Source organism: Ruminococcus sp. RTP21484sp1_RTP21277st1_D2_RTP21277_210401 (assembly GCF_040924225.1).
Classification (GTDB): Bacteria; Bacillota; Clostridia; order Lachnospirales; family Lachnospiraceae; genus Blautia_A; species Blautia_A faecis.
Window position 1 is genome coordinate 1 of the sequence record NZ_JBCOMJ010000036.1, and the last position, 56514, is coordinate 56514.

Sequence of the window (56514 nt, forward strand, 5' to 3'; positions counted from 1 at the left end):
AGTTGAAAAAAAGAAACCCCTATCCCCTCAAGATTGAGGGGCAGGGGAGTTGAAGTGTCGAAGACACTTTTTTATATTAAGGAAAAGACAATGATTTCGTAAGGTTTTAGAGCCACTGTGTTAAATAATGAAAGCTGATTGATAGTTGCCGGCAGCAGGAGTGTAACCGACAGCTATTAGAAGCACTATATAATAGGAAGAAAGAAAAAACTGGAATATACACACTCACATCTTGCATAAAACCATTTTCAGACACACTCTGGATTGTATTTAAAATAATACAAAAAAACATCTGGATTTTTTGAAAAAAACACTTGCAATTTTTAAAACCTTTGTGTATACTAATATCTGCTGTGACATGATAGCAATGAAGCGCGAGGTTGCCGCCGACTAAGGCGGGTTTTCCGTGGAGCGAATGTCAAGTTAGGAAACTGACGACAAGTCACTGTACAAGTTCAATAGCCATCTTGGGATGGGACGTGTGAAAGAATGTCCGTAGCAGGAAGATGTTTTAGGACACACACGGAGATGTGTACAGTCGCCGCTTGTCGTACTGATAGTGAGTACGAATAGGAGGAGACTTTTTTTATGGCAAATCAGGTAATGAGAATCACATTAAAAGCTTACGATCATCAGTTAGTAGATGCATCTGCTGCAAAGATCATCGACACTGTTAAGAAGAATGGTGCAACAGTTAGCGGACCGGTTCCGCTTCCAACTAAGAAGGAAGTTGTTACAATCTTAAGAGCTGTTCACAAATATAAAGATTCCAGAGAACAGTTTGAGCAGAGAACACATAAGAGACTGATTGATATCATTGCTCCGACCCAGAAGACAGTTGATGCACTGTCCAGACTGGAAATGCCTGCTGGTGTTCATATCGACATCAAGATGAAGGCAAAATAATTAATCTTGTAAATGCATAAGCATTTAGCTATTTATTATATGATTACCCGAAAGGGCAATCCGCTATAGGAGGAAGAAAGATGAAGAAAGCTATTTTAGCTACCAAAGTCGGAATGACTCAGATCTTCAACGAAGATGGAATGTTAATTCCGGTAACCGTTTTACAGGCTGGTCCATGTGTCGTAACTCAGGTTAAAACAGATGAGAACGACGGATACACAGCAGTTCAGGTTGGCTTCGGCGACATCAGAGAGAAACTGGTGAACAAACCGGAAACAGGCCACTTTGCAAAAGCAGGCGTTGCAGTTAAGAGATTCGTTAAAGAATTCCGTTTTGAGAACGCTGCTGAATATGAGGTAGGACAGGAAATTAAAGCTGATATCTTTGCAGCTGGAGATCACATCGATGCAACAGCAGTTTCAAAAGGTAAAGGCTTCCAGGGCGCAATCAAGAGACATGGACAGTCCAGAGGACCTATGGCTCACGGTTCCAAATATCATCGTCATGCAGGTTCCAATGGTGCTTGTTCTGATCCGAGCAAGGTATTCAAAGGAAAACACATGCCAGGTCATATGGGAAGCGAGCAGGTAACTGTTCAGAATCTTGAGATCGTACGCGTAGATACAGAGAATAACTTACTGTTAGTTAAAGGTGCTGTTCCAGGACCTAAGAAATCCTTGGTTACAATCAAAGAGACAGTAAAGTCCTTATAATAAGAAAGGAGGAGCACACAAATGGCAAACGTAACTGTTTATAATATGGAAGGCAATGAAGTTGGAACAATGGAGCTGAACGATGCAGTATTCGGCGTTGAAGTCAATGAGCATCTTGTTCACCTTGCTGTTGTTCGTCAGCTTGCAAATAAACGCCAGGGTACTCAGAAAGCGAAAACTCGTTCTGAAGTAAGCGGTGGCGGAAGAAAACCTTGGAGACAGAAAGGAACCGGTCATGCTAGACAGGGATCCATCCGTGCTGCACAGTGGACAGGCGGCGGAATTATTTTCGCACCAACTCCAAGAGATTATGAAGTAAAAATGAACAAAAAAGAAAGAAGAGCAGCTCTTAAATCCGCTCTGACTTCCAAAGTTCAGGACAATAAATTCGTAGTTGTTGATAGCCTTGCACTTGCTGATGCAAAGACAAAAGAAATGCAGAAGGTTCTTACAAACCTGAAAGCAGAGAAAGCTCTTATTGTAACAGCACAGGAAGACAAGAACGTAATCCTTTCTGCAAGAAATATCGAGAACGTACAGACTGTAGCTGCTAACGGCATCAACGTATATGATGTTATGAGCCACGGTACTGTAGTAGTAACTAAAGACGCTGTAGCATCCATCGAGGAGGTATACGCATAATGGCAGATATTAAATATTACGACGTGATCAAAAGACCAGTGATCACTGAAAAATCCATGGCTGCTATGGGTGAGAAGAAATATACTTTCCTTGTTCATCCGGAAGCAAACAAAGCTCAGATCAAAGAAGCAGTTGAGAAAATGTTCGATGGAACAAAAGTTAAAAGCGTAAATACCATGAATCTTGATGGTAAGAAAAAACGCCGCGGAATGGTAGTTGGAAAAACTGCTAAATCCAAAAAAGCTATCGTAGCCCTTACAGAGGACAGCAAAGACATCGAGATCTTCGAGGGTCTTTAATTAACAGATAGCAGTTTATACGCATTCAAAAGCGTGAGAACAAATTTGAAAGGAGAAAAGAAATGGGAATCAAAAGTTATAACCCATATACCCCGTCTAGAAGACATATGACTGGTTCCGACTTCTCTGAGATCACTAAAGCAACACCAGAGAAATCCCTTACCGTGTCTTTAAAGAAAAACGCTGGACGTAACAACCAGGGTAAGATCACTGTAAGACATCAGGGAGGCGGAAGCCGTAGAAAATATAGAATCATTGACTTCAAGAGAAGAAAAGATGGAATCCCGGCAGTAGTTAAATCTGTTGAGTATGATCCGAACAGAACAGCAAACATCGCACTTATCTGCTATGCAGATGGCGAGAAAGCATACATTCTTGCTCCGGAAGGACTTAAAGTTGGACAGAAAGTTATGAACGGACCGGAAGCTGAAATCCGTGTAGGTAACTGCTTACCGTTAGAGCTTATCCCGGTTGGTACTATGGTTCATAACATTGAGCTTCACCCAGGAAAGGGCGGACAGATGGTTCGTTCCGCTGGTAATGGTGCTCAGCTTATGGCTAAAGAAGGCAAATACGCTACACTTCGTCTCCCATCTGGTGAGATGAGAATGGTTCCGATCATCTGCCGTGCTACAGTTGGTATCATCGGAAATGGTGATCACAACCTGATCAACATCGGTAAAGCTGGCCGTAAGCGTCACATGGGAATCAGACCTACAGTTCGCGGTTCTGTTATGAACCCGAATGACCATCCACATGGTGGTGGAGAGGGCCGCGCTCCGGTTGGACGTCCAGGTCCGTGTACACCTTGGGGCAAACCTGCTCTTGGTCTGAAGACAAGAAAGAAAAACAAAGCGTCCAACAAGCTCATCGTAAGAAGACGCGATGGAAAAGCTTTAAGCAAATAATAAGGAGGATTAAGAATGTCTCGTTCACTGAAAAAAGGACCTTTTGCAGATCAGAGCTTACTTAAAAAAGTAGATGCATTAAACGCTGCAAATGATAAATCCGTAATCAAAACTTGGTCACGCCGTTCCACAATCTTCCCGTCTTTTGTTGGACATACAATCGCTGTCCATGACGGAAGAAAACATGTGCCGGTATATATTACTGAGGATATGGTTGGTCACAAACTTGGTGAGTTTGTTGCTACCAGAACCTACAGAGGACACGGAAAAGACGAAAAGAAATCCGGTGTTCGTTAGTTAGTACTTTTCACCAGGCTGCCTGATCGCAAGAAGCGGTCCGGGCAACCCAGGTGTTTACCTGAATATTGAATATGACGAAAGGAGGCACTTTAAAATGGCAAAAGGACATAGAAGCCAGATTAAGAGAGCCAGAAATGAGAATAATAGAGAGACAAGACCGTCTGCAAAATTATCTTATGCAAGAATTTCTGTTCAGAAAGCCTGCTACGTTTTAGATGCAATCCGTGGCAAAGATGTGCAGACAGCACTTGGTATCCTGACATACAACCCAAGATACGCTTCCAGCGTAATCAAAAAGTTACTGGAATCAGCTATTGCTAACGCTGAGAACAATAACGGAATGAACGCAGACAATCTCGTCGTTGCAGCCTGCTATGCAAATAAAGGACCTACAATGAAGAGAATCCAGCCAAGAGCACAGGGTAGAGCTTACAGAATCGAGAAGAGAACAAGCCATATTACCATCGTGCTGGATGAGAAATAAGGAGGATAAACATGGGACAGAAAGTTAACCCACATGGCCTTAGAGTCGGTGTTATCAAGGATTGGGATTCAAGATGGTATGCAGAGAGCGATTTCGCAGACTATCTGGTAGAGGACTACAACATCAGAACATTCCTCAAAAAGAAATTATACAGCGCAGGTGTTTCCAAGATCGAGATCGAGAGAGCATCTGACAGAGTCAAAGTTATCATTTACACAGCTAAACCTGGTATCGTAATCGGTAAAGGCGGCGCTGAGATCGAGAAAGTTAAAGCTGAACTTGCTAAATACACAGACAAGAAGCTTATCGTTGATATCAAAGAAGTTAAGAGACCAGACAGAGACGCTCAGCTTGTTGCAGAGAACATCGCTCTTCAGCTGGAGAACCGTATCTCCTTCAGACGTGCTATGAAATCTACAATGCAGCGTACAATGAAATCTGGAGCAAAGGGAATCAAAACATCCGTATCCGGACGTCTTGGTGGAGCTGATATGGCTCGTACAGAGTTCTACAGCGATGGAACTATTCCGCTTCAGACACTTCGTGCAGACATCGATTATGGTTTCGCAGAAGCAGACACCACATATGGCAAAGTTGGTGTAAAGGCATGGATCTACAATGGTGAGATTCTTCCAACTAAAGGAACTAAGGAAGGGAGCGATAAATAATGTTAATGCCAAAAAGAGTTAAACGTCGTAAACAATTCCGTGGCTCCATGAGAGGAAAAGCCCTTAGAGGTAATCAGATCAATTATGGTGAATTCGGTCTTGTTGCTACCGAGCCTTGCTGGATCAGATCTAATCAGATCGAGGCAGCCCGTGTTGCTATGACCCGTTATATCAAACGTGGTGGTAAGGTTTGGATCAAGATTTTCCCAGATAAACCAGTAACAGCAAAACCAGCAGAAACTCGTATGGGTTCCGGAAAAGGTGCCCTGGAATACTGGGTAGCAGTTGTTAAACCAGGACGTGTTATGTTTGAGATCGCAGGCGTTTCTGAAGAAATCGCTCGTGAGGCATTACGTCTTGCAATGCACAAGTTACCATGTAAATGCAAAATAGTTTCTCGTGCAGAGTTAGAAGGCGGTGATAACAGTGAAAATTAATAAATTCGTAGAAGATTTACAGGCAAAATCAGCTGCAGAATTAAACGAAGAATTAGTAGCTGCTAAGAAAGAACTTTTCAATCTGAGATTTCAGAATGCAACCAATCAATTAGACAATACAGGACGAATCAAAGAGGTTCGCAGAAATATTGCCAGAATCCAGACAGTGATCACTGCGAAAGCTAACGCTTCCAAATAGTGAATTTAGGAGGACATAATCGTGGAAAGAAATCTGAGAAAAACCCGCGTGGGTAAGGTTGTCAGCAATAAGATGGATAAGACCATCGTAGTTGCAATTGAAGACCATGTAAAACATCCTCTTTACAAGAAAATCGTGAAGAGAACATATAAATTAAAAGCTCATGACGAAAACAATGAGTGCAACATCGGTGATACCGTAAAAGTTATGGAGACCAGACCGCTGTCCAAAGACAAGAGATGGAGACTGGTTGAAGTAGTAGAGAGAGTTAAATAAGGAGGATAACCAGTATGATTCAGCAGGAAACAAGACTGAAAGTTGCCGACAACACTGGTGCAAAAGAAATCCTTTGTATCCGTGTTATGGGTGGCTCTACAAGAAGATATGCAAACATCGGCGATACAATCGTTGCTACTGTTAAAGATGCAACACCAGGCGGCGTTGTTAAAAAAGGTGACGTAGTAAAGGCTGTTGTAGTTAGATCCAAAAAAGGCGCTCGTCGTAAAGACGGATCCTATATCCGTTTCGATGAAAATGCTGCCGTAATCATTAAAGACGACTTAACTCCGAGAGGAACACGTATCTTTGGACCAGTTGCCAGAGAGCTTCGTGAGAAAAAATTCATGAAGATCGTTTCCTTAGCTCCGGAAGTATTATAGGAGGGTGCCTAATGTCAGCTATGAAGATTAAAAAAGGTGATACTGTTACAGTAATCGCTGGTAAAGATAAAGGCAAAGAAGGCAAAGTCCTTGCCGTTAACGTAAAAGACAATACCGTATTAGTAGAGAACGTTAATATGGTTACAAAACACACCAAACCATCAGCTGCAAACCAGAATGGTGGAATCATCACAAAAGAAGCTCCGCTTCACATCTCCAACGTAATGCTTATGGCAGATGGAAAAGCAACAAGAGTTGGCTTTAAGATGGATGGTGACAAAAAAGTCCGCGTTGCCAAAGCAACAGGTAAGGTTATCGATTAATTGAGAGAGGAGGCAGACATAAGTGAGTAGATTAAAAGAACTTTATACTAATGAGATCATGGATGCCATGACCAAAAAATTCGGATATAAAAACGTTATGCAAGTGCCAAAACTCGACAAGATCGTAATTAACATGGGTGTTGGTGAAGCAAAAGAGAACGCTAAGCTTCTTGACGCAGCTATTGCTGATATGGAGCTGATCACAGGACAGAAAGCTATCGCAACAAAAGCTAAAAAATCTGTTGCTAACTTCAAAATCAGAGAGGGAATGCCGATCGGATGTAAAGTAACATTAAGAGGCGAGAAGATGTATGAGTTCGCTGATCGTCTGATCAACCTGGCACTTCCACGTGTACGTGACTTCCGTGGCGTTAATCCTAACGCATTCGATGGAAGAGGAAACTACGCTCTTGGTATCAAAGAGCAGCTTATCTTCCCAGAAGTTGAGTACGATAAAGTTGACAAAGTAAGAGGTATGGACATTATCTTCGTTACAACAGCAAATACTGATGAGGAAGCTCGTGAGTTACTGAAGCTGTTCAACATGCCTTTTGCGAAATAAGTAGAGGAACATTCCAAAGTTGACCGCCGGCTCCTTGCCGGGGTCAGCAGATCTGATATAGGAGGAACGATTCATGGCTAAGACAGCAATGAAAATCAAACAGCAGCGTCCAGCTAAATTTTCCACAAGAGAATATAGCCGTTGCAGAATTTGTGGACGTCCACATGCATATTTAAGAAAATACGGAATCTGCAGAATCTGCTTCCGTGAGTTAGCTTACAAAGGACAGATCCCGGGAGTTAAGAAAGCTTCCTGGTAAGCCGAAGCTGAAAGTCGCTTAATGAATGTAAGCCGTAAGGCGAACATGAATTTCGTGCAAAGTCCATCCCGAACCTTAACGAGTACAAGCCGCAAGGTGCAGTACCGGTTTAGTCACGGGATGATGTTACACAGGTAACACGTAAATTTATATAAATATACTATGACATGTAAAGTCTGAATATGAGGAGGAAACTAACATGACAATGAGCGATCCAATCGCAGACATGCTTACAAGAATTCGTAATGCAAACACTGCAAAACACGACACAGTAGATGTACCAGCATCCAAGATGAAAATTGCAATTGCAAACATCCTTGTTGATGAGGGATACATTGCAAAATACGATTTAGTTGAAGATGGTGTTGTTAAAAACATCCATATCACACTGAAATATGGCGAAGACAAAAACGAGAAGATCATCACAGGTTTAAAGAGAATCTCTAAACCGGGTCTTCGTGTTTATGCTGGTAAGGAAGAGCTTCCGAAGGTTCTTGGAGGACTTGGAATCGCAATCCTTTCCACTAATAAAGGTGTTATCACCGATAAAGAAGCTCGTAAACTTCAGGTAGGCGGCGAGGTTCTTGCATTTGTATGGTAAGCTTCGGCTCCGTACATTCAAGAAGTAGACGAAACACTGAAAACAGAGAGGTTGCGAAAACCTCTCCGATAATCTAAGTAAGGAGGACACATAGTATGTCACGTATCGGTAGACTTCCGGTTGCTATTCCGGCAGGAGTTGAAGTATCTGTTGCAGAAGGAAACGTAGTAACCGTAAAAGGACCAAAAGGAACACTTGAGAGAGCGCTTCCAACAGAGATGGAAATCAAAGTTGAAGATGGTCATGTAGTTGTTGCAAGACCAAACGACTTAAAGAAAATGAAATCCCTTCACGGCTTAACAAGAAGCCTTATCCACAACATGGTTGTTGGTGTAAGCGAAGGATACACCAAGACTCTTGAAGTTAACGGTGTTGGTTACAGAGCCGCTAAGCAGGGCAAGAAGCTTACTTTAAACCTTGGATATTCTCACCCGGTAGAAATGGAAGATCCGGAAGGTATTGAGACCAAAGTAGACGGTAACAAGATTATCGTTTCCGGTATCAGCAAGGAAAAAGTTGGACAGTTTGCAGCTGAGATCAGAGATAAGAGAAGACCTGAGCCATACAAGGGTAAAGGTATTAAGTATGATACTGAGGTTATCAGACGCAAAGTTGGTAAGACTGGTAAGAAATAATTAAGGAGAGTGAGAAAATGGTTAATAAAGCATCTAGAGCGGAAATTCGCGAGAAAAAGCATAGAAGATTACGTCATCATTTAAATGGCACTGCAACAACTCCGCGTCTTGCAGTATTTCGTTCCAATAAACACATGTATGCACAGATTATCGATGACACCGTTGGAAAGACTTTAGTATCTGCTTCTACTCTTCAGAAAGACGTAAAAGCACAGCTTGAGAACACCGACGATGTTGCAGCAGCAGCATATCTTGGCACTGTAATCGGTAAGAAGGCAGTGGAAGCCGGCATCGAGGAAGTTGTTTTTGACAGAGGTGGATACATTTACCATGGTAAAGTAAAAGCACTGGCAGACGCAGCAAGAGAAGCTGGACTGAAATTCTAATAAGGAGGAGCGAAACACATGAAACGTAATCTTATTGATGCTAGTCAGTTAGAGTTAGAAGATAAAGTAGTATCAATCAAGCGTGTTACCAAGGTTGTTAAAGGTGGTCGTAACTTCCGTTTCACAGCTTTAGTTGTTGTAGGTGACGGCAATGGACACGTTGGTGCAGGACTTGGAAAGGCAGCCGAGATTCCGGAAGCAATCCGCAAAGGAAAAGAGGATGCTATTAAGAAATTAGTAACCGTAGCAAGAGATGAGAATGGTTCCATTACACATGACTTCGTAGGTTCTTACGGAAGCGCTTCCATGCTTCTTAAGAGAGCTCCGGAAGGTACTGGAGTTATCGCCGGCGGCCCGGCTCGTGCCGTTATCGAGTTAGCTGGTATCAAAAACATCCGTACAAAATGTATGGGATCCAGAAATAAGCAGAATGTTGTTCTTGCAACCATCGAAGGCTTAAGACAGTTAAAAACTCCGGAAGAAGTTGCAAAACTTCGTGGAAAATCTGTTGATGAGATTCTGGCTTAAGGAGGAATATTAAAATGGCAAATACATTAAAAGTTACTTTAGTAAAATCTCCGATTGGCGCAGTTCCGAAGCACAAACTTACTGTTAAAGCAATGGGTCTTACCAAAATGCACAAAACAGTTGAGATGCCAGACAATGCGGCAACAAGAGGAATGATTCAGCAGGTACAGCACCTGGTAAAAGTAGAAGAAGCATAATTACAAAAAGGAGGTGCCATAATGGAATTATCAAACTTAAGACCAGCTGAGGGTTCTAAGCACAGCGATAACTTCAGAAGAGGCCGTGGACATGGTTCAGGAAACGGCAAAACAGCTGGTAAAGGCCATAAAGGACAGTTAGCACGTTCCGGACACAAGAAACCGGGATTTGAAGGTGGACAGATGCCTTTATACAGACGTCTGCCTAAGAGAGGATTCACAAACAGAAACTCTAAAGAGATCATTGCAATCAACGTTGATGTTCTGAACCGTTTTGAGGATGGTGCAGAGGTTACAGTTGAGAGCTTACTTGCAAGCAGTGCAATTTCCAAAGCTGGTGACGGCGTTAAAATCCTTGGAAACGGCGAGCTTACCAAGAAGCTTACAGTTAAAGTAAACGCTGTAAGTGAGACTGCAAAGTCTAAAATCGAAGCTGCAGGTGGTACAGTAGAGCTGATCTAATAGAGGTGATCAAATGTTTGAAACTCTCAAAAACGTTTTCAGAGTAAAAGAGATGAGACGTAAACTCCTCTATGTATTATGGATGATTCTTGTCATCCGTATTGGATCACAGCTTCCTGTTCCAGGAGTAGACAGCGATTTCTTTAAAGAGTGGTTTGCTAAAAACACTGGTGACGCATTCAATTTCTTTGATGCGTTCACCGGTGGCTCATTTACCCAGATGTCAATCTTTGCATTGAACATCACGCCATACATTACATCATCCATTATCATGCAGCTTCTCACAATTGCCATTCCGGCTCTGGAGGAGATGCAGAGAGATGGAGAAGAGGGCAGAAAGAAAATTACTGCCATTACCCGTTATGTAACTGTTGGTCTTGCGTTGTTTGAGTCTGTGGCAATGGCAATCGGTTTTGGTCGCCAGGGTCTGATCCCGAACATGAACTTCTTTAAGGGCTTAACTGTAGTTGCTTGTCTCACAGCTGGTTCTGCCATGCTGATGTGGATCGGTGAGCGTATTACTGAGAAGGGTGTTGGAAATGGTATTTCCATCGTCCTGACCATTAACATCGTTTCCCGTGTTCCAAGTGACTTATCTCTTCTTTATGAGAACTTCATCAAAGGAAAAACAATTGCAAAAGGACTGCTTGCAGGGGTTATCATTGTTGCAATCATCGTTGTCATGGTGGTATTCGTACTGATCCTTAACGGTGCAGAGAGAAGAATTCCTGTTCAGTATTCCAGAAAAATGGTCGGCAGAAAACTGATGGGTGGTCAGACTACCAATATACCGCTGAAAGTTAACACCGCTGGTGTTATTCCGGTTATCTTTGCTTCCTCAATTATGTCTTTCCCAGGCGTAATCGCACAGCTTGCAGGAAAAGCTAATGGAACCGGCATCGGCAGTGAGATTATTCGAGGATTATCATCCAATAACTGGTGTAATCCAAGTCAGCCACAGTATAGCTGGGGACTGCTTCTGTATATTGTACTTTGCGTATTCTTTGCATATTTCTACACTTCCATCACATTCAACCCGCTGGAAGTTGCAGACAATATCAAAAAGCAGGGTGGTTTCATTCCTGGTATTCGTCCAGGAAAACCAACGTCAGACTATTTGACTAAAATCTTAAATTATATTATATTTATAGGTGCAGTAGGCCTGATTATCGTTGCGGTTATTCCGTTCTTCTTCAATGGAGTATTCGGTGCAAACGTATCCTTCGGTGGTACTTCCATCATCATTATTGTTGGAGTTATCCTGGAGACTGTGAAACAGATTGAATCACAGATGCTTGTCCGCAATTACAAAGGCTTCCTGAACAACTAAAAGAATAAAGGTTGTGGTGCTTATATGCGTCACAGCCTTAATTCGTAGTATGAGAAAATGGAGGGCTTTTTATGAGAATTATCATGTTAGGTGCACCAGGTGCAGGAAAAGGAACCCAGGCTAAGAAAATTGCTGAGAAATATGGTATTCCCCATATCTCTACAGGCGATATTTTCCGTGCCAATATCAAAAATGGCACAGAACTTGGGAAAAAAGCAAAAACTTATATGGACCAGGGTCTGCTTGTACCGGATGAACTTACCTGCGACCTTGTTGTGGACAGAATCCAGCAGCCGGATGCCAAGAACGGCTATGTTCTGGATGGTTTTCCAAGAACAATCCCACAGGCTGAATGCCTTACCGATGCTTTAAGCAAGCTGGGAAGCAAGATTGATTATGCTATTGATGTTGATGTTCCGGATGAGAATATCGTGAACCGTATGGGTGGAAGACGTGCATGCGTAAAATGTGGTGCAACCTACCACGTTGTATTTGCAGCTCCGAAGACAGAGGGGGTTTGCGATACATGTGGTGAGGATCTTGTGCTTCGTGACGATGACAAGCCGGAGACTGTACAGAAGCGTCTGAATGTATATCATGAGCAGACTCAGCCGCTTATCGACTACTATACTGGTCAGGGCGTACTGAAAACTGTAGATGGCACCAAGAACCTGGATGAGGTATTTGGTGATATTGTGAAGATCCTTGGCGAATAGAATAGAGGATAAGAAGTAATGTCAGTTTCAATAAAAACAGCACAAGAAATTGAACTTATGAGGGAATCCGGACATCTTCTGGAAAAAGTCCATGACGGGCTGATCCCTTATATCAAACCAGGAATGAGTACCAAGGAAATCGACCGTATTGGCGAAGATATGATCCGTTCCATGGGATGCATTCCCAATTTTCTGAATTATGGAGGCTTTCCTGGCTCCTTCTGCATCAGCCTGAATGATGAAGTGGTCCACGGAATTCCTTCGGAGGACAAAATTATCCAGGATGGTGATCTGGTAAAGATTGATGCAGGACTGATCTATAAAGGATATCATTCTGATGCGGCCCGTACTTATGCAGTCGGAGAAGTTTCCAAAGAAGCCAAGCAGCTTATGGATGTAACCAGGCAGTGCTTCTTTGAAGGAATAAAATTCGCGAAAGCAGGAAATCATCTCAATGATATTTCCAAGGCAATCGGAGCGTATGCGGCGAAATACCGTTATGGTATTGTACGAGATCTGGTGGGACATGGGATTGGTACTCATCTTCACGAAGATCCGCAGATTCCCAACTTCCCTCAGAAACGCAGGGGAGTGAAATTACTTCCAGGCATGACACTTGCCATAGAGCCCATGATCAATATGGGCAGAGCAGATGTATGCTGGCTGGATGACGAATGGACAGTGGTGACCATGGATGGTTCCCTTTCCGCACATTATGAGAACACCATACTGATTACAGATGGCGAACCGGAGATTCTGACACTCACAGAGTATTAATCATTATCATTAAGGCGATACAGGAGGTATAAAATGTCAAAAGTAGATGTACTTGAAGTAGAAGGCACTGTTTTAGAGAAGCTGCCAAACGCAATGTTTAAAGTGGAACTTGAAAACAAACATGTTGTACTTGCTCATATCAGCGGCAAGCTGCGCATGAACTTTATCCGTATTCTTCCAGGAGACAAAGTAACAATGGAGCTTTCCCCATATGATCTTTCCAAGGGAAGAATCATCTGGCGAGATAAGTAATTCAGATTTGTTAATAGCAAATTCGGATTAATGAATATAAAACTCCTGTGCCTGGGGAAAAGCTCCCATGGTACAGGAGTTTCTTCTATTATTATAGAAGCAAATGAACATAGAAAAAAATGTTTCAAACTTTCAGAAACTAAAAAAATTAGAAAAATGTAAAAAAAATTTAAAAAACTGCTTGCATTTTGTAGACCATAATGCTACAATACAATGCGGACGCGCTTGTACGTGTGTATAACTGCGCCCTAAACTGCAGATTTTAATGCTATATTTTACGGAAGGAGGATTTCCAGTGAAAGTAAGATCATCTGTAAAACCGATCTGCGAGAAATGCAAGGTCATTAAGAGAAAAGGTTCTATCAGAATTATCTGTGAGAATCCAAAGCACAAACAGCGTCAGGGTTGATTGATCCATTGTTTGTGAATGCGGCTGCAGGTGAAACACCCGGATGGGTTGTATCATCTGACATATAATGAACTAAGCATGTATTGCCTAATACCGGAGGCAACGTTGGCCCGTTGGCCGCAAATTTCGGAAAGGCTGCGAATCGCCAAAAGCAGCTGGGTGTTATACCGAGGCACCCCAATTAGGAACTAAGAATTAAGAAAGAGTGCGTATGGATGCATCCCATTTCACCTTGTATCTGATACAAGTGATGTACGAAGACGCAGAACTTTCAGTAAAGAAAATGGAGGAAACAGTACATGGCTCGTATAGCTGGTGTAGACTTACCAAGAGAGAAAAGAATCGAAATCGGTCTTACCTATATTTATGGTATCGGAAGACCAAGTGCAGACAAAATCCTTGCTCAGGCAAATGTAAATCCTGACACACGTGTCAGAGACCTGACTGATGATGAAGTTAAGAGACTTCAGGCTGTCATTGATGAGACAATGATGGTAGAAGGTGATCTTCGTAGAGAAATCGCCCTGAACATTAAGAGACTGCAGGAAATCGGATGCTACAGAGGAATCCGTCATCGTAAAGGACTTCCGGTTCGTGGTCAGAAGACCAAGACCAATGCTAGAACACGCAAGGGTCCGAAGAGAACAGTAGCAAATAAGAAGAAATAATTCAGTATCCTAACTATAAATTTTGATTGATTAAGGAAAGCGTAGGTTAGTTTTAAAATGGCAAAAACAACTAAAAAAACGACAACAAAACGTCGTGTCAAGAAAAACGTTGAACACGGACAGGCACATATCCAGTCTTCTTTTAACAACACAATTGTTACTCTGACTGACAACGAAGGAAACGCTCTTTCATGGGCAAGTGCCGGCGGTCTGGGATTTAGAGGTTCAAGGAAATCTACTCCTTATGCAGCACAGATGGCAGCTGAGACTGCAACAAAGGCTGCTTTAATTCATGGATTAAAAACAGTAGACGTAATGGTTAAAGGACCAGGATCAGGTCGTGAGGCTGCTATCCGTGCCCTTCAGGCATGCGGTCTTGAAGTAACAAGTATCCGTGACGTAACTCCGGTTCCGCACAACGGATGCCGTCCACCAAAACGTAGAAGAGTCTAATTGAATTAGGAGGTAAGCCAAGATGGCAGTAGATAGAACACCGGTCCTGAAAAGATGTAGATCCCTTGGAATGGATCCAATTTATTTAGGAATTGATAAAAAATCCACAAGACAGTTAAAACGTGCAAACCGTAAAGTATCTGAGTACGGTCTTCAGTTAAAAGAAAAACAGAAAGCAAAATTCATTTATGGCGTTCTGGAGAAACCTTTCCGTAACTACTACAAGAAAGCCGACAGAATGAAAGGTCAGACTGGTGAGAACCTGATGATCATGCTTGAGACAAGACTTGACAATGTTCTTTTCCGTATGGGATTCGCAAGAACAAGAAAAGAAGCTCGTCAGATCGTTGACCACAAGCACGTTCTTGTAAACGGAAAATGCGTTAACATTCCTTCTTATCTCGTAAAAGCTGGCGACAGCATCGAGATCAAAGAGAAATGCAAAGGTTCTGAGAGATACAAAGGAATCCTTGAGGTAACAGGCGGAAGACTTGTTCCGAACTGGCTTGAGGCTGACCAGGAGAATCTTAAGGGCGTTGTAAAAGAGCTTCCTACAAGAGAAGAAATCGACGTTCCTGTAAACGAGATGCTTATCGTCGAGTTGTACTCCAAATAATGAGCCCTGATAATACCCTCAATTGCATACAACCCAGAAGGAGGGAAATTTATAGTGTTTGATTTTAATAAACCAAAAATCGAAATTACCGAGATATCTGAAGATAAAAAATTTGGAAGATTCGTTGTAGAACCTCTTGAAAGAGGTTACGGTACTACACTTGGCAATTCTCTTAGAAGAATTATGCTGTCCTCCCTGCCGGGAGCTGCAGTAAGTCAGGTTAAGATCGACGGTGTTCTTCATGAATTCAGCTCCATCCCTGGAGTAAAAGAAGACGTGACAGAGATCATCATGAATCTTAAGAGTCTTGCAATTAAGAATAACAGTGCTGACAATGAGCCAAAGACCGCATACATTGAGTGTGAGGGCAAAGGTGTTGTGACAGCTGCTGATATTCAGGCAGATCAGGATATCGAGATCATGAATCCGGATCAGGTAATCGCTACCTTAAACGGTGGTAAGGATTGCAGACTTGCAATGGAACTTACCATTACAAAAGGCCGCGGATATGTGAGCGCGGATAAGGGCAAATCAGATGACATGCCAATCGGTGTGATTGCAGTTGATGCAATCTACAGCCCGGTTGAGAGAGTCAATATGGTTGTGCAGAATACACGTGTGGGTCAGGTTACAGACTTTGATAAACTGACACTTGATGTATACACAAATGGCACGCTGGATCCTGATGAGGCAGTAAGCCTTGCAGCAAAGGTATTAAGCGAGCATTTAAGCCTTTTCATTGACCTTTCCGAGAATGCAAAGACCGCTGAGGTTATGATCGAGAAAGAAGACAATGAGAAAGAGAAAGTTCTTGAAATGAGCATTGATGAGCTTGAGCTTTCAGTTCGTTCTTACAACTGTCTGAAGAGAGCAGGCATCAATACTGTTGAGGAGCTTTGCAATAAGACTTCTGACGACATGATGAAAGTACGTAACCTTGGACGTAAGTCTTTAGAGGAAGTACTTGCCAAGTTGAAAGAGCTGGGCTTACAGCTTCAGCCAACAGAAGAGTAAGATAACCATAAAGGTATCGCGTAAGATTATTACAGTGGGGATTTGCTAAGCAGCAGCCCAGTAAGACCGAACAAGCGTGGACTGCTGTCCCACAGATGGAGGAAAATTAAATGGCAAAATATAGAAAATTAAGCAGAACAGCTGACCAGAGAAAAGCTCTGTTAAGAAACCAGGTTACAAATCTGTTATACAACGGAAAAATTGTTACAACAGAAGCTAAAGCTAAAGAGATCCGCAAGATCGCTGAAGGCCTTGTAGCTATGGCTGTTCGCGAGAAAGACAACTTTGAGACTGTTACTGTAACAGCTAAAGTTGCAAGAAAAGACGCTGAAGGCAAGAGAGTAAAAGAAGTTGTAGACGGTAAGAAGAAAACTGTTTACGATGAAGTTGAGAAGCAGATCACAAAAGATGCTCCATCCAGACTCCACGCTCGTCGTCAGATGATGAAAGTGTTCTACCCGGTTAAAGAAGTTCCGGCTAAGGGCGCTGGCAAGAAGAAAAACACCAAAGATGTAGATATGGTTAAGAAGATGTTCGAGGAAATCGCACCAAAATACGCTAACCGTAACGGTGGATACACCAGAATCGTTAAGATTGGACAGCGTAAAGGTGATGGCGCTATGGAAGTGCTCATCGAGCTGGTTTAATCCGAAACAGAATTACTGATCATAAGAAAAGAGATATTTACGTTTCGTAGATATCTCTTTTTTCTTAATTTAGGGATACCAACGTGAGAAAGTTACTTTTATTAATAGAAATTTGTTTGTTAGCCTGGCTTTTGACAGGTTCCGCCCGGTACGAAGCGAAAAAAGAAATTCCAGTGAATACACCGGAATTTGACTGGGAAAATTACAATATTATAACGCATGCTCTGGGTGGGATTGACGGTCTCACATACTTAAATTCCAGAGAAAGCTTTATCAATTTTTATGATAAGGGGTGCCGCCTGTTTGAGGTGGATCTGACGCAGACCAGTGATGGAGTTTGGGTGTGCCGCCATAACTGGAAAGAATCTCTTGGACAATGGAAAGGAGAAGAACGAAAAGTTCTATCCTCAGAAGAATTTTTAAATACGCCTATATATGGGAAATACACCCCTATGACCTTTGAAGACCTTCTGAAACTGCTGGACGAATATCCGGATGCATTTGTAATGATAGATTCCAAACAATATTCTGTCCGCAATTACCAGCGTACTCTTGAGGATTATGCACAGTATAGGGAAATCTCTATAAAAGCTGGCATCGAGCATACGCTTAGACAGATCATCCCGGAAATATATAATTCAGCAATGTATCCTGGAACAGCACTTTTGTATAAATTTCCCGCATATATTTATTCTTTGTGGCAGGGATATACCACAGAAGAATTGAATGATATTGCAGAATTCTGTCAAACCAATAAAATTATGGCTGTAACCATTTATCGTGACTACTGGTCTGAAGAAGTGCAGAAAATTTTTGACGAACGGGACATTTTGGTATATATTTATACCATAAATGACAAAGAGGAAGCCAGAAGATATCTGGCGAATGGGGCGCAAGGTGTCTGTACAGATGTACTGATCACCGATAACCTGAATTAAGTTGCACTGTCTAATTATATAACATACGAAAATAATACTTGAAAAGGACTGCCATTCATTGGCTCATTCATAATTGCTTTTTGGGCTTTTCTCTGTGAATAGTAGTGAAAAAGGATTAAATACACATGAAAATCAGAACAATGGCTGCTGTTTTTGCAGCGAAATCTGCAGGCTTTATCTGCAGGAAAATGGGACGCCAGGGAGTGACCTGGGCGGGCAAGATCGCATTAAAGATCAATCCTGACATCCTGGAAGATCTTTCTTCTCAGGTGCGGAAGAAAATATTTGTAACCTGTGGAACCAACGGTAAGACCACCACCAACAATATGCTCTGCGCAGCCCTTGAAAATGAAGGGCAGAAAGTAGTCTGCAATCACACCGGTTCTAACATGTTAAACGGTGTTGTAGCAGCCTTTGTGCTGGCTGCAGGACCTACAGGCAGGCTGGATGCAGATTACGCCTGCATTGAAGTAGACGAGGCTTCTACCCGCCATGTATTTCCAGGTTTGAAGCCAGACTACATGCTTCTGACTAATTTGTTCCGTGACCAGTTGGACCGCTACGGTGAAATTGATATTACCATGAACATTCTGGAAGAAATGATCCGCACAGTACCGAAAATGCAGGTAATCGTAAATGCCGACGATGCGCTTTCTGCGTATCTTGCTATGGACAGCGGAAATCCGTATATCACATATGGAATCAGTAAACCTGTCCAGAAGAGCGCGGCAAACGAGATACGGGAAGGTCGTTTTTGTAAAAAGTGTGGTGCCAGGCTGGAATACAGTTTTTACCACTATAGTCAGCTGGGTGATTACAAGTGTCCATCCTGTGGCTTTGCAAGACCGGAAATCAAATATGATGCCCATGATGTAAAGGTTGGTGACCAGCTGTCTTTTCAGGTGGAGGATAAGCACCTTACAGCCAATTACAAAGGATTCTATAATGTATATAATATTCTGGCTGCCTATGCCGGACTCCGTACAGCTGGATTTTCCGGTGAGCATTTCCAGAATATGCTTCAGAAATTCAATCCGGAAAATGGACGTATGGAACAGTTCCGTATTAAAGGCACTGGTGTTATGCTGAACCTTGCAAAGAATCCTGCCGGTTTTAACCAGAATATTTCCGCAGTTATGCAGGATAAAACACAGAAAGATATTATTATCACCATCAACGACAATGCACAGGATGGAACAGATATTTCCTGGCTCTGGGATGTGGATTTTGACCTTCTGGGCGATGCGAGCATTCATTCCATTACAGTCAGCGGTATCCGCTGCCAGGATATGCGCCTTCGGATGAAATATGTGGACATTCCGGTTATGCTTGAGGAAAATGTGGAAACAGCGATCCGAAAAAGGATTGAAGACGGCGTAGGCAATCTCTACGTTCTGGTAAACTACACTGCATTATTCAGCACTCATAATATTCTTAAGAAAATGGAGGGAGAAAAGGAATGAAACTGACAATCGGACATTTATATCCTGATCTCCTGAACCTGTATGGAGACAGAGGAAATATCCAGTGCCTTATGAGACGCTGCCAGTGGCGTGGAATTGAGGCAGAGACCATTGCCTTTGAACTGGGGGACAAGATTGATTTTTCCAGACTGGATATTGTGCTACTGGGTGGTGGTTCCGACAGGGAGCAGATGCTGGTTTGTGAAAAGCTGAAGGAAATTCAGCCGGATTTTAAGAAATATGTGGAAGATGGCGGCGTAGTTATCGCTATCTGCGGTGGCTATCAGCTTCTTGGAAAATATTATAAGACAGATCAGGGAACCATTACAGGGCTTGACCTGGTAGATCTTTACACCGAACAGGGAGAGGGACGTCTGATCAGCAATATTGTGCTGAAAAGCGACCTTTTTGATATGCCTGTGGTTGGATTTGAGAACCATGGAGGAAGAACCTGCATTAATAACTGCAAGCCTCTGGGAAAAGTACTCTATGGATCTGGAAATGATGGAAAAACAGGCTATGAGGGTGTGGTTTACAAGAATGTGATCGGAACTTACCTTCACGGTCCGCTTCTTCCCAAGAACCCGCAGCTGGCAGACTGGCTGATCGCACATGCTCTTGAGCAGAAATATGGAAAAGAAGTCCGGCTTGCGCCACTGGATGATACAGAAGAGAAGGCAGCAAATGATTACGTATATCATCGTTTTGTAAAAGAGAACTGATACAAACAAGCTCCATAGCCTGTTTGAAAAATTATTCCTGCCTTGCAGAAAGCCTTTTTCAAACACGCTCTGGATATGTACAGATAAAAATAAGGGGAACGATATGGCAAAAGGAATCAATCAAAAAGGGAAAATCCTTTATCTTGAAAAAATACTGAGAGAGACCAGTGAAACACATCCGTGCACTATGCAGGAAATTATTGGAAAACTTCAGGAAAACGGAGTCAGTGCTGAGCGAAAAAGTATTTATGACGATATGGAAGTGCTGAGAAGCTTTGGCATGGACATTAAGTTTAAAAGAGGAAAGTATACCGGATATTATGTTGCCGGAGAAGCTGACTCAGAGAGCGTAAATACATCCACTACAGAAAAGGAGAGTGGAAATCCGGAAGACTCTGCAAAAAACAGTGCTGGAACAGAGAATGAAGGCAGTGCATTTTCCAATGAGGCTCAAAAAAAAGCGAAAAATTCCTGGCTGCTTCCACCGTCAGATTCTGAGGAGGATAAACCGGTGAAGCTTCTTTGCAGAAATAAGAAAAAGAAAGAAGTCATGGCAGCACTTGGAAATTATGCCCAGTACAAGGAGAAAGAAGAGGATACTTTCGTTGCTGCAGTGCAGGTGGATGAGACCTCTGAGTTTTACGGATGGCTTACAGGCATGGGGAAAGATGTAATCCTTATGAAGCCTAAGAAGTCAGTTCAGGCTTACCGTGATTACCTGAAGGGAATCCTGAAAGAATATAAGTAAGAATGCTTTTTGAAAAAGCTTGGAAATAGAGAATGATATGAAGTTACATAGAAAGGGATTTTTATGAAAAAGCAAATTGCAGGACTTCTTACCGGACTTTTGGTGTGCAGTGCTTTTCTCACAGGCTGCAGTAAAAATGAAGCCACCGAGGCTGTAAAAGAGAGCACTGAGGACGAAAATGAGGGCACTGGAGACACGAAGGACGCTGACAGCAAAAAGGATACGAATAGAAAGTCCGATAAACAGGACAGTGATAAAAGTGATGAAAATTCAGAAGAAAGTGAGACAACTGAAGCCCCGGAGGAAAATCTTGATAAGGTGGGGGTTCTGCTTCCGGAAGAGGGAGAGGATATCAACAGCAGTCTGGAGCGTACAGAACTGAAATCACGTCTGGAAGAGGCAGGTTATGAAGCTGCTATGTATTTTGCCGGGGACGATTCTGACACCCAGGCAGAACAGATCAGGGAGCTTCTTCAGGATGAGAAACTGAAAGCACTGGTAATTTCACCTGTTGATCCATATGGTCTTACAGATGTACTGGAAGAGGCTTCTGAGCTCTCAATTCCGGTGATTGACTATGACAATCTGATCATGGATACGCCAAACGTGAAATACTTTGTCACTTTTAATATGCGGGCGATTGGAAAAGAGATTGCCAAAAATATTGTAGAGAAAGAAGAACTGGATAAAGTCCGGGAAGACAGAGGTGCCCGTACCATAGAGTTTCTTATGGGCTCTCCGGATGATGACGCTTCGTTATTCCTGTTTAACGGGATAATGGAGGTGCTGCAGGAGTATATTGACGATGGTACCCTGATCTGTCGTTCCGGCCGTGTGACTTTTGATGAAACCAGCATTATGGATCAGAATACAGATACTGCGAAGAAGCAGCTGAAATCCGAGATAGACGAATTTTATTCTCTGGAGAAAACTCCGGATATTATCTGCACTGCTTCTGATGATTTTGCTCTGGCAGCTCTGGAGCTTCTGGAAAAAGAGCAGCTCCAGCCTGGTGATGAGAACTGGCCTCTGATCACAGGTGTAAATGCAGATGCAGATGCTGTTAAAAGTGTGGCAGAAGAAAAAATCGGTTTTACAGTCATGTTGGATCGCCGGGATCTGGCAGAAGCCCTGACGAAGCTGGTGGAAACCTACCTGAATGGGGATGACGTTGATATCAATAATTATTCCCAGTATGATAATGGTGTGAAGATCATTGGAACGGTTACCTGTGATGGAAAGCTGATCGATAAGGATAATTATCAGATTCTTGTGGATAATGGATTCTATCTGGCAGAAATGATCGCGCCGGAAGCCTCTCCTATGCCTGTTCCCGAGGAAGTAAGTCCGACACCGGAAGTGACAGTGACGCCGGAGGCGAGTCTTACACCGGAAGGTGGTGAGCCTGAGAAAAAGAGCCAGGTAATTCCAAAGGATGAGCCTGAAGTGAGCACAGAAGAAGTTCCGGCTGTAAAGGATGGAGAAAACCAGGAGAGCAATAGCAAGCTGCAGAGTAGTGGAAAAGCATAAAACGGAAGTAAAATGAAAATACGTAAGTAAAATGAAAATACCAGTAATCGTTTGGTGATTACTGGTATTTTTGCTCTTAAAAATTAATCGCGGAAGGTCAGGGAATCATCTGTCATGGAATCAATGATAGCCAGAGATTCCAGACGGACACCCATATCGCGGATCTGCTGTCCGCCGTGCTGGAAGCCCTTCTCAATTACGATTCCGGCACCTTCAAGAGTAGCTCCGGATTTCTTTACAATATCGATCAGTCCGAGAAGAGCACAGCCATTTGCAAGGAAATCATCAATAAGAAGTACGTGATCCTCTGGACTAAGGAACTTCTTGGAAATAATAACATCATAAACTTTCTTATGGGTAAATGATTCAATCTTGGTGCAGTACATCTCGCCGTCCAGGTTTACACTCTGGGATTTCTTGGCAAATACTACAGGAACATGAAAATACTGTGCTGCAATACAGGCAATGCCAATACCGGAAGCTTCAATAGTGAGGATCTTGGTGATGGGGCAGTCTGAGAAACGCGCCTTAAACTCCTTACCAATCTCATTGATCAGGTCAATGTCCATCTGGTGGTTCAGGAAACTGTCTACCTTTAATATATTGCCTGGTTTCACAACGCCATCTTTCAGAATACGTTCTTTTAAAAGCTGCATGGCTATATCTCCTTTTCGCTTCATGTCGTTTCGATTTTAGTATTTCTATGATACGACATTCTCTGAAGAAGTTCAATTATTTTTGACAAAAAAGTACAAAATATCTATAATGAAATTAATTTATGGAAAAAGGATTAGCTTTATTGTGAAAAACATCTGCAGTCAGCCGGGGAAACAGTAACGCAAATGCGGGAGATGACAAAGGAGCAGATAGTTTTACAAAAAAGAGCAGGTGAGAATATGAAAGAGTATGAAGTAATCTGGGAAATTTTCAATAAATGTCCAAGGAACCAGATGAGGGATGTATTTGTGGACGAGGTGGAAATTGAAGATCCTGAGGAATATGTGAAGAATAAATTTAAGGGAAAAGAAGTAACCTATGAGAAGACGGTTCTGGAAGATGGCACCATCATATTTGATATTCAGACCTCGCAGATCAGGCAGCGGTGTTCGTTTACGGAAATATAAGCTGCAGGTCATGAGGCGGATCTTAAGCTACTGCTCATAGCAATGATCTTAAGGCATATTTTTTAATACAATCATCAGAAATAGTGCATATTTAAGGGAAGTATGTTATAATAAACAGACGTGCTTCAAAAGAATTACACCAGTCAGAAACCATCCACAGAACACTGTTGGATATGCGAAATGGTTGGCAAAAACAGGAGGATGACATGATAGAAAAACATTTAGAGAACCACCTGCATGAAGGCGAGGAAGAGCATATGCATACCCATGTTCTGGAAGATGGCACCACTGTCATGCATTCCCATGGAGAACACGGACATCACCACAGTCATGCACAGACCAAGGCTGTACTGAACCGGCTTTCCCGTGCAATCGGGCACCTGGAATCCATCAAACGTATGGTGGAAGACGGCCGGGACTGCAGCGAAGTGCTGATCCAGCTTTCCGCAGTGAAATCTGCTATTAATAATACAGGCAAGATTATTTTACAGGATCACATTGAACACTGTATTGTGGATGCGGTAGAGCATGGAGACAAGGACGCCATCAAGGAACTGGAACGTGCAATTGACAGGTTTATGAAATAAATAAGGAAAAAGGAGATAGATAAAAATGGCAAAAGAATGTGACAGCAAGACTTGCGACAAATCAAGCTGTGAAGGCTGTGCCAGCAAGAAAAATCCGCAGAGCATGCAGGCAGCAATGAATGCAATGTCAAATGTAAAGCATGTAATCGGTATTGTAAGTGGTAAAGGCGGCGTTGGAAAATCCTTCGTGACAGCATCTCTTGCAAACAGAATGGCAAAGAAAGGCTATAAAGTAGGAATCCTTGACGCAGACATTACCGGACCATCCATTCCGAAAATGTACGGCCTGAAAGGTGCTGCCCAGGCAAACGACAGCGGTATTTTCCCTATGGAGACCAAAAACGGAATCAAGGTTATGTCCATTAACCTGCTTCTTCCAACTGAGGACACTCCGGTAATCTGGCGGGGACCGATTCTTGGCAACATGGTAAAACAGTTCTGGACAGATGTTATCTGGGGTGATGTAGATTACCTGTTCGTAGATATGCCACCAGGAACAGGCGACGTTCCGCTGACTGTATTCCAGTCCCTTCCGATCCAGGGAATCGTGATCGTAACCTCTCCACAGGATCTTGTAAGCATGATCGTGAAGAAGGCATACAATATGGCTGGAATGATGAAGATGCCGGTTCTGGGTCTTGTAGAGAACTACAGCTATGTGAAATGTCCAAACTGCGGCAAAGAGCTGAAAGTATTCGGCGAAAGTCACATTGACGAGATCGCCGCATCCCTGAATGTTCCGGTTCTTGGCAAAATGCCAATCGACCCGGCCTATGCAGCCAAGGTTGACGAGGGCGCCTTTGATGAGATCGATAATCCGTATATCGAAGCAGCAGATGGGGTTATGCCACAGTAAGAGGCTGAGAACACTATAGAAAATCACACAAATTGTGGCATATAATTTGCAAAAAAGATTCTGTGTAAAAACAAGATTGTAACATCCTGTTTTTACCAGAATCTTTTTCTTTTCTTTATTTCTTACTGCGGTAAGCTTCTGCTTCCCAATGGGTAATGAAATAAGTGATCTCATCTGTCATCTGAAGCGGACCGCCGAAGCTTTCTGCATAGACTGCAAGCTTGATGGCATCCTTAGCCAGAAGCTGGGCCTTGGCAGCTTTCCCCTTGTCATCTTCCATAATAAATGCACCAACGCCCTGAACCAGGATCAGTCTTGGCTTTTTATCATTTTCAGTCATAAACGCATCCAGTGCTTCTTTTGCCTGATCAATGTTTTCAATAAATAACGGATATGGACCGCAATATACAATGTGATCAGGAGTGAAAGGCTTCAGAAGCGGTGCGGCAGCTTCTTTATTTTTTACAAAATTATCTACTTCAGCAGCCGGTACAACCTCTACAGCATGTCCGAGCAGCTGGGAAAGCTTCTGTGCAGCAGCCTCTTTTTCCGGGGTAACAGCATCGCTGACGTCAGCTGTTCGTTTTACCTGTTTTTCAAGGGTGGAGATCACGCCATCAAATAAAACACCAATCTCTTCTACGGTATTTGCAGCTACGAAAATACCGTGATTCTGAAGCAGAAGAACCTGAACATCTTTTCCAAATTCTTCTTTATAAGCGTTCATTTTCTCATAACAGATACGTGCAAGAGTGTATCCTGGTTTACAGATGTCGATCCAGAGAACCTCTTTTCCAAGAAGCTGCTCGGAAAGTGCCTTTGCGCCATTGCCGCAGGTCAGACCGTTTACAAGAGTAGGATGAACATGCAGTACATAGGTATATGCAAATAAATTGTGGAGTAATGCTTCCACGCTTGGACGCTTGGTCTTATCTGCATCTGTTACTGCCGCCATTACATCTGCAAGATAGGCAGCTTCACGCTCTGTGTCATTTCCCGGATACTCTGTTTTCATGATCTCATTGAGACGGGCGCGGCTCATCTCAACGAATTCCTCTGCCTTAATGGTGGCAAGCTGTGTACCGGAACCCTTTACATACAGTGTGGTTTCATCTTTGACAGAAGTATTTCCACCGCCTGCAAGAACGTAAGCAGGATTGCTTCCGTAAGTGTTTGACATTTTTACCAAAGTTGAAAGATCCATAAAATTTAATACCTCCCATTGTTTTTTTCATACATCTACATTGTACATGATATGGTAATATTTAGCTATCAAAATATGCTAAAAAGAAGTAGTTTTTGTGCTTTTTGATGAAAAATAGTCAAAAAACTTCTGGGCAGCCTGGGATAAGGGAAGGCTTTCGTGATATACAAGGGCCAATTGTCTGGGCGGAAGCTGCTGCTTCAGGCTGACCTCTATCAGAGAGGTTTCCTGTCCCCGTAAAGAAGCCAGCATGTAATCCGGAACACAGGCAATTCCAAGACCAATGCGTGCCAGATCAATAAGCAGATCATTGCTGTTAAGCTCAACCTCCGGAATCAGATTCTGTCTGTGGGATGCAAAAAACTGATGAAGATATTCACTTGTTGTGCTTTTGGACGAAAGGGTGAGAAGAGGATATTCCATCAGCTTCTTTATTTCCAGGGCTTTTCCTTCAAGTGGAAAGAAGTCCGGATTGGCAACAAAAATATCCCGAAATTCTTTTACCACCTGTACTTTTGTGTGTGCGGTAAGCCGGGAATTGGGAAGATTGCTTACGATCAGATCCACCTGACGGTTTTCCAGAAGCTCCACGCAGCCCATGGAGGTGCTGTTTGTGACCTTGATCCGCACTCCAGGATAATCCTGATGAAAGCGCTTCAGGTAGTCAATCAGAAAGTACCGGCAGATGGTATCGCTTGCCCCTATCCGAAGCTGCCCCTGAAGTCTGTCTTCCTCAAGAAGCTGTGCCTCTCCCTGGGAAAGCATTTCCAGGGCTGGTTTAACATGTTGGAAAAGTATTTCTCCCTCTGGGGTAAGGGAAACCTTCTTGGTGCTTCGGAAAAACAGTTCCCGTCCCAGCTTTTTTTCCAGAGTCTTGATTCCCTGGCTTACTGCAGACTGGGAAATGAACAGCTGGCGGGAGGCTTCAGAGAAGCTTAAGGTGGTGGCAACGTAGTAAAAGCATTTGTATAATTCAAGATTGATATCCATATATAAATCCTCCAAAATCAAACTCGTTACTGTCCACTCCGTGACCAGTAACACGCTTCGCGATGCACAGAAAGACGAACCTTCTTGTGACAAGCACAAGAAGTAGCGTTTGCTGCGCAAACTTAATTCTCGGGTTTTCTGTGAACTTTGTTCACAAAAAAAACCTCGCGGAATATTGTCAGTGAACAGTAACTCAAACTCTGCCATGACTGATGAGCCATGTTTATTTACATATAGAAGTAATAGTAATAAAAAATATAAGATATATTAATTTTACTTATGACAAAACCTATGATACTATAATAAACGAAAATGTGCAAGAATGGCTGCAGTTTTGCGCAGTCATCCATATTTTTTCAAAATGAAAAAGCACACCACACTATGATTTCACATTCACGAAAGGAGTTTTCCAATGAGTAACGTAAGACGAGTATACGTAGAAAAGAAACCATCCTTTGCCGTAAAAGCCAAAGAACTGAAGCATGAGATCAGCTCTTATCTGGGCATTCAGACTGTAACAAACGTGCGGGAACTGATCCGCTATGACGTAGAGAATATTTCCGATGATGTATTTGAGAAAGCATGCCATACCGTATTTGCCGAGCCGCCGGTAGATGATCTTTATCTGGAGAAATTCGAGGCAGCAGATGGCGCACATGTTTTTTCCGTAGAATTCCTTCCTGGTCAGTTTGACCAGAGAGCAGATTCCGCTGTTCAGTGCGTGCAGTTCCTGGATGAAAATGCACAGCCGATCATCCGCTCTGCCACTACCTATGTGATCGAAGGTGACATTACAGAGGAAGAATTCGAGGCAATCAAGAATCACTGCATTAACCCTGTAGATTCCCGTGAGACAGGCCTTCAGAAGCCGGAGACACTGGTTACAGAGTTCAAGGACCCGGAAGATGTTAAGATTTTCGATGGCTTCCGCGATATGGATGAAGCACCATTGAGGGAGCTTTACAGCTCCCTGAACCTTGCTATGACATTCAAGGATTTCCTTCATATCCAGAACTATTTCAAGAACGAGGAGAAACGTGATCCGTCCATGACCGAGATCCGTGTTCTGGATACTTACTGGTCTGACCATTGCCGTCATACCACATTCTCCACTGAGCTTACACAGGTGAAATTTGATGAGGGTGATTATAAAACTCCTATCGTTGATACCTATAACAGATATCTTTCCGACAGAGAAGTCCTTTATAAGGGACGAGACGACAAATTCGTCTGCCTGATGGATCTTGCTCTTATGGCTATGAAGAAACTGAAATCCGAAGGCAAGCTTCAGGATCAGGAGGAGTCCGACGAGATCAATGCCTGCAGTATTGTAGTGCCGGTTGATGTAAATGGAAAAGAAGAGGAATGGCTGATCAACTTCAAGAATGAGACACACAACCATCCTACTGAGATTGAGCCATTTGGTGGCGCAGCTACCTGCCTTGGCGGTGCAATCCGTGACCCGCTTTCCGGACGTACTTATGTATATCAGGCAATGCGTGTAACAGGAGCAGCAGATCCTACTGTTTCCGTAAAAGAGACTCTGAAAGGCAAGCTTCCGCAGAAGAAACTGGTTCGTGGTGCAGCTCACGGCTACAGCTCCTACGGTAACCAGATCGGTCTTGCTACCGGCTATGTAAAAGAAATCTATCATCCGAATTACGTTGCAAAACGTATGGAAATCGGTGCAGTTATGGGTGCTGCTCCAAGACGTGCAGTTATCCGTGAGAACTCTGATCCGGGAGATATCATCATCCTTCTTGGCGGACGTACCGGACGTGACGGTATCGGTGGTGCTACCGGTTCCTCCAAAGTACATACAGAGGCTTCTATCGAGGTCTGCGGCGCTGAGGTACAGAAAGGAAATGCACCTACAGAGCGTAAGATCCAGCGTATGTTCCGTCGTGAGGAAGTCAGCTATATCATTAAGAAATGTAACGACTTCGGTGCAGGCGGTGTATCCGTAGCAATCGGAGAGCTGGCACCTGGTCTTCAGATCGACCTTGACAAAGTTCCGAAGAAATATGCAGGTCTTGACGGTACTGAGATTGCAATTTCCGAGTCCCAGGAGCGTATGGCAGTTGTTGTTGCTCCGGAAGACGTAGAGAAATTCCTTGGTTTTGCAAACGAAGAGAACCTGGAGGCAGTTCCGGTTGCAGTTGTAACAAAAGAGCCAAGACTGGTGCTTTCCTGGAGAGGAAAAGAGGTTGTAAATATTTCCCGTGCATTCCTTGATACCAACGGTGCACATCAGGAGACAACCGTAGAAGTTGAAATCCCGAATAAAGAGGGCAACCTTTTTGAAGAGCGTCCGGACGTAGCGGATGTAAGAGAAAAATGGCTTTCCACACTGGCAGACTTAAATGTATGCTCCCAGAAGGGCCTTGTAGAGATGTTTGACAGCTCCATTGGTGCAGGAAGCGTTCTCATGCCTTATGGCGGTAAAAACCAGCTTACAGAGACTCAGGCAATGGTTGCCAAGGTACCGGTACAGAATGGAACTACCAATACAGTAACCATGATGAGCTATGGCTTTGATCCATACTTATCTTCCTGGAGCCCATATCACGGAGCTGCTTATGCAGTGACAGAATCTGTTGCAAGAATCGTGGCAGCAGGCGGTGATTATAAGAAGATCCGTTTCACCTTCCAGGAATACTTCCGTCGTATGACAGAGGATCCAAAGAGATGGAGCCAGCCATTTGCAGCACTTCTTGGTGCTTATGCAGCACAGATGGGATTCGGTCTTCCGTCTATCGGTGGTAAGGACAGTATGTCCGGAACCTTCAATGACATTGATGTTCCGCCAACACTGGTTTCCTTTGCAGTGGATGTTGCCAAGCTTCAGGATGTGATCACACCAGAGCTGAAAAAGGCTGGAAATAAACTGGTATGGCTTCGTGCACCCAAGGATCAGTACGATTTACCAGACTATACAGGCATTATGGAGCAGTATGAGAAGCTTCACAATGATATGCAGGCTGGAAAAGTGGTTTCCGCTTATGCACTTGACCGTCACGGTATTGCTGCAGCTGTCAGCAAGATGGCATTTGGAAATGCAATGGGCGTGAAGATTGAGCATAGCCTGGATACAAGAGACTTCTTTGCACCAGGCTTCGGCGATCTGGTTCTGGAAGTTCCGGCTGAAAAGGTTGGTCAGCTTTCCATCACATACACCGTGATCGGTGAAGTAACAGCTGATGGTAAATTCTCCTACGGAAACGCTGAGATCACTCTGGATGAGGCTTACAAGGCATGGACAGGCACTCTGGAGAAAGTATTCAAGACAACCTCCGGCGAAGAAAATGACGGACCAGTTGCCATGGCTGTAAAGACAGCAGATCCAGAAGCAACCTATGAGAATGGTGTTTACAATACTAAGAACATTTATGTTTGCAAGCATAAAGTAGCAAAACCACGTGTATTCATTCCTGTATTCCCGGGAACAAACTGTGAGTACGACAGTACAAAGGCATTCGAGAGAGCCGGAGCTGAGGTAGACGTTAAGGTATTTAAGAACTTAAGTGCAGAGGATATCCGTGATTCTGTGGAAATATTTGAGAAATCCATTGATCAGGCACAGATGATCATGTTCCCAGGCGGTTTCTCCGCTGGTGATGAGCCAGACGGTTCTGCGAAATTCTTTGCAACTGCCTTCCAGAATGCAAAGATCAAAGAGGCAGTTATGAAGCTGTTAAATGAGAGAGATGGTCTTGCACTTGGTATCTGTAACGGATTCCAGGCGCTGATCAAGCTGGGACTTGTTCCATACGGTGAGATCTGCGGACAGAAAGAGGATTCTCCTACACTGACCTATAACACCATCGGACGTCATATTTCCAAGATGGTTTACACAAAGGTTGTAAGCAACAAGTCTCCATGGTTGCAGAAAGCCACACTTGGCGGTGTATACTGCAACCCGGCTTCCCACGGTGAGGGACGCTTCGTAGCAAACGATGAATGGCTTGCTAAGCTCCTTGCAAACGGTCAGGTAGCTACCCAGTATGTAAATCCAAACGGAGAGCTGGATCAGTCCGAAGAATCCAATATCAACGGATCTACCTATAACATTGAGGGTATCACAAGCCCGGATGGACGTGTTCTCGGTAAGATGGCACATAGCGAGCGCCGCGACAATGGCGTTGCAATCAACATCTATGGACAGCAGGATATTCAGATCTTTGAGTCCGGTGTTGAGTACTTCAAATAAAACGTTGCAAATAAAACGTTAAAAAAGAAATATCCTGGTAAGTACAAAGCTTTTTCCGCATTGTAACTTATCCAGGATATTTTTTGTATCTTCATTACTTTGATTTTCGTCATCGCAGATGCATTGCCATCAATATAGTTCTTGCGCTATATTTAATAATTTTAATGAAATATTTTCCAGGCTATTTCCATCTAATGTATGTAAAAGGAAATACAGCAATTAATTTCGTGTACTGCAGAACACAAAAAGGAGCGAAAAACCTTATGGAAAATTTGGTGAAAAAGGCAAAATCCGGAGATTCCGGTGCATTTGCACAGCTCATCCGGATGAATACCCAGAGCATGTATAAAGTAGCCTGGGCCTATCTGAAGAATGACGAAGATGTGGCAGATGCCATACAGGAAACGATTTTAAAGTGTTATGAGAAGCTTTCCACTTTAAAAAAGGATTCTTACTTCAAAACCTGGATGATTCGGATTCTGATCAATAACTGCAATGAAATGCTTCGGCATAAAGGCCGTGTTTTTCCTACGATGGAAATGGAAGAGGGAATCTTCGAGGAATCAGGCTATGTAGATTGTGAGTGGAAGGAAATCCTGGCATCCCTGGAAGAGAAGTACCAGGTGGTGATGCTTTTGTATTACAGCAAATCCCTTAGTGTAAAGGAAATTGCCGCTCTTCTGGAAATCAGCCAGAATACAGTGCTTACAAGGCTCTCCAGAGCCAGAAAACAGCTTCGTGCAGAGTATGAAGGAGGATATATTCATGGATGATAAATTGTTTGATGTTTTTTCAGAAGAAACAGAAGTGCCGGAATGTGTGCGCAGGCGTGTAGATGAGACATTGGAAATGATAGAGAATTCGGCAGAGTCCGATAGAGGGTATCAGAAAGAAGAAAAAACGGGAAAAGTAATAAATGGCACTGACAGAATGGGAAAAATTGGTACACGGAAAAACTGGAAGCGCAGTTTAATCCTGACATTTGCGGCAGTGATGGCATTTGGTGCCACTGTTTTTGCAGCAGAGAAGTATATAGGAATTTCCGGTTTTTTTCAGGAAGTTGGAAATAAGATGCCGGAAGAAGCCAAGGGGCTGATTGAAAAAGATCCGGTGCAGCAGGAAGATGGCGATTCCATTCTCACTTACACCGTGAAGGAAGCCCTATGTGATAAGAACAGTGTCCAGGTGGTGGTGGAAGTCACAGCGAAAGAAAGAGGCAAATATCTTCTGGCAGGACAAGACACCATGAATGAGGATCCTGTAAGAAATCTTGGAATTGAAAGCGACAAGACAATAGGAGAATATGCCGCAGAAAAAGGGCTGATCATCGTAAAGGTTGGAGCCAGCTTTGATTTTGATTCAGATCTTGGCATTGAAACAGCAGTGGGAGATTATCGAAATCTGGAAGATGATGTAGTAGATTTCTATTCTTCCGCGGTAAAGACAAATGAGAGTAAGAATCTTACCATTTCCTGCATCGGAACTGCCACGCTTCCGGATGCTAAGTGCGTTGATGATGTGATGCGTACAAATATTACTTTCCAGCTGGAAGATAAGAGCCAGGGGAAAAGTATGACCTATGTGCCTGTGGATGGTGAAGGGATAACTGCAGCTGGAAAAGTAAAGATCCTGTCCGCAGATATAGAAGAAACAGAAGTGGGCGATTACGTCACAATCCATTGCATCTTCTTAGAAGAGTGCGACAGTATTTCCCTTGACGTAATGGATCTGAATGGAAATCTGTGGCAGCTTTCCGACCTTGGCGGTGGTTCAGAGGTGGCAGAGGTTGGAAAAGAAGCCACCTTCCAGAGAAGCTATCAGAAAACGGACCTTGCCGACGAAATCGGAATACGGGGATATGACTATGAAACGAATACCACGTATGAGCCGGTAAAAATGAAGCTTAAGAAATAGAATAATCGAAAAAAATCCCCATTCACTGTTTTTTGCAATTAAAACAGTGGGATGGGGACTTATTTGATTTGTTAAATTAAGATTATCCGAACTTTCGCATATTGCTCAGATCGGAAAAATCAATCATTTTGATTTCTTCAATGTTGCCGGTTGAGCCCATTGGGCAAACGGCGTAGTTTCGCGTCTCATTTCCTATAGTAAGCTTTACCACATAATGCCATATGGACCATGATGGAGAGCCAACCGGATAATCACCAAAGCAATAATGAATATCATCAAATCCACCGACTAATTCAGCGAACTCACCGAGAACTGACGGTGATGTGCTAGAGTTCCAACGGTAAGTTACAAAAAATGGCTCATTGGGATCTGCTGCCAGATCGACTGTATGATCGTTATATCTGGTTAAATATTTAAAGCGGCCTGGTTCTCTGAGGTAGGCACTTATAGCGTCCATCTTTTCAAAAGGAGTCATATCAGCAGTTGTAGTTTTGTTAATAATGTCAATCAGCCATGCGTTTTCTGCCTGATCATAATCCAGAACATTTAATGTCACTGTATTTGCAACCGTATAACCTGATAATGAATATTCCCTGAATTCTACAGTGTAGGTTCCTGCTTCGAAAAATTTCACGTATTTGATATAACCGCCTTTTACTTTCTCTAATGAAGTAGTTTCTGAGTCATTGTTTTCTAAAGGAATATCATCAAAGAAACGAGATGAACCACTTCTGTATGCGCTGGTCCGCGAGTCATTTCCATTAAAAATCAAGGAAAAAGAGTTCGGATCCGGATTGTCTGTCTTTATAAAAAGAGGTTTGAGACAATCGGTGTAAATATCTGCCTTCTGTTTGTCCAGACCGTAAATTTCATATGTATATTTAGCTGGTGCATTTTCTTTTTGGTCGTGTGCAGGCAGATCAGCTTTGGAAATCGGTGTGGGTGTAGGAACCGGTGTGGATGTAGGCGTTGGTGTAGGTGTAGGGGTTGCACTTTGGTGGGTACTGTTTGTCTCTCTGTTTGTTGTGCAATGGCCTGTAGAAGACCATTTGGAATAGTATTTTTTTCCTTTAACGGTCATGTAAGTGCGGGTTTGCATATAATATGTAGTCCCGGCACGGAGGCCATTGAGAAAAATTGTGTTGTTTTTGTTACCTTTGACTGTTATAGTTTTTGCATTTTTTAGTTTTGAATTAGTGGCATAGCGCAGCTGGTAACCACTGGTCTGGGAGGTTTGTCTTTTTACTACTACAGTTGCAGCTGCTGTTTTTGCATAGATATTCATTATCTGGGCTTTCGGCGGTAAAATGACAAACTGTTTTTTAGCAGTGCCGGTATAAGTGCCTTTTCCAATAATCTGAACCGTGTAAGTTCCTACTTTTTTGCAGCCTTTAGAGTACTTTACAATATAGTTTTTCTTTTCCTTCAAGACTTTTCCTTTATAAGTTACTCTTACTTTTGGACGCTGTACCTTTTTATTATAAGTAAGCTTTGTGGCTGATAATTTAATCCTGGTATTTTTCACATTTACCCTTGCTGCGGCAAATACCTGGCTTGAACTGCAAAACAGAAGCAGTAAAATGATGAGGCAGAGGTGAATCTGCCGGTGTAGATGATGATTTTTTTTCATGGCTTTTTACTCCTTTTATATGATAAGTTTATTGGGTTTTGTAAAAATATAACTATTTATGACCAGACCGTAGCAGCCATTTCTGGTCAATCTTTTTTACCTCATCATCTGCAAACCGGATATGCAGTCTGACGGAATTGGACAGTTGTACGATTTCCTCTACAGTACCTTCCCCAAATTTGGGATGAGTTACCACATCGTTTACCTGGAATTTTATTTCGCTATGTTTGGCGCTTTTGTAGGCCTGTTCACGGCGGTAGGTGTCCCGGATGGGAACTGTCTTGTCATGGATAGGGTTTTTCAGAGCTTTGTCATAATTGTGCTTCAGAAGGCTTTCTCCGATTCTGTAATAAGGAGTAGGCGCGGCGCCCACAAGAGAACAGCAGTATTTCCAGGCGCTCCCATGCTTTCCTGCCTGCCAGTTATACTGCGCCGGGATTTTCATATTGTATTGCATATAATGGGCGTATTCGTGCTTATAAAGATCCAGGCGATCCTCTTTGGAAAGAGGCTTCTTTACGGCATAACCAATAAACAGAAGGGAAAAATAGAAGCCTTCCTTTTCATGAGAAGAAGCAGGTGTATAAGAGCCAAGTACAGCCTCATCGTAACCAAAGCGGATAGGCACAGAAGCTCCACGAAGCCCAAACCTGCGGTCAAGAGTCTGGAACAAAGCGCGGATCTGAGCTTCGTGTATTGTAGTTTCATTATCAAGAAGTTTACGGATGGATGGGTCGATGTTCATACAGTTACTCCTTTGTGTAAGATGATTATGGCAAAAAAAAGATGCTGCAATCTGCAACATCTATAATAGCGAGAGGGGGATTCGAACCCTCGACACCGCGGGTATGAACCGCGTGCTCTAGCCAACTGAGCTATCTCGCCATATTCATTTCATAAGTATGGGGCCTACAGGGCTCGAACCTGTGACCCTCTGCTTGTAAGGCAGATGCTCTCCCAGCTGAGCTAAGACCCCATATACAAACTGTGAAGTATCTTCTCTTCCGCAGCTCGCTTTGCTATTATACTATCAACTGTCGCAAATTGTCAACAACTTTTTTTACTTTTTTTCAAAAAATTTAGAATTATATTTTTTACTATTTATTTTGGGTCCTTATTTGCAAAAAGCGGAAAACAATTTGGCAAGTAAGGTTCTTTCCAAAATGAGAATTGATGTTATACTGAGTCTGTAAACAAGAAGAGCAAACAAAAGCATACCGGATACCTGCAAGAAGAAAAAGAACGGACGCAGTGTATTCGTATGGTCTCATAAAAAAGAGCTCACAAACATGCCCTGAGATCATAATTGCGATCAGCTGACAATTGTTTTTCCTATTAGGAAACGTCAGTTGGCGATACGAAAAATAGAAGAGGAGAAGATGGTATGAAGATTTTAGATTCCAAATTTATGAAGGGCTTTATCAAAATGGCAGACGATGGTTTCCAGCAGGGCTGGCATGAGAGAAACGGCGGAAACTTAAGCTATCGTCTGAAAGCAGAAGAAGTAGAAATGATCCGTCCACGTCTGAATGCACCAGGCGAGTGGCAGCCTATCGGCACAGAGGTGCCGGGACTTGCAGGAGAGTTTTTCCTGGTAACCGGAAGCGGCAAATATTTCAGAAACATAGCAGTTGACCCGGAAGCATGTCTTGCAATCATTGAACTGGATGATAAAGGTGTTAATTACAGAATCCGCTGGGGACTGGTAGAAGGCGGCCGCCCGACCAGCGAGCTTCCAACCCACCTTATGAATCATGAGGTAAAAAAGAAGCTTACAAACGGCAGACATCGTGTTATTTATCATGCACATACAACCAACACCATCGCATTAACCTTTGTCCTTCCATTGGATGACAAGGTATTTACAAGAGAGCTTTGGGAGTCTGCAACAGAATGCCCGGTTGTTTTTCCAGACGGTGTAGGTGTTGTAGGCTGGATGGTACCAGGCGGAAGAGAAATTGCAGTAAAAACAGCTGAGCTAATGAAGAAATATGACGTTGTCATCTGGGCACATCATGGAATGTTCTGCTCTGGTGAAGATTTTGATCTGACCTTTGGCCTTCTCCATACAGTAGAGAAGTCTGCGGAAATTCTGGTGAAGGTAATGTCCATGGCACCGCGTAAGCTTCAGACCATTACTCCTGACGATTTCCGCGCAGTAGCCAAAGACTTTCATGTTACTTTACCGGAAGAATTTCTTTATGAAAAAGAACAGTAAGTAAATTAATATAATAATGTGAGGTCTGTCTGTGATGAGAAAATTCACAGGCAGATTTTTTACTTTAGAGGAATTTAAGTTTAATAAATGTTTATAAAATGTGAAAAAATTGCTTGACAATTCATTGCCTGTATGCTATTTTAAATAAAAATTTAATTCAACGAACTAAACCAATGAAGCGGGAATAAAAACAATCGTGCACCCACAGAGAGTCCGGGAGGCTGAGAGCCGGGCGGTAAGGCAGTTTGTTAAATGGGCCGCTGAGGGCGCATGGAAAGGCAGAATGCGTGCAGAACAAATGCAGAGAATTGCAGAAGAAATGCAAACATATCTGATTGAAGCATAAAAGTAGATTCTGCAGAAGCCAAGTATTATGCGACGTAGGACATACGTCAGTTGTCAGGAATATGATGGTATTCCGTTAAGAGCACGATTTTATCGTGAAGCAAGGTGGCACCGCGGGTGAATATTCAGACCCGTCCTTGACAGATATGGAAATTCTGTCCTGGACGGGTTTTTTGTGTACTAGAAAATTACTCCGTAATGTTCCTGTTACACCTAAAAACGCTCTGCGAGGATGCGGCGCGCGCACTGTTCAGGAAATAAATCGGGAGGTGTTCTATGTATCCAACATTTGATAAGATCAGGGAAATGGCAGCAGGAGATTACAAAAGAATTCCAATCTGCAAAGAGTTATACGCAGACAGCTACACACCAGTAGAGATGATGCGGATTCTGCAAAAGGCAAGTCATCACTGCTATCTGCTGGAAAGCGCCAGCCAGAGCGAAGCGTGGGGCAGGTATTCTTTTCTGGGATATGACCCTTCCATGGAAATCACCTGCACAGACGGAATCCTGCGAATTCGAAAAACCAGTAAGACGGAAACTTTTGGCAGAAGCGGCAATGCGGCAGAAAGCAGTACAGAAAGCAGTACAGAAGAGGTTCGACAGGTTGCCCATCCAGGCGATGCCATCCGTGAAATCATCAGTCAGTACAAAAGTCCGGTTATGGACGATATGCCCACATTTACCGGCGGCCTGGTAGGCTACTTCTCCTACGACTACATCAAATACAGTGAACCCAAGCTGGAGCTAACAGATAAGGAACAGCAGGATTTCCGGGATCTGGATCTGATGCTGTTTAATGATGTGATCGCATTCGACCATTACCGTCAGAAGGTTCTTCTCATCACAGGTGTGATGACAGATGATCTGGAAAAGTCCTATAAACAGGCCTGTGAAAAACTGGAAGAAATGACAGAGCTGATCAAAAAGGGTGAGAAAAAAATCTTCCCTCCGATCAGGCTTAAATCTGAAATCAAACCTCAGTTCCCTAAAGAAAAATATTGCCAGATGGTGGAAACGGCGAAGCATTATATCCACGAGGGCGATATTTTCCAGGTGGTTTTGTCAAACCCCATGAGGGCAAAAGCAGAGGGCAGCCTGTTTGATACTTACCGTGTTCTGAGAGCCACCAACCCATCTCCCTATATGTTCTATTTTTCCAGTGATGACATTGAAATCGCAGGAGCCTCCCCGGAGACACTGGTGAAATTAGATCATGGCAAGTTAAGCACTTTCCCACTGGCAGGAACAAGGCCGCGAGGAAAAACACCGGAAGAGGACAAAGCACTGGAAGCGGATCTTCTTCAGGATGAAAAAGAGCTTGCCGAGCACAACATGCTTGTGGATCTGGGAAGAAACGATATTGGAAAAATCAGTGAGCTTGGCAGTGTAAAAGTAGAAAAATATCTGATTGTGGAACGTTATTCCTGTGTTATGCACCTTGGCTCTACGGTAACAGGAACCATCAAAAAGGGTAAAGATGCCATAGACGCGGTGGATGCCATCTTACCTGCAGGAACCCTTTCAGGGGCACCGAAATTCCGTGCCTGCCAGATCATTCAGGAACTGGAACAAAGCAAGAGAGGTATTTACGGCGGCGCAATCGGATATGTGGATTTCACAGGAAATCTGGATGTGTGCATTGCAATCCGTCTGGTATATAAGAAAAAAGATGAAATCTGTATCCGGTCGGGAGCCGGAATCGTGGCAGACAGCGTACCGGAAAAAGAATTTGAAGAGTGCCAGAATAAGGCAAGAGCGGTGGTAAGGGCCATCAGCCAGGCAGAGGAGGGATTAGAATGATTTTACTGATTGATAATTACGACAGCTTTTCCTATAACCTGTATCAGCTGATCGGGTCCGTTAATCCGGACATTCAGGTGGTTCGAAATGACGAAATTTCCCTGGGAGAAATAGAGAAGCTGGAACCGGAAGCAATTGTTCTTTCCCCGGGGCCTGGAAGACCGGAGGAGGCCGGAATCTGTATTCCGGTGATCAAAGAGTTCGCTGGAAAAATCCCAATTCTGGGTGTGTGTCTGGGACATCAGAGTATTTGCGAAGCCTTTGGCGGAGTGGTTTCTTATGCAAAAGAACTGAAGCATGGGAAAAGAGATGAGATGATCCAGTACGGTTCCAATGTCCTGTTTAAAGGACTCCCGAAAAAATTCCCGGCAGCAAGATATCATTCCCTGGCAGCAATAGAAGGGACTCTTCCGGAGAAACTGGTTGTAACAGCCAGAGCAGAAGATGGAGAAATCATGGCAGTGGAACATAAGGAATATCCGGTTTACGGTGTGCAGTTTCATCCTGAGTCTGTTATGACTCCCGATGGAAGGAAGATGATTGAGAATTTTCTGGAAGCGCTAAAGGACAACATCAGAGAGGAGCAGAAAAAATGATCAGAGAAAGTATTATCAAATTATCGAAGAAACAGAACTTAACCTATCAGGAAGCAGAAGAGGTAATGGACGAGATTATGAGCGGAAAAGCTACCCCGGTACAGATGTCCGCTTACCTGACTGCTCTGGCGCTGAAAGGGGAAACCATTGATGAGATTACCGCTTCCGCGGCAGGCATGAGAGCACACTGCATCAAGCTGCTTCATGACATGGATGTACTGGAAATCGTAGGGACTGGTGGAGACGGCTCCAATTCCTTTAACATTTCCACCACTGCCTCCCTTGTGATCGCAGCAGGAGGCGTACCGGTAGCAAAGCATGGAAACAGAGCTGCTTCTTCAAAATCCGGAGCCGCAGATGTGCTGGAAGCTCTGGGCGTTAAGATCACAATTCCACCGGAAAAAAGCCAGGAGCTTCTGGAAAAAATCGGAATCTGCTTCCTGTTTGCCCAGAATTATCACATTGCAATGAAGTATGTGGCTCCAATCCGTAAAGAGCTGGGAATCCGTACTGTATTTAATATTCTTGGACCGTTAAGCAACCCTGCTGGCGCAAATATGGAGCTGATGGGTGTTTATGATGAAGCCCTTGTTGAGCCTCTTGCGCAGGTCATGGCAAATCTTGGAGTAACAAGAGGAATGGTAGTCTTCGGACAGGACAGTCTGGATGAAATTTCCATGAGTGCATCGACTTCTGTATGCGAGATCAAAGATGGCAAATTTACATCCTATGTACTCACTCCGGAGCAGTTTGGTTATGAGCGCTGCACAAAAGAGGAGCTTCAGGGAGGAACTCCACAGGAGAACGCCGAAATCACAAAAGCAATTCTGGAAGGCAGAGAGACAGGTGCGAAACGCCATGCAGTTTGCCTGAATGCTGGTGCCGCACTTTATATTGCAGGCAAAGCAGCTTCCATTGAAGCAGGTGTGAAGATGGCAGAACAGCTGATCGACAGTGGGGCTGCCCTGAAGAAACTGGAAGAATTTATAGAAAAGAGCAACTAGGAGTGAAAAATAAACACAAATAATAACAAAAATAACAATAATCACATCGCAAAACAAAATAACACTGAAAAAAATAACAATATAACTCATTTGGATAAAGATGACGACAAGAGAGAATGACATCACAGAGAGTTTTACAGGAGATAGAATGAGTATTTTAAATGAGATAGCAGCGCGCACAAAAGAGCGTATTGCGGAGGAAAAATTTAAAGTCCCATTAAGGGAACTTATCTTACAGCAGAATTCCGATCTGGCAAAACATGCCGAGGAAAAAATCTCTTTTCTGGAGGCATTAAAAAAGCCGGGAATGTCTTACATCTGTGAAGTAAAAAAAGCGTCTCCTTCAAAAGGATTGATCGCACCAGATTTTCCTTATCTGGACATTGCAAAGGAATATGAGCAGGCCGGTGCTTCTGCAATCTCCTGCCTCACAGAGCCCTTTTATTTCCAGGGGGCAGACAGGTATTTGCAGGAAATTTCCCAGGCAGTGAATATTCCGGTACTTCGAAAGGATTTTACAGTAGATGAGTACATGATCTACCAGGCAAAAGCATTTGGGGCTTCCGCTGTACTTCTGATCTGTGCGATTCTTGATAACAGCCAGTTAAAAGCCTTTGGGGAACTGGCACAGGAGCTGGGGCTGGATGCTCTGGTAGAAGCTCATGATCAGTGGGAAGTGGACCGGGCTTTGAATCTTGGAGTCAAAATCGTGGGAGTGAACAACCGGAATCTCCATGATTTTACCGTTGATATGGGAAACAGTATCAGACTGCGGAACATGGCACCGGCTGATACGGTGTTTGTTTCCGAAAGTGGTATTAAGACAGCGGAGGATATCCGTATATTATATGAAAACCAAGTAGATGCAGTCCTGATCGGGGAGACCTTAATGCGCAGCCCTGACAAAAAAACGGCACTTGGGGCATTAAATGCAGGGATTGTCTGAGCTGATCCATGGTGATAAGTGATATTCCATGCACATTCTGGCAATCTAAGATGTACAATGTGCTGATAAAATAGTTGGAAAATAAAAAATTAAAGAAAAGGAATGAAACAGTATGGCAAAATTAAAAATTTGCGGTCTGACCTGCAAAGAGGATATTGAAGCTGTAAATGAAGCAAAACCGGATTTTGCGGGATTCATAATTGAAGTTCCAGGAAGAAGACGAAGCCTTACGGCAGAACAGGTCAAAGTCCTGGTTAAGGGACTGGACAAGGAAATCCTTTCCGTAGGTGTATTCGTAAACGCTGCCCCGGAACTCCCCATTTCCTTATTAAGAGATGGCACCCTATGGGCTGCCCAGCTTCACGGGGATGAAGACGAAGACTACATCGAAAAAATCCAGAATATGACTGGAAAGCCCGTCATCAAGGCCTTTTCCATAAAAACACCCGAAGATGTTCAGCGGGCTCTTCGAAGCCCTGCCGACTACATCCTCTTAGATCAGGGCGCAGGAGGAACCGGCGAACCTTTTGATTGGACCCTGGTTCCCCCAGTCCGCCGCCCATTCTTCCTTGCAGGAGGAATCGGTCCCGAAAACATCCGCAGCGCCATCGGAACCTTACACCCATGGGCTGTAGACCTGAGCAGCAGCCTGGAAACCGATGGAAGAAAAGACCGGGCGAAAATCCAGCAGATTGCCCGTATGCTGAAGCAGATTAATACACTGGAAGCATACAGAAAAGAGCGAGAAGCAGATTTAGAGTGAAGAGTGAAGAAAGTAATTCATATACAAAACAGCGAAACGAAAGGAAACAACGCTATGTCAAACGGAAGATTTGGAATCCATGGCGGCCAGTATATCCCCGAAACCCTGATGAACGCGGTGATCGAACTGGAAGAAGCCTACAACCACTATAAAGACGACCCGGAATTCAACCGGGAGCTTACAGAACTTTTAAATGAATATGCAGGAAGACCATCCCGTCTCTACTACGCAGCTCACATGACCGAAGACCTTGGCGGCGCAAAGGTTTATCTAAAAAGAGAAGACTTAAACCACACCGGCGCCCACAAGATCAACAACGTCTTAGGTCAGGTGCTTCTTGCAAAAAAAATGGGCAAAACCCGTGTCATCGCGGAAACCGGAGCCGGACAGCACGGGGTAGCCACAGCCACAGCAGCAGCTCTTATGGGAATGGAATGCGAGGTATTCATGGGAAAAGAAGACACCGAGCGCCAGGCTTTAAATGTATATAAGATGCGTCTCCTTGGAGCAAAAGTTCATCCTGTAACCTCCGGAACTGCCACCCTGAAAGATGCCGTATCCGAGACCATGCGTGAATGGACCAACCGTATAGCAGATACCCATTATGTACTGGGCTCCGTTATGGGCCCTCACCCTTTCCCAACCATTGTCCGCGATTTTCAGGCAGTTATCTCCAAAGAAATCAAAGAACAGATGCTGGAAAAAGAAGGCAGGCTTCCAGATGCAGTCCTTGCCTGTGTAGGCGGCGGCTCCAATGCCATCGGAACCTTTTACCACTTTATTGAAGACAAAGATGTACAGCTGATCGGCTGCGAGGCAGCAGGCCGCGGCGTAAATACTGCAGAGACCGCAGCCACCATTGCCACTGGCAGACTTGGAATCTTCCATGGAATGAAATCCTATTTCTGCCAGGACGAGTACGGACAGATCGCGCCGGTTTACTCTATTTCCGCAGGACTGGATTATCCGGGAATCGGACCGGAGCATGCCCACCTTTACGACACTGGCCGTGCCCAGTATGTACCTGTAACAGATGAAGAAGCAGTAGAAGCCTTTGAATATCTTTCCAAAACAGAAGGAATCATTCCTGCCATTGAAAGCGCCCACGCTGTTGCCTATGCAAGAAAAATCGTGCCGCAGATGGGCAAGGATCAGTGCGTAGTCATTACCATTTCCGGCAGGGGTGACAAAGACTGTGCAGCAATCGCAAGATACAGAGGGGAGGATATCCATGAGTAACCGAATTTCAGAAGCATTTGCAAAAGGAAAAGCATTTATTCCATTTATCACCTGCGGAGATCCATCTCTGGAGATCACCGAGCAGCTTGTCTATGCAATGGAGGAAGCAGGCGCAGACCTTATTGAGCTTGGAATCCCGTTTTCCGACCCGACAGCAGAAGGTCCTGTGATCCAGGAAGCCAATGTGCGTGCACTGAGCGGCGGAGTAACCACAGACAAGATCTTTGACATGGTGGTAAAAATCCGTAAAAAAACCAGTATCCCAATGGTATTTATGACTTACGCAAACGTTGTTTTTTCCTATGGAACAGAGCGTTTCATCAGGAAAGCAGCAGAAATTGGAATGGATGGACTGATTCTTCCTGATGTACCTTTTGAGGAAAAAGAGGAGTTCGACGTGGTCTGCAAACAGTATGGTCTGGAGCTGATTTCCCTGATCGCCCCCACATCCCACGACCGGATCACCCGGATTGCAAAAGAGGCAAATGGCTTCGTATACTGCGTTTCCTCCCTTGGCGTAACCGGAACCAGAACCCAGATCACCACCGATATCAGAGCGATGGTGAAGCTGGTAAAAGCTGCAAAGGACATTCCCTGTGCAGTAGGCTTCGGCATCTCCACCCCGGAGCAGGCAAAGAAAATGGCTGCCCAGTCTGACGGTGCGATTGTAGGCTCCGCCATTGTGAAAATTTGTGCCGCACATGGAGAAAACTGCGTCCCATATGTAAAGGATTATGTAAAGTCTATGAAAGACGCTGTGCGTGAGGCTTAAGCAGGAAGAATATAAAAAATGGAAAAGAAATGCTTCAGTTTTTCCAAAAATAAGCAGAACAGACCAAAAAAATTTAGCTTGTTTTAATTCTAAAAAGACTATAAAAGAAGGCAAAAGCGTTGACATTTTGCCCTCTTTTTTTTATAGTATCATATGTGAATTAATTTTATGTGTAAAATAAATGGTAATGAAAAAGAGGAATGAAGTTGGAGAAAAAACTGGTATTTATTTTTAATCCCAAAGCAGGGAAGGGCAAGATCAAGACATCTCTGATGGATATAGTAGATATCTTTAATAAAGGCGGTTATGAGGTGATCATCCGCGCAACTCAGGCCCCGAAGGATGCCTATGAACAGGTGAAGAAATATGCAGACAAGGTGGATCTGATCGTCTGCAGCGGCGGTGACGGCACGCTGGATGAAGTGGTTACAGGAATTACCGAGATGGGAAGCAAGGTTCCGGTCGGATACATACCGGCAGGAAGCACCAATGACTTTGCCAACAGCCTTTTTATGCCGAAAAATATGCTGGATGCGGCATCTATGATCATGAAGGAAGAGATTTACAGATGCGACGTAGGCAGATTTAACAGCCAGACCTTTGCTTATGTAGCTGCTTTTGGTCTTTTTACAGATGTGTCTTATGAGACAAGTCAGGATCTGAAGAACATTCTGGGCCATCTTGCTTATGTCCTGGAAGGTGCCAAGAGACTTCTGGATATCAAGGCTTACCATATGAAAGTGACAACAGAGAATGGTGTGATCGAAGATAATTTTATCTACGGCATGGTCACCAATTCCAGATCTGTGGGCGGATTTAAGAACCTGACCAAGGATGTGGATATGAACGACGGCCTTTTTGAGGTCACTTTGATCGTACAGCCTAAGAACCCGCTGGAAATGCAGGAGATTATCCGGAATCTTCTCAACATGGAGGATAATTCTGACCTGATTTATTCTTTCAAGGCACGAAAGCTTACAGTTGAAGCAGAGGAAGAAGTAGCATGGACACTGGATGGTGAGTACGGCGGAAGCCCAAGGCTGGTAGAGATTGAGAATCTGCAGCAGGCGCTGAACCTTTGCCTGAAGAGCGACAAGTAAACAGGGTGAGACCGGCTGGTATCACCAGAGAGAATTTTTGCGCGTTTTTTGCCTTGCACCTGTGAAAGCATTGAGTGCTTACATGTGAAAAAATAAGAACCAGTAATGTGTGATGAATCGTTGTTTATGGAGAGAAGGTACCGCAGATAAATGGCAGCCTGGGGAAATAAGCAGCGAGATGAACGAGAGGAGAGGAACAATGGGAGATTATGTTAATGTGAAGGAATTATTCGGATGTGATGTATTCAATGATTCCGTCATGCAGGACCGTCTGCCGAAGAAGGTTTACAAAGAGCTGAAGAAAACCATTGAAGAGGGCAAGGAGCTTTCCATGGAGGTTGCAGATGTGGTTGCCCACGAGATGAAGGAATGGGCCATCGAGAAGGGGGCCACTCATTACAGTCACTGGTTTCAGCCCCTTACAGGCGTAACTGCAGAGAAGCACGATGCATTTATCACCGCACCTATGGAGAATGGAAAAGTCCTTCAGAGCTTTTCCGGTAAAGAGCTGATCAAGGGAGAGCCGGATGCGTCTTCTTTTCCATCTGGCGGACTTCGTGCCACCTTTGAGGCAAGAGGCTATACAACATGGGATTGTACCTCACCGGCTTTTGTAAGACATGATGCAGCAGGCGGAACTTTATGTATTCCTACCGCTTTCTGTTCCTATACAGGAGAAGCGCTGGATCAGAAGACACCGCTTCTTCGTTCTATGGAAGCCATCAATACACAGGCGTTAAGACTTCTCAGACTTTTCGGAAATACGACCTCCAAACGGGTGACACCATCTGTTGGCGCAGAGCAGGAGTATTTCCTTGTTGATAAAGAGAAATATATGCAGAGAAAGGATCTGGTTTACACCGGACGCACTCTTTTCGGAGCTATGCCTCCGAAAGGACAGGAGATGGATGACCATTATTTCGGAACCATCCGTCAGAGAGTTTCCGCATATATGAAAGAAGTAAATGAAGAGTGCTGGAAGCTGGGAGTTACAGCCAAGACCCAGCACAATGAGGTTGCACCGGCACAGCATGAGCTTGCGCCGATCTATGCACCTGTTAATATTGCAGCAGATCACAACCAGATCATGATGCGTATCCTGAAAAAGGTGGCAAGCCGTCACGGCATGCGCTGTCTGCTTCACGAGAAACCTTTTGCAGGCTTGAATGGTTCCGGTAAGCACAATAACTGGTCCCTGACTACTGATGACGGAATTAATCTTCTGGAGCCGGGGAAGACACCACATGAGAACATTCAGTTCCTTCTGGTTCTGACCTGTATCCTGAAAGCAGTTGACAAGCATGCAGATCTTCTTCGTGAGTCCGCTGCAGATGTTGGAAATGACCAGCGCCTTGGCGGCCATGAGGCTCCGCCAGCTGTTATTTCGGTTTTCCTTGGAGAGCAGCTTGAGGATGTGCTGGAGCAGCTGATCAGCACTGGTACTGCTACAAGAAGTAAGACAGGGGAGAAAATGGATACAGGCGTTAAGACGCTTCCGGATTTCATGAAGGATGCTACAGACCGTAACCGTACTTCACCCTTTGCTTTTACCGGCAATAAATTCGAGTTCCGTATGGTTGGTTCCAAGGATTCCATTTCCGCATGCAATGTGGTGCTGAATACCATTACTGCTGAGGCGTTTAAGGAAGCTTGCGATGTTCTGGAGAGCGCAGAAGACTTTGATCTGGCAGTTCATGATTTGATCAAGGAATACGCTACCGAGCATCAGAGAATCGTATTTAACGGCAATGGCTACGCTCCTGAATGGGAAAAAGAGGCACGCCGCCGCGGACTTCCTGTTCTGCCATCTATGGTAGATGCCATTCCGGCACTTACTACAGATAAGGCAGTAGAACTGTTTGGAGAATTTGGAGTATTTACAAAGACTGAGCTGGAGTCCAGAGCGGAGATCCAGTATGAGATTTATGCGAAAGCAATTAACATCGAAGCGAAAACCATGGTGGACATGGCAACCAAGCAGATCATTCCGGCAGTTATCAAGTATACAACTGTACTGGCAGAGTCCATCAATCAGGTGAAGGCAGTTGGACCAATTGACGTGAGCGTTCAGATGGATCTTCTGAAGAAAGCAAGCAAGCTTCTGAAAGAAGTGAACAGTACCATGAATAAGCTGAGCAAGCTGGTAGATCAGATCGAGACGCATCCGGAAGGACGTGACAGGGCAGTGTTCTGCAGAGAGAAACTGGTTCCGGCAATGGAGAAATTAAGAGAGCCGGTTGACGAACTGGAAATGTTAGTGGATAAAGATATGTGGCCGATGCCATCTTATGGAGATCTGGTGTTTGAGCCGTAAAGTGATCAGGAGGACTGCAGCCGCAGTCCTCTTTTCTATTAAAGAGGTAAAGTGAAAGCAGGAAAAATAAAGAGGTAAAGTGAAAGCAGGAATAAGATGAGTGAATTTGATTTTTTAGAGGAACAGGGTGTCAGTGCGGCGCTTATTAAGGCGGCGGAAGAGTTTCGACAGGAATATGGCGTTTCAGAGGAAGCGAAGCATAGACGGATAAAGCCGGCGCTGCCATTTTATGGGAAGGAAACATTGGAGATGGCCATGGCAGCGGTGCTGGAGCAGGAGAATCTGCTTCTGGCAGGACCGAAGGCTACGGGAAAGAATGTGCTGGCAGAGAATCTGGCATATATTTTCGGGAGACCGGTGTATAACGTGTCCTTCCATGTGAATACAAACAGCGGTGACCTGATTGGAACAGATACTTTCGTGGATAATCAGGTGAAGCTGCGTAAGGGAAGTATTTACCAGTGCGCAGAGGAAGGCGGATTCGGTATTCTGGATGAGATCAATATGGCGAAGAATGATGCGGTTTCTGTACTTCACGCCACATTGGATTACCGTCGGTCTATTGATGTGCCAGGATATGACAAAATAGACCTTCACCCGGCGGCAAGATTTATTGGAACCATGAATTACGGGTATGCCGGAACCAAGGAGCTGAATGAGGCTCTGGTTTCCCGTTTTCTGGTAATCGACATGCCGGCACAGAATGAGGAAACGCTTGGATTTATTTTCAACAGGATGTTCCCTGATGCAAAGAAAGAGGCTGTGGAGCAGTTTATGGGAGTATTTCTGGATCTGCAGCAGAAATCCATGAACAGTGAGATTTCCACAAAGCCACTGGATCTTCGCGGCCTGCTTGCTGCCATGAAGATCGTGCGTACCGGGCTTTCCCCATGGCAGGCGGTACGCATGGGCATTGTTAATAAAACATTTGATGTGTTTGAGAAGGAAATCGTGGAGGATGTGGTGCGAACCAGAATTCCACAGGGCTGGACACGGGAAGATGTTTATGGAGAATAAAGAAAACGAATCTTTAAAAATTTCTGCCAAATTGGTTGATCTTGAAGATGCAGAGGAATTTTTGAAGAAATCAGCTATTGGGAAAGAAAAAATTAAAATTGCAGCTGGGGATAAGAAATCAGAAAAAGTTTCAATGGAAGTACCTGTAGCGGAGAAAAGCGAAAATTTTCAGGCAAGAGAGGATAACTGTGAAGAACTGAATCTCCAGGATTATCAATTAGAGCAGGAAAACCGTATCCGAAATCTGCTCTGGACCATCAGTGGGGACTACACCCAGCAGATGAAGCCGGATGTTTCCCTGTTCCTCAGGTCAAAGGATATTGCATTGTATGATGGAATTAAGCAGGGCGCATTGGCGAAATTCTTCGATAAAGATTTTCTGGGAATGTATCTGGTGAAAAAAATCTTCATGGGCGCGGATGAAGCTGCGCTTACCTTTGTTTCGCAGCTCTGTATTGAAGAAGCCATCGGAGAACGGATCTGTGAACAGCGCCCTGGGATCTGGGAGATGCAGAGGAAAGCCTGCGAGGACATACTGGATCAGGAATATGAGACTATGCCGTCGGCAGCAGATAAGCTGGGCTATCTGAGAGTGAATCTGCTGAGAAGGCGGATTGACAGAGGGGAAAATGCGGATGCATCAAACAAAACTATAACAAATATAACGGAAAAAGAACAAAAAGATAGAAAATACAAAGGAATCTATCACTATATTAACCTGATTTCCAGCGCAGCAGAGACTGCGGATACAATGTCTTTAATCCGCATCATAGACACGGTATACAATGAAGTTGCTGACCCCGATTTTTCCAAAAAGGCAACCCTTGAGCAGGTGCTTGCTGTCACTATGGAGGATCTGACGGAGTTCGACTGGCACGACTATCTTTCCGAAGAAATGTATGAGGATGCATTGGAAAGCTATATGGAGCAGCTTACCTCCAATGTGGCGGGTATGGAGAATGCGGATGTCACCCGGGAGATGGAAGAGGAACGGCAATCGAAACAGAAAATTACAGTTCTGCCTCCGGAGGCTTTGGAAAAAGCCCACACCTATGTGGAACTGAATTTTGGAAAAACTTATCTGAGCGAGCTGGAAGAGAAGCGGATGAACCAGCTGATGTGCCGTGACATTCACAGCGACTGCAGCCTGTATTTTACTGAGGGAATTCTGAAAAGTCCGGTAAAACGAAATTACCAGTATGAATATGCAAAAAGGTTGAAAAATAAGAATATCTGGCTTTATCATGACAAACACCGCATTGTGAAGCGGAATATCGCCCTTCTCACAGAAATGCTGAAAAAGTCACTGGTCATCAAAAGTGAAAATCAGGAGATTCTTTCAGACAGAGGAATGATTGTTCCATCAAGGCTGTGGCGGCTTGGAAGAAGCAGTGATGCACAGGTTTTTAGGCGGGAATTGAAGGGGGATTCTTCTGATTTTGTGGTGGATGTGCTGATCGATGCCAGTGGTTCCCAGATGAGCCGCCAGGGCGAGGTAGCGCTGCAGGCCTACATTATCAGCGAGGCACTTAGCAATGCAGAGCTGCCCCACAGAGTGATGAGCTACTGCACCTTCTGGGACTATACCATTCTCCACCGCTTCAGAGAATATGACGACCAAAGAAGTGCAAATGAAAATATATTTAACTATGTAACATCATCCAACAACCGTGACGGACTTGCCATCCGGGCAGCAGGATACGGCCTTCTGAACCGGGAGGAAGAGAAAAAGATTCTGATCATTCTCAGTGATGGACGTCCTTACGATGTTATTGTCAATCGTCCCAATGCGAAGAATCCGGCACCGTATCATGGGAAGTATGCAATTACCGACACTGCAGCCCAGATCCGTAAGCTGCGCAGCCAGGGAGTGAGCGTGCTGGGTGTTTTCGCCGGGGAAGAGAAAGATCTGGCGACGGAGAAGAAGATTTTTGGAAAGGATTTTGCATATATCCGGAATATTACCGGATTTTCCAAAATCGTTGGAAGATATCTTACAAAGCAATTGGAGGATGATGAATAAGAAAGCATAATACGGAGGTAACGCCATGTTCCAAAATAACAAAAAAGCTGCCTTCCTGGACTACCTGATGATCATTGTGGGTACAGCCCTTATGGCAACTGCCATAAACAGTGTTTTCGATATGTCCGGTATGGTAACCGGAGGCTTTTCCGGTATTGCGATCCTGGTAAAAGAGTGGACGGAGGGAGTCGTGCCGGGAGGCATCCCGCTGTGGATCACGAACTTAAGTCTGAATATCCCGCTGTTTCTGATCGGAATGAAGCTCAGTGGATTCCAGTTTGTGAAAAGGGCACTGGTGGGAGAAATCTGCCTGTCATTCTGGCTGGCGGTTCTTCCGGCATTTGATATTGCAGGAAATGATCTTTTGCTGGCAGCCGTTTATGGTGGTGTAATCCAGGGGATTGGAATCGGACTTGTGTTTCTTGGAAGAGGAACTACCGGGGGCACAGACATGATGGCGGCACTGCTGCAGCGGAAGCTCCGCCATTACTCCATTGCCCAGATTATGCAGTTTATTGACGGAGCCATTGTACTTGTAGGTATGTATGTGTTCGGTGTGCAGAAAGCACTTTATGCCATCATCGCCGTTTATCTTGTAACAAAGGTATCTGACAGCTTGATCGAAGGTCTGAAATTTTCAAAACAGGCGTATATCATTACCAGCAAGCCTGACGAGATTTCCAGAGAAATCATGGACAAACTGGATCGCGGCGTGACCGGAGTCCACGGAAAGGGAATGTACTCCGGCCAGGACAAGCTGCTTCTTTACTGCGTTGTGGGACGCAAGGAGATCGTGGCATTGAAAGAGCTGGTAGACCATATTGACCCGGATGCTTTTGTAATCGTGTCTGACGTGCGTGAAGTCCATGGTGAGGGATTTATTGAACGTAAGTAAAAAGAAAAACTTTACCAAAGCCTTCTGCGCACCGCAAAAAAAGGGGAAAATAGGGCTTGAAATTGGAGTGATATAGAAAAAGTTAAAAAAATATGCTGGAAATTTGTAAATTTTTTCTACTTTCCTCTTCCTTTTTTGGTGATTTTGTATTAAAATAGGTTCATGAATTTTTGGAATCAGTAGATTTTCCTAAGACTGTCTGAGGCTTTGTGCAATATTACAGATTTGAGACCGCGAATTTTGGCACTAATGGACAGCGATTCATGCCGGTTATACCGGCGAACATATAATGTTACTGCTCTCTTTGACAATGTTTTCACTATCCTGGAATACATTGACAGCTGTGAGACCAGTAGCCCTATAATTTACAAGAAGGGACGGAAGGGTAATGATATCAAATCAGGTACTGCAGAATACACTTGAGGGGCTCAGGGAGATATCCAGGACGGAGTTTTGCATTATTGACACAGATGGCAAGACACTGGCGTCCACCTACAGTGAATTTGAGATTCAGCCACAGGATATTCAGGCATTTGTGGAATCCCAGGCTGCCAGCCAGCTTGTGAAAGGTTATCAGTATTTCAAGGTCTGTGATGATTACCAGCTGGAATACATTCTGGTCGCCCACGGAGAAGATGAAGATACTTATATGGTAGGAAAGCTTGCCGCTTTCCAGATCCAGAGCCTGATCGTTGCATATAAGGAGCGTTTTGACAAGGACAGCTTCATTAAGAACCTGCTTCTTGATAACCTGCTTCTGGTAGATATTTATAATCGTGCGAAGAAGCTTCATATTGATGCTGACGTTCGACGGGTGGTTATGATCTTGGAGCTTGAGCAGGAGAGAGAGCACAGCTCCATGGAGAGCGTGAAGAGTCTGTTCGGCGGCAAGAGCAAGGACTTTATCACAGCTGTTGATGAGAAGAGCATTATCATTGTCAAGGAACTTGAGGAGAACGAAGGATACGAGGAGATGGACAAGCTTGCCCAGACCATCCTTGATACCTTAGGATTTGAGAAAGAGAATACTACACATATTGCATACGGAACTATCGTAAGCGAGCTGAAGGAAGTTTCCCGTTCCTACAAGGAAGCCAGAATGGCTCTTGATGTAGGCAAGATTTTCTCACCTGAGAAGGACGTTATTGCTTACAGCTCTCTTGGAATAGGCCGTCTGATCTATCAGCTTCCGATCCCGCTGTGCAAGATGTTCATTAAGGAGATCTTCGGCGGCAAGTCCCCGGATGATTTCGACGAGGAGACTCTGGTTACCATCGACAAGTTCTTTGAGAACAGCCTGAATGTATCCGAGACCTCCAGACAGCTTTACATTCACCGTAATACTCTGGTTTATCGTCTGGACAAGCTCCAGAAGAGCACCGGACTTGACCTTCGTGTATTCGAGGATGCGATCACATTCAAGATCGCGCTGATGGTTGTAAGATACATGAAGTATATGGAGACTCTGGAGTATTAAGTTTCATATTTGTAATTTCTGTGCCTGCTGCATTTGTTTGTGGCAGGCATTTTTCATCTTTGTGCTGGACTAGAGCCTGTTTGAAAAGCATTTCTGGACCTGCTTTGTGTTTCCTTTGTGAAATCTATTGCGTTCTTGGTTTTCTCTGGTATAATAAGGTACTGCAAAAAATAAGGTTGCATTTTTACCAGACATATATTACAATAATGTTACATAAAAATTAAGCAAACTGCTGAATTGAATTTTTACATGAAAAATTTAGGAGGATATCATGATTGATCTGATAGATGTGAGCAAGTCCTATGGACCGGGACTGCCGGCAGTGAATCACGCCAATCTCCATGTAGATAAAGGTGAATTCGTATTTATAGTAGGAAATAGCGGTTCCGGTAAATCCACGCTGATCAAACTGCTTTTGAAGGAACTGGATTCCACATCCGGTACGATTATCGTAAGCGGAGAGAAGCTTGAGGGAATGAAGCACCGCCGTGTGGCCAAATACCGCCGTAAGCTTGGTGTCGTATTCCAGGACTTCCGTCTTCTGAAGGACAGGGATGTGTATGAGAATGTAGCTTTTGCCCAGCGTGTTGTGAACCGTCCTACCAGAGTTATCCGCAAGAGAGTTCCGGAGGTACTTCAGGAAGTTGGACTTGCAGGGAAATACAAGGCGTACCCGGACGAGCTGTCAGGTGGAGAGCAGCAGAGAGTTGCTCTTGCCAGAGCGATTGTAAACCGCCCGGACATCCTTCTTGCAGACGAGCCCACTGGTAATCTTGATCCGAAGACATCCGAGGAGATCATGAAGCTCCTTGAGGAGATCAACCAGCGTGGAACCACCGTTCTGGTAGTAACCCACAATAAAGAGATTGTCAATTCCATGAAGAAGCGTGTACTGACCATGCATAATGGAGTGATCATCAGCGACGAGAAAGAGGGAGAATATTATGAGGCCTAGTACCATCTGGTATACTCTGAAGCAGGGTATCAAGAACATCAAGAGAAATTTCATGTTTTCCATTGCTTCTATTATTACGATGGCAGCATGTATTTTTCTTTTCGGAATTTTCTTTTCCATTGTAAATAATGTGAATACGCTGGCGCATAAGGTTGAGGAAGATGTGCCGATCACAGTGCTTTTTAATGAAGGAACCACACAGGAGCAGATGGATGCAGTTGGAGAACTGATCAGGCAGCGCCCGGAGGTTTCCAAGATTGAGTTTGAGTCCGGTGATGAAGCCTGGGAGAAGATGAAGCAGGAATACTTCGGTGATGACTCTGAGGCAGCAGACGGTTTCAAGGATGATAACCCGCTGGCAAATTCATCCAACTACCGTGTGTATATGAACAACATTGAGAAACAGTCTGAATTGGTTGCCTATATCAAGACACTGGATAATGTACGAGAGGTTAATCAGTCTGAGCAGGCTGCCAAGACTCTTGGTTCCATTAACCGTATTGTTTCCTATGTATCTGTGGCAGTGATCGTGATCCTGCTGTTGATTGCCATTTTCCTGATCAGTAATACCATTTCCGTTGGTATTACAGTTCGTAAGGATGAGATCGGAATTATGAAATATATTGGTGCTACCGATAGTTTTGTACGTGCTCCGTTCCTTCTGGAGGGTATGATCCTGGGACTGATCGGTGCGGGAATTCCACTGATCATTTTGTATTTCTGTTACAATAATGTGGTAACCTATGTATATACCAAGTTCAGCGTACTTCTGGGTGTTGTAGATTTCATTCCGGTTGGACAGATCTACCAGACACTGGTTCCGGTGGCGCTGGCACTGGGAATTGGAATTGGTCTTGTGGGAAGCTTTATTACTACAAGAAAACACTTGAAGGTGTGAGAGTTCTGTTTTACAATAAGGGCGGTTATTCGCATTCCGCCAGAATATGAGAAGAGGATATGGGGGCTGCTGGAGAGATCTGGCAGTCCTTTTGTATAAAAACAAGTAAGGTGTTTCAAGGCGGACGCATTGGGTCAAATGATATTCCACGCAAGTCGGTGCAACGCTCCGGTGAGCTAACAGCTAACTACGACTAAACATCTCAGGAGAGCCTTCGATGTTAAGTCTTCGTAAGCTGTGGATCTCACCTGCACTAAGGGCGCACCTGAAATGACTTGCTTAGGAATATCATTTGCCCCAATGCTGGTAATTGGATAAAATTTGTAACTTGTATAATGAGGAGAACTATAAATGGCAGATAAACAATTTATAAAGGGAGCTGTAACTGGTGTGCTTTGCGTATCCCTGGTGCTGGGCGGGGGATATGTGGGGCTTCAGAAAGCGGGACGTGCGGGAAGTAATGTACTGTCGGATGTGGCAGTTACCCAGAAGATTAAGTATCTGGAAGATATTATAGATCAGAATTATCTGGAAGATGTGGATGAGGATTCGCTGAAGGAGGGGATTTATACCGGGCTTCTTTATGGGCTGGGGGATCCGTATTCCAGATATTATACGGAGGAAGAATACGAGGAGGAGATGAGAGACACCGAGGGCTCTTACTCTGGAATCGGCGTGAGCATTACCCAAAATACGGAGGGTGGTATTCTGGTGGTGGATTGTTATGAGGGCAGTCCGGCAGATGAGGCCGGGCTGAAGGCGAATGATGTGATCACGGCTGTGAACGGAACGGATGTAACGGAAATGACGCCTGCTGAGGTCTCAAAGATGATACGGGAAAAGGAGGACGGTACTTCTATTCTGACCGTTTATCACCAGGAGGCAGATGAACCGGAAGAAATAACAGTGACTTTGAGCGATGTGGAGCTGCCCACTGTTTCTTATGAAATGCTGGAGGATTCTATAGGGTATTTGCGAATTACAGAGTTTACCATGGTGACACCCCAGCAGTTTGAGGATGCTTACAAAGATCTTCAGGCAAAAGGCATGGAGAAGCTGATCGTGGATCTTCGTGACAATCCAGGTGGGGTGCTTTCTTCTGTGTGCGATGTGCTGCGCCAGATTCTGCCCGAAGGACTGATCGTGTATACAGAGGACAAATATGGGGAAAAACAGGAGATGA

At 44.0% G+C, this 56514-nt stretch carries 65 protein-coding genes and 2 tRNA genes (1 of these 67 only partly in view); 60 read left to right on the forward strand and 7 right to left on the reverse strand.

Annotated elements, in window-relative coordinates:
• Positions 1–588 precede the first annotated feature (588 nt).
• The 36 genes from rpsJ (at position 589) to AB5706_RS19485 (ending at position 22451) form a co-directional block, all read left to right on the forward strand.
• Positions 589–906, forward strand: coding sequence for a 30S ribosomal protein S10 (rpsJ, locus tag AB5706_RS19310; protein WP_117852518.1), 318 nt, complete (start codon positions 589–591; stop codon positions 904–906).
• 80 nt (positions 907–986) lie between these two features.
• Positions 987–1619: a 50S ribosomal protein L3 gene (rplC, locus tag AB5706_RS19315; protein WP_117852520.1), complete on the forward strand. Its 633-nt coding sequence runs from the start codon at positions 987–989 to the stop codon at positions 1617–1619.
• A gap of 21 nt (positions 1620–1640) precedes the next feature.
• Positions 1641–2261 (forward strand): 50S ribosomal protein L4, encoded by a 621-nt coding sequence (gene rplD, locus AB5706_RS19320; protein ID WP_118581214.1) that lies wholly within the window; start codon positions 1641–1643, stop codon positions 2259–2261.
• Positions 2261–2560: a 50S ribosomal protein L23 gene (gene rplW / locus AB5706_RS19325; RefSeq protein WP_117852524.1), complete on the forward strand. Its 300-nt coding sequence runs from the start codon at positions 2261–2263 to the stop codon at positions 2558–2560. The genes rplD and rplW overlap by 1 nt, the downstream gene beginning before the upstream one ends.
• Before the next feature lie 62 nt (positions 2561–2622).
• Positions 2623–3468 carry a 50S ribosomal protein L2 gene (gene rplB, locus AB5706_RS19330; protein ID WP_118581211.1) on the forward strand — a complete coding sequence of 282 codons (846 nt, stop codon included), beginning with the start codon at positions 2623–2625 and terminating at the stop codon, positions 3466–3468.
• A gap of 15 nt (positions 3469–3483) precedes the next feature.
• Positions 3484–3765: a 30S ribosomal protein S19 gene (gene rpsS / locus AB5706_RS19335; protein WP_015526921.1), complete on the forward strand. Its 282-nt coding sequence runs from the start codon at positions 3484–3486 to the stop codon at positions 3763–3765.
• Positions 3766–3862: 97 nt separating this feature from the next.
• Entirely contained in the window at positions 3863–4252 is a 390-nt protein-coding gene (gene rplV, locus AB5706_RS19340; protein WP_117852663.1) for a 50S ribosomal protein L22, read from the forward strand.
• An 11-nt stretch (positions 4253–4263) separates the two neighbouring features.
• Positions 4264–4920, forward strand: a complete 657-nt coding sequence (gene rpsC / locus AB5706_RS19345) for a 30S ribosomal protein S3 (RefSeq protein ID WP_117852529.1) — start codon at positions 4264–4266, stop codon at positions 4918–4920.
• Positions 4920–5357 (forward strand): 50S ribosomal protein L16, encoded by a 438-nt coding sequence (gene rplP, locus AB5706_RS19350; protein ID WP_117852531.1) that lies wholly within the window; start codon positions 4920–4922, stop codon positions 5355–5357. Before rpsC ends, rplP begins: the two co-directional genes overlap by 1 nt.
• Positions 5347–5556: a 50S ribosomal protein L29 gene (gene rpmC / locus AB5706_RS19355; protein ID WP_118581208.1), complete on the forward strand. Its 210-nt coding sequence runs from the start codon at positions 5347–5349 to the stop codon at positions 5554–5556. The genes rplP and rpmC overlap by 11 nt, the downstream gene beginning before the upstream one ends.
• 18 nt (positions 5557–5574) lie before the next feature.
• The gene (gene rpsQ, locus AB5706_RS19360; protein WP_117852536.1) at positions 5575–5832 is read left to right on the forward strand and encodes a 30S ribosomal protein S17; all 258 of its coding nucleotides are present in this window, start codon (positions 5575–5577) and stop codon (positions 5830–5832) included.
• A gap of 14 nt (positions 5833–5846) precedes the next feature.
• Positions 5847–6215: a 50S ribosomal protein L14 gene (gene rplN / locus AB5706_RS19365; RefSeq protein WP_022067326.1), complete on the forward strand. Its 369-nt coding sequence runs from the start codon at positions 5847–5849 to the stop codon at positions 6213–6215.
• An 11-nt stretch (positions 6216–6226) separates the two neighbouring features.
• Positions 6227–6538, forward strand: coding sequence for a 50S ribosomal protein L24 (gene rplX, locus AB5706_RS19370; protein ID WP_118581205.1), 312 nt, complete (start codon positions 6227–6229; stop codon positions 6536–6538).
• Positions 6539–6560: 22 nt separating this feature from the next.
• Positions 6561–7100: a 50S ribosomal protein L5 gene (gene rplE / locus AB5706_RS19375; RefSeq protein ID WP_118581202.1), complete on the forward strand. Its 540-nt coding sequence runs from the start codon at positions 6561–6563 to the stop codon at positions 7098–7100.
• Positions 7101–7173: 73 nt separating this feature from the next.
• The gene (locus tag AB5706_RS19380; protein WP_117852543.1) at positions 7174–7359 is read left to right on the forward strand and encodes a type Z 30S ribosomal protein S14; all 186 of its coding nucleotides are present in this window, start codon (positions 7174–7176) and stop codon (positions 7357–7359) included.
• Between the two features lie 199 nt (positions 7360–7558).
• Positions 7559–7960 (forward strand): 30S ribosomal protein S8, encoded by a 402-nt coding sequence (gene rpsH, locus AB5706_RS19385; protein WP_148461641.1) that lies wholly within the window; start codon positions 7559–7561, stop codon positions 7958–7960.
• Between the two features lie 95 nt (positions 7961–8055).
• Positions 8056–8595: a 50S ribosomal protein L6 gene (gene rplF / locus AB5706_RS19390; RefSeq protein ID WP_118581196.1), complete on the forward strand. Its 540-nt coding sequence runs from the start codon at positions 8056–8058 to the stop codon at positions 8593–8595.
• A gap of 17 nt (positions 8596–8612) precedes the next feature.
• Positions 8613–8981 (forward strand): 50S ribosomal protein L18, encoded by a 369-nt coding sequence (gene rplR, locus AB5706_RS19395; protein WP_118581193.1) that lies wholly within the window; start codon positions 8613–8615, stop codon positions 8979–8981.
• An 18-nt stretch (positions 8982–8999) separates the two neighbouring features.
• Entirely contained in the window at positions 9000–9509 is a 510-nt protein-coding gene (rpsE, locus tag AB5706_RS19400; RefSeq protein ID WP_117852552.1) for a 30S ribosomal protein S5, read from the forward strand.
• 14 nt (positions 9510–9523) lie between these two features.
• Positions 9524–9706: a 50S ribosomal protein L30 gene (rpmD, locus tag AB5706_RS19405; RefSeq protein WP_117852555.1), complete on the forward strand. Its 183-nt coding sequence runs from the start codon at positions 9524–9526 to the stop codon at positions 9704–9706.
• 21 nt (positions 9707–9727) lie between these two features.
• Positions 9728–10168, forward strand: coding sequence for a 50S ribosomal protein L15 (rplO, locus tag AB5706_RS19410; RefSeq protein ID WP_118581190.1), 441 nt, complete (start codon positions 9728–9730; stop codon positions 10166–10168).
• Positions 10169–10181: 13 nt separating this feature from the next.
• A complete protein-coding gene (gene secY / locus AB5706_RS19415) occupies positions 10182–11498 on the forward strand; it encodes a preprotein translocase subunit SecY (RefSeq protein WP_148461640.1) in 1317 nt (438 codons plus the stop codon).
• Between the two features lie 71 nt (positions 11499–11569).
• Positions 11570–12214, forward strand: coding sequence for an adenylate kinase (locus tag AB5706_RS19420; protein ID WP_118581187.1), 645 nt, complete (start codon positions 11570–11572; stop codon positions 12212–12214).
• An 18-nt stretch (positions 12215–12232) separates the two neighbouring features.
• Positions 12233–12991: a type I methionyl aminopeptidase gene (gene map, locus AB5706_RS19425; protein WP_118581184.1), complete on the forward strand. Its 759-nt coding sequence runs from the start codon at positions 12233–12235 to the stop codon at positions 12989–12991.
• A gap of 33 nt (positions 12992–13024) precedes the next feature.
• Positions 13025–13243 carry a translation initiation factor IF-1 gene (gene infA / locus AB5706_RS19430; RefSeq protein WP_117852566.1) on the forward strand — a complete coding sequence of 73 codons (219 nt, stop codon included), beginning with the start codon at positions 13025–13027 and terminating at the stop codon, positions 13241–13243.
• Between the two features lie 295 nt (positions 13244–13538).
• Positions 13539–13652, forward strand: a complete 114-nt coding sequence (gene rpmJ / locus AB5706_RS19435) for a 50S ribosomal protein L36 (RefSeq protein ID WP_003022746.1) — start codon at positions 13539–13541, stop codon at positions 13650–13652.
• Positions 13653–13951: 299 nt separating this feature from the next.
• Positions 13952–14320, forward strand: a complete 369-nt coding sequence (gene rpsM / locus AB5706_RS19440; RefSeq protein WP_117852568.1) for a 30S ribosomal protein S13 — start codon at positions 13952–13954, stop codon at positions 14318–14320.
• A 57-nt stretch (positions 14321–14377) separates the two neighbouring features.
• Positions 14378–14773, forward strand: coding sequence for a 30S ribosomal protein S11 (rpsK, locus tag AB5706_RS19445; protein WP_148461639.1), 396 nt, complete (start codon positions 14378–14380; stop codon positions 14771–14773).
• A gap of 22 nt (positions 14774–14795) precedes the next feature.
• Positions 14796–15389 carry a 30S ribosomal protein S4 gene (rpsD, locus tag AB5706_RS19450; protein WP_118581181.1) on the forward strand — a complete coding sequence of 198 codons (594 nt, stop codon included), beginning with the start codon at positions 14796–14798 and terminating at the stop codon, positions 15387–15389.
• Between the two features lie 54 nt (positions 15390–15443).
• The gene (locus AB5706_RS19455) at positions 15444–16403 is read left to right on the forward strand and encodes a DNA-directed RNA polymerase subunit alpha (RefSeq protein ID WP_118581178.1); all 960 of its coding nucleotides are present in this window, start codon (positions 15444–15446) and stop codon (positions 16401–16403) included.
• A 110-nt stretch (positions 16404–16513) separates the two neighbouring features.
• Positions 16514–17050: a bL17 family ribosomal protein gene (locus AB5706_RS19460; RefSeq protein WP_118581175.1), complete on the forward strand. Its 537-nt coding sequence runs from the start codon at positions 16514–16516 to the stop codon at positions 17048–17050.
• A gap of 83 nt (positions 17051–17133) precedes the next feature.
• The gene (locus AB5706_RS19465) at positions 17134–17988 is read left to right on the forward strand and encodes a phosphatidylinositol-specific phospholipase C/glycerophosphodiester phosphodiesterase family protein (RefSeq protein ID WP_173735071.1); all 855 of its coding nucleotides are present in this window, start codon (positions 17134–17136) and stop codon (positions 17986–17988) included.
• A 125-nt stretch (positions 17989–18113) separates the two neighbouring features.
• The gene (locus AB5706_RS19470; protein ID WP_118581169.1) at positions 18114–19451 is read left to right on the forward strand and encodes a Mur ligase family protein; all 1338 of its coding nucleotides are present in this window, start codon (positions 18114–18116) and stop codon (positions 19449–19451) included.
• Entirely contained in the window at positions 19448–20173 is a 726-nt protein-coding gene (locus AB5706_RS19475; protein ID WP_173718240.1) for a type 1 glutamine amidotransferase, read from the forward strand. Before AB5706_RS19470 ends, AB5706_RS19475 begins: the two co-directional genes overlap by 4 nt.
• Before the next feature lie 103 nt (positions 20174–20276).
• A complete protein-coding gene (locus AB5706_RS19480) occupies positions 20277–20921 on the forward strand; it encodes a WYL domain-containing transcriptional regulator (RefSeq protein ID WP_195477639.1) in 645 nt (214 codons plus the stop codon).
• 63 nt (positions 20922–20984) lie between these two features.
• Positions 20985–22451 (forward strand): substrate-binding domain-containing protein, encoded by a 1467-nt coding sequence (locus AB5706_RS19485; protein ID WP_195477638.1) that lies wholly within the window; start codon positions 20985–20987, stop codon positions 22449–22451.
• 83 nt (positions 22452–22534) lie between these two features.
• On the opposite strand, the gene AB5706_RS19490 is transcribed toward AB5706_RS19485, so the two are convergent.
• Positions 22535–23107 carry a xanthine phosphoribosyltransferase gene (locus AB5706_RS19490; protein ID WP_118581157.1) on the reverse strand — a complete coding sequence of 191 codons (573 nt, stop codon included), beginning with the start codon at positions 23105–23107 and terminating at the stop codon, positions 22535–22537.
• A 240-nt stretch (positions 23108–23347) separates the two neighbouring features.
• On the opposite strand from AB5706_RS19490, the gene AB5706_RS19495 reads away from it, so the two are divergent.
• The 3 genes from AB5706_RS19495 to AB5706_RS19505 all read left to right on the forward strand — a co-directional run bounded on the left by AB5706_RS19495 (position 23348) and on the right by AB5706_RS19505 (position 25018).
• Complete coding sequence (locus AB5706_RS19495; protein ID WP_368366273.1) at positions 23348–23575, forward strand: hypothetical protein; 228 nt, start codon at positions 23348–23350, stop codon at positions 23573–23575.
• A 293-nt stretch (positions 23576–23868) separates the two neighbouring features.
• On the forward strand, positions 23869–24162 hold the full coding sequence (locus AB5706_RS19500) for a metal-sensing transcriptional repressor (protein WP_442973241.1): 294 nt from the start codon (positions 23869–23871) through the stop codon (positions 24160–24162).
• Positions 24163–24187: 25 nt separating this feature from the next.
• Positions 24188–25018, forward strand: a complete 831-nt coding sequence (locus tag AB5706_RS19505) for a P-loop NTPase (protein ID WP_148461633.1) — start codon at positions 24188–24190, stop codon at positions 25016–25018.
• A 115-nt stretch (positions 25019–25133) separates the two neighbouring features.
• Here the strand turns inward: AB5706_RS19505 and AB5706_RS19510 are convergent, their stop codons facing one another.
• Positions 25134–26222 (reverse strand): class II aldolase/adducin family protein, encoded by a 1089-nt coding sequence (locus tag AB5706_RS19510; protein WP_148461632.1) that lies wholly within the window; start codon positions 26220–26222, stop codon positions 25134–25136.
• A 78-nt stretch (positions 26223–26300) separates the two neighbouring features.
• A complete protein-coding gene (locus tag AB5706_RS19515; RefSeq protein WP_148461631.1) occupies positions 26301–27212 on the reverse strand; it encodes a LysR family transcriptional regulator in 912 nt (303 codons plus the stop codon).
• 412 nt (positions 27213–27624) lie between these two features.
• Here AB5706_RS19515 and AB5706_RS19520 point away from each other — a divergent pair, with 412 nt between their 5' ends.
• The 3 genes from AB5706_RS19520 to AB5706_RS19530 all read left to right on the forward strand — a co-directional run bounded on the left by AB5706_RS19520 (position 27625) and on the right by AB5706_RS19530 (position 33336).
• Entirely contained in the window at positions 27625–31422 is a 3798-nt protein-coding gene (locus AB5706_RS19520) for a phosphoribosylformylglycinamidine synthase (protein ID WP_368366274.1), read from the forward strand.
• Between the two features lie 263 nt (positions 31423–31685).
• On the forward strand, positions 31686–32195 hold the full coding sequence (locus tag AB5706_RS19525) for a sigma-70 family RNA polymerase sigma factor (protein WP_118581320.1): 510 nt from the start codon (positions 31686–31688) through the stop codon (positions 32193–32195).
• Entirely contained in the window at positions 32188–33336 is a 1149-nt protein-coding gene (locus AB5706_RS19530) for a hypothetical protein (RefSeq protein WP_195699039.1), read from the forward strand. The genes AB5706_RS19525 and AB5706_RS19530 overlap by 8 nt, the downstream gene beginning before the upstream one ends.
• An 82-nt stretch (positions 33337–33418) precedes the next feature.
• On the opposite strand, the gene AB5706_RS19535 is transcribed toward AB5706_RS19530, so the two are convergent.
• From AB5706_RS19535 to AB5706_RS19550, 4 genes are all read right to left on the reverse strand, one after another.
• On the reverse strand, positions 33419–34966 hold the full coding sequence (locus AB5706_RS19535; protein ID WP_368366275.1) for a hypothetical protein: 1548 nt from the start codon (positions 34964–34966) through the stop codon (positions 33419–33421).
• Between the two features lie 52 nt (positions 34967–35018).
• A complete protein-coding gene (locus tag AB5706_RS19540; RefSeq protein ID WP_187565491.1) occupies positions 35019–35711 on the reverse strand; it encodes a hypothetical protein in 693 nt (230 codons plus the stop codon).
• Between the two features lie 66 nt (positions 35712–35777).
• Positions 35778–35851 (reverse strand) — tRNA-Met (locus tag AB5706_RS19545).
• Positions 35852–35869: 18 nt separating this feature from the next.
• Positions 35870–35942: transfer RNA gene (locus AB5706_RS19550), tRNA-Val, on the reverse strand.
• A 408-nt stretch (positions 35943–36350) separates the two neighbouring features.
• Here AB5706_RS19550 and rhaD point away from each other — a divergent pair.
• From rhaD to AB5706_RS19640, 18 genes are all read left to right on the forward strand, one after another.
• The gene (gene rhaD, locus AB5706_RS19555; RefSeq protein ID WP_118578371.1) at positions 36351–37184 is read left to right on the forward strand and encodes a rhamnulose-1-phosphate aldolase; all 834 of its coding nucleotides are present in this window, start codon (positions 36351–36353) and stop codon (positions 37182–37184) included.
• Positions 37185–37380: 196 nt separating this feature from the next.
• The gene (locus tag AB5706_RS19560; RefSeq protein WP_368366276.1) at positions 37381–37530 is read left to right on the forward strand and encodes a hypothetical protein; all 150 of its coding nucleotides are present in this window, start codon (positions 37381–37383) and stop codon (positions 37528–37530) included.
• 275 nt (positions 37531–37805) lie between these two features.
• Entirely contained in the window at positions 37806–39332 is a 1527-nt protein-coding gene (gene trpE, locus AB5706_RS19565; RefSeq protein WP_368366277.1) for an anthranilate synthase component I, read from the forward strand.
• On the forward strand, positions 39329–39928 hold the full coding sequence (locus AB5706_RS19570; RefSeq protein WP_368366278.1) for an aminodeoxychorismate/anthranilate synthase component II: 600 nt from the start codon (positions 39329–39331) through the stop codon (positions 39926–39928). The genes trpE and AB5706_RS19570 overlap by 4 nt, the downstream gene beginning before the upstream one ends.
• Entirely contained in the window at positions 39925–40932 is a 1008-nt protein-coding gene (gene trpD / locus AB5706_RS19575) for an anthranilate phosphoribosyltransferase (protein WP_368366279.1), read from the forward strand. The genes AB5706_RS19570 and trpD overlap by 4 nt, the downstream gene beginning before the upstream one ends.
• Positions 40933–41080: 148 nt before the next feature.
• Positions 41081–41878, forward strand: coding sequence for an indole-3-glycerol phosphate synthase TrpC (gene trpC / locus AB5706_RS19580; protein WP_368366280.1), 798 nt, complete (start codon positions 41081–41083; stop codon positions 41876–41878).
• A 112-nt stretch (positions 41879–41990) separates the two neighbouring features.
• Positions 41991–42641: a phosphoribosylanthranilate isomerase gene (locus AB5706_RS19585; RefSeq protein WP_187565496.1), complete on the forward strand. Its 651-nt coding sequence runs from the start codon at positions 41991–41993 to the stop codon at positions 42639–42641.
• Positions 42642–42695: 54 nt separating this feature from the next.
• Complete coding sequence (trpB, locus tag AB5706_RS19590; RefSeq protein ID WP_118578365.1) at positions 42696–43880, forward strand: tryptophan synthase subunit beta; 1185 nt, start codon at positions 42696–42698, stop codon at positions 43878–43880.
• Complete coding sequence (gene trpA, locus AB5706_RS19595; protein WP_173769313.1) at positions 43873–44652, forward strand: tryptophan synthase subunit alpha; 780 nt, start codon at positions 43873–43875, stop codon at positions 44650–44652. Before trpB ends, trpA begins: the two co-directional genes overlap by 8 nt.
• A gap of 200 nt (positions 44653–44852) precedes the next feature.
• Positions 44853–45752, forward strand: coding sequence for a diacylglycerol/lipid kinase family protein (locus AB5706_RS19600; protein WP_347708398.1), 900 nt, complete (start codon positions 44853–44855; stop codon positions 45750–45752).
• Positions 45753–45951: 199 nt separating this feature from the next.
• Complete coding sequence (locus AB5706_RS19605) at positions 45952–48066, forward strand: glutamine synthetase III family protein (protein WP_173773491.1); 2115 nt, start codon at positions 45952–45954, stop codon at positions 48064–48066.
• 96 nt (positions 48067–48162) lie between these two features.
• On the forward strand, positions 48163–49083 hold the full coding sequence (locus tag AB5706_RS19610; RefSeq protein ID WP_118578362.1) for an AAA family ATPase: 921 nt from the start codon (positions 48163–48165) through the stop codon (positions 49081–49083).
• Entirely contained in the window at positions 49073–51106 is a 2034-nt protein-coding gene (locus AB5706_RS19615) for a vWA domain-containing protein (RefSeq protein ID WP_330602892.1), read from the forward strand. The genes AB5706_RS19610 and AB5706_RS19615 overlap by 11 nt, the downstream gene beginning before the upstream one ends.
• 25 nt (positions 51107–51131) lie before the next feature.
• The gene (locus tag AB5706_RS19620) at positions 51132–52001 is read left to right on the forward strand and encodes a YitT family protein (RefSeq protein WP_173716297.1); all 870 of its coding nucleotides are present in this window, start codon (positions 51132–51134) and stop codon (positions 51999–52001) included.
• Positions 52002–52389: 388 nt separating this feature from the next.
• Positions 52390–53478 (forward strand): PucR family transcriptional regulator, encoded by a 1089-nt coding sequence (locus AB5706_RS19625; RefSeq protein ID WP_148463243.1) that lies wholly within the window; start codon positions 52390–52392, stop codon positions 53476–53478.
• 271 nt (positions 53479–53749) lie between these two features.
• Positions 53750–54433, forward strand: a complete 684-nt coding sequence (ftsE, locus tag AB5706_RS19630) for a cell division ATP-binding protein FtsE (RefSeq protein WP_118578359.1) — start codon at positions 53750–53752, stop codon at positions 54431–54433.
• Positions 54423–55331 (forward strand): permease-like cell division protein FtsX, encoded by a 909-nt coding sequence (ftsX, locus tag AB5706_RS19635; protein WP_148463242.1) that lies wholly within the window; start codon positions 54423–54425, stop codon positions 55329–55331. Before ftsE ends, ftsX begins: the two co-directional genes overlap by 11 nt.
• 351 nt (positions 55332–55682) lie before the next feature.
• A protein-coding gene (locus AB5706_RS19640) for a S41 family peptidase (RefSeq protein WP_368366281.1) crosses the window boundary here: on the forward strand, positions 55683–56514 show its 5' portion. The gene runs 365 nt beyond the window's last position; 832 of the gene's 1197 nt are visible here — the first part of the coding sequence; it begins with the start codon at positions 55683–55685; its stop codon lies beyond the right edge, outside the window.

Excerpts from the sequence above, each read along its gene's own strand:
- trpC (WP_368366280.1), top strand. The coding sequence starts at position 41,081 with ATGAGTATTTTAAATGAGATAGCAGCGCGCACAAAAGAGCGTATTGCG.
- AB5706_RS19600 (WP_347708398.1), top strand. The coding sequence starts at position 44,853 with ATGAAGTTGGAGAAAAAACTGGTATTTATTTTTAATCCCAAAGCAGGG.
- rhaD (WP_118578371.1), top strand. The coding sequence starts at position 36,351 with ATGAAGATTTTAGATTCCAAATTTATGAAGGGCTTTATCAAAATGGCA.
- rplD (WP_118581214.1), top strand. The coding sequence starts at position 1,641 with ATGGCAAACGTAACTGTTTATAATATGGAAGGCAATGAAGTTGGAACA.
- rpsK (WP_148461639.1), top strand. The coding sequence starts at position 14,378 with ATGGCAAAAACAACTAAAAAAACGACAACAAAACGTCGTGTCAAGAAA.
- trpD (WP_368366279.1), top strand. The coding sequence starts at position 39,925 with ATGATCAGAGAAAGTATTATCAAATTATCGAAGAAACAGAACTTAACC.
- trpA (WP_173769313.1), top strand. The coding sequence starts at position 43,873 with ATGAGTAACCGAATTTCAGAAGCATTTGCAAAAGGAAAAGCATTTATT.
- AB5706_RS19620 (WP_173716297.1), top strand. The coding sequence starts at position 51,132 with ATGTTCCAAAATAACAAAAAAGCTGCCTTCCTGGACTACCTGATGATC.
- AB5706_RS19510 (WP_148461632.1), bottom strand. The coding sequence starts at position 26,222 with ATGGATCTTTCAACTTTGGTAAAAATGTCAAACACTTACGGAAGCAAT.
- AB5706_RS19530 (WP_195699039.1), top strand. The coding sequence starts at position 32,188 with ATGGATGATAAATTGTTTGATGTTTTTTCAGAAGAAACAGAAGTGCCG.
- AB5706_RS19520 (WP_368366274.1), top strand. The coding sequence starts at position 27,625 with ATGAGTAACGTAAGACGAGTATACGTAGAAAAGAAACCATCCTTTGCC.
- rplB (WP_118581211.1), top strand. The coding sequence starts at position 2,623 with ATGGGAATCAAAAGTTATAACCCATATACCCCGTCTAGAAGACATATG.
- AB5706_RS19535 (WP_368366275.1), bottom strand. The coding sequence starts at position 34,966 with ATGAAAAAAAATCATCATCTACACCGGCAGATTCACCTCTGCCTCATC.
- AB5706_RS19585 (WP_187565496.1), top strand. The coding sequence starts at position 41,991 with ATGGCAAAATTAAAAATTTGCGGTCTGACCTGCAAAGAGGATATTGAA.
- rpsC (WP_117852529.1), top strand. The coding sequence starts at position 4,264 with ATGGGACAGAAAGTTAACCCACATGGCCTTAGAGTCGGTGTTATCAAG.
- AB5706_RS19500 (WP_442973241.1), top strand. The coding sequence starts at position 23,869 with ATGCATTCCCATGGAGAACACGGACATCACCACAGTCATGCACAGACC.
- AB5706_RS19380 (WP_117852543.1), top strand. The coding sequence starts at position 7,174 with ATGGCTAAGACAGCAATGAAAATCAAACAGCAGCGTCCAGCTAAATTT.
- AB5706_RS19495 (WP_368366273.1), top strand. The coding sequence starts at position 23,348 with ATGAAAGAGTATGAAGTAATCTGGGAAATTTTCAATAAATGTCCAAGG.
- AB5706_RS19540 (WP_187565491.1), bottom strand. The coding sequence starts at position 35,711 with ATGAACATCGACCCATCCATCCGTAAACTTCTTGATAATGAAACTACA.
- AB5706_RS19515 (WP_148461631.1), bottom strand. The coding sequence starts at position 27,212 with ATGGATATCAATCTTGAATTATACAAATGCTTTTACTACGTTGCCACC.
- AB5706_RS19570 (WP_368366278.1), top strand. The coding sequence starts at position 39,329 with ATGATTTTACTGATTGATAATTACGACAGCTTTTCCTATAACCTGTAT.
- infA (WP_117852566.1), top strand. The coding sequence starts at position 13,025 with ATGTCAAAAGTAGATGTACTTGAAGTAGAAGGCACTGTTTTAGAGAAG.
- AB5706_RS19615 (WP_330602892.1), top strand. The coding sequence starts at position 49,073 with ATGGAGAATAAAGAAAACGAATCTTTAAAAATTTCTGCCAAATTGGTT.
- AB5706_RS19610 (WP_118578362.1), top strand. The coding sequence starts at position 48,163 with ATGAGTGAATTTGATTTTTTAGAGGAACAGGGTGTCAGTGCGGCGCTT.
- AB5706_RS19505 (WP_148461633.1), top strand. The coding sequence starts at position 24,188 with ATGGCAAAAGAATGTGACAGCAAGACTTGCGACAAATCAAGCTGTGAA.
- AB5706_RS19490 (WP_118581157.1), bottom strand. The coding sequence starts at position 23,107 with ATGCAGCTTTTAAAAGAACGTATTCTGAAAGATGGCGTTGTGAAACCA.
- map (WP_118581184.1), top strand. The coding sequence starts at position 12,233 with ATGTCAGTTTCAATAAAAACAGCACAAGAAATTGAACTTATGAGGGAA.
- rpsE (WP_117852552.1), top strand. The coding sequence starts at position 9,000 with ATGAAACGTAATCTTATTGATGCTAGTCAGTTAGAGTTAGAAGATAAA.
- AB5706_RS19420 (WP_118581187.1), top strand. The coding sequence starts at position 11,570 with ATGAGAATTATCATGTTAGGTGCACCAGGTGCAGGAAAAGGAACCCAG.
- AB5706_RS19475 (WP_173718240.1), top strand. The coding sequence starts at position 19,448 with ATGAAACTGACAATCGGACATTTATATCCTGATCTCCTGAACCTGTAT.
- rpsS (WP_015526921.1), top strand. The coding sequence starts at position 3,484 with ATGTCTCGTTCACTGAAAAAAGGACCTTTTGCAGATCAGAGCTTACTT.
- rplX (WP_118581205.1), top strand. The coding sequence starts at position 6,227 with ATGTCAGCTATGAAGATTAAAAAAGGTGATACTGTTACAGTAATCGCT.
- rplP (WP_117852531.1), top strand. The coding sequence starts at position 4,920 with ATGTTAATGCCAAAAAGAGTTAAACGTCGTAAACAATTCCGTGGCTCC.
- trpE (WP_368366277.1), top strand. The coding sequence starts at position 37,806 with ATGTATCCAACATTTGATAAGATCAGGGAAATGGCAGCAGGAGATTAC.
- AB5706_RS19625 (WP_148463243.1), top strand. The coding sequence starts at position 52,390 with ATGATATCAAATCAGGTACTGCAGAATACACTTGAGGGGCTCAGGGAG.
- trpB (WP_118578365.1), top strand. The coding sequence starts at position 42,696 with ATGTCAAACGGAAGATTTGGAATCCATGGCGGCCAGTATATCCCCGAA.
- rplC (WP_117852520.1), top strand. The coding sequence starts at position 987 with ATGAAGAAAGCTATTTTAGCTACCAAAGTCGGAATGACTCAGATCTTC.
- rpmD (WP_117852555.1), top strand. The coding sequence starts at position 9,524 with ATGGCAAATACATTAAAAGTTACTTTAGTAAAATCTCCGATTGGCGCA.
- AB5706_RS19460 (WP_118581175.1), top strand. The coding sequence starts at position 16,514 with ATGGCAAAATATAGAAAATTAAGCAGAACAGCTGACCAGAGAAAAGCT.
- rplV (WP_117852663.1), top strand. The coding sequence starts at position 3,863 with ATGGCAAAAGGACATAGAAGCCAGATTAAGAGAGCCAGAAATGAGAAT.
- rplR (WP_118581193.1), top strand. The coding sequence starts at position 8,613 with ATGGTTAATAAAGCATCTAGAGCGGAAATTCGCGAGAAAAAGCATAGA.
- rplN (WP_022067326.1), top strand. The coding sequence starts at position 5,847 with ATGATTCAGCAGGAAACAAGACTGAAAGTTGCCGACAACACTGGTGCA.
- rplW (WP_117852524.1), top strand. The coding sequence starts at position 2,261 with ATGGCAGATATTAAATATTACGACGTGATCAAAAGACCAGTGATCACT.
- AB5706_RS19480 (WP_195477639.1), top strand. The coding sequence starts at position 20,277 with ATGGCAAAAGGAATCAATCAAAAAGGGAAAATCCTTTATCTTGAAAAA.
- rplO (WP_118581190.1), top strand. The coding sequence starts at position 9,728 with ATGGAATTATCAAACTTAAGACCAGCTGAGGGTTCTAAGCACAGCGAT.
- AB5706_RS19605 (WP_173773491.1), top strand. The coding sequence starts at position 45,952 with ATGGGAGATTATGTTAATGTGAAGGAATTATTCGGATGTGATGTATTC.
- AB5706_RS19470 (WP_118581169.1), top strand. The coding sequence starts at position 18,114 with ATGAAAATCAGAACAATGGCTGCTGTTTTTGCAGCGAAATCTGCAGGC.
- rpsM (WP_117852568.1), top strand. The coding sequence starts at position 13,952 with ATGGCTCGTATAGCTGGTGTAGACTTACCAAGAGAGAAAAGAATCGAA.
- ftsX (WP_148463242.1), top strand. The coding sequence starts at position 54,423 with ATGAGGCCTAGTACCATCTGGTATACTCTGAAGCAGGGTATCAAGAAC.
- ftsE (WP_118578359.1), top strand. The coding sequence starts at position 53,750 with ATGATTGATCTGATAGATGTGAGCAAGTCCTATGGACCGGGACTGCCG.
- secY (WP_148461640.1), top strand. The coding sequence starts at position 10,182 with ATGTTTGAAACTCTCAAAAACGTTTTCAGAGTAAAAGAGATGAGACGT.
- rpsJ (WP_117852518.1), top strand. The coding sequence starts at position 589 with ATGGCAAATCAGGTAATGAGAATCACATTAAAAGCTTACGATCATCAG.
- AB5706_RS19525 (WP_118581320.1), top strand. The coding sequence starts at position 31,686 with ATGGAAAATTTGGTGAAAAAGGCAAAATCCGGAGATTCCGGTGCATTT.
- AB5706_RS19485 (WP_195477638.1), top strand. The coding sequence starts at position 20,985 with ATGAAAAAGCAAATTGCAGGACTTCTTACCGGACTTTTGGTGTGCAGT.
- rpsH (WP_148461641.1), top strand. The coding sequence starts at position 7,559 with ATGACAATGAGCGATCCAATCGCAGACATGCTTACAAGAATTCGTAAT.
- rpsD (WP_118581181.1), top strand. The coding sequence starts at position 14,796 with ATGGCAGTAGATAGAACACCGGTCCTGAAAAGATGTAGATCCCTTGGA.
- rplF (WP_118581196.1), top strand. The coding sequence starts at position 8,056 with ATGTCACGTATCGGTAGACTTCCGGTTGCTATTCCGGCAGGAGTTGAA.